Origin of the sequence: Streptomyces sp. NBC_00009, assembly GCF_045040855.1 — a bacterium.
Taxonomy (GTDB): domain Bacteria; phylum Actinomycetota; class Actinomycetes; order Streptomycetales; family Streptomycetaceae; genus Streptomyces; species Streptomyces aureus.
This window is the reverse complement of the sequence record NZ_CP108312.1, coordinates 7751824-7806927: the sequence shown is the minus strand read 5'-3', so window position 1 is coordinate 7806927 and position 55104 is coordinate 7751824. Positions and strand designations below refer to the sequence as shown.

At 70.6% G+C, this 55104-nt stretch carries 54 protein-coding genes and 2 pseudogenes (2 of these 56 cut by a window edge); 21 read left to right on the top strand and 35 right to left on the bottom strand.

Annotated elements, in window-relative coordinates; translation table 11 throughout:
• The 6 genes in view from OHA58_RS35405 to OHA58_RS35380 are tightly spaced (at most 60 nt apart) and all read right to left on the bottom strand, a layout consistent with a single transcriptional unit that may run on beyond the window.
• A protein-coding gene (locus OHA58_RS35405) for a potassium-transporting ATPase subunit C (RefSeq protein ID WP_405483790.1) crosses the window boundary here: on the bottom strand, positions 1–407 show its 5' portion. The gene continues 262 nt to the left of window position 1, outside the view; only the first 407 of its 669 coding nucleotides appear in the window; its start codon is at positions 405–407; its stop codon lies beyond the left edge, outside the window.
• 6 nt (positions 408–413) lie between these two features.
• Positions 414–2510: a potassium-transporting ATPase subunit KdpB gene (gene kdpB, locus OHA58_RS35400; RefSeq protein WP_405485343.1), complete on the bottom strand. Its 2097-nt coding sequence runs from the start codon at positions 2508–2510 to the stop codon at positions 414–416.
• A gap of 44 nt (positions 2511–2554) precedes the next feature.
• Positions 2555–4219 (bottom strand): potassium-transporting ATPase subunit KdpA, encoded by a 1665-nt coding sequence (kdpA, locus tag OHA58_RS35395; RefSeq protein ID WP_405483789.1) that lies wholly within the window; start codon positions 4217–4219, stop codon positions 2555–2557.
• A gap of 8 nt (positions 4220–4227) precedes the next feature.
• Positions 4228–4317: a K(+)-transporting ATPase subunit F gene (gene kdpF / locus OHA58_RS35390; RefSeq protein ID WP_018536030.1), complete on the bottom strand. Its 90-nt coding sequence runs from the start codon at positions 4315–4317 to the stop codon at positions 4228–4230.
• Positions 4314–4532: a hypothetical protein gene (locus OHA58_RS35385; RefSeq protein WP_405483788.1), complete on the bottom strand. Its 219-nt coding sequence runs from the start codon at positions 4530–4532 to the stop codon at positions 4314–4316. Before OHA58_RS35385 ends, kdpF begins: the two co-directional genes overlap by 4 nt.
• Positions 4533–4592: 60 nt before the next feature.
• On the bottom strand, positions 4593–5159 hold the full coding sequence (locus OHA58_RS35380; protein ID WP_405483787.1) for a GNAT family N-acetyltransferase: 567 nt from the start codon (positions 5157–5159) through the stop codon (positions 4593–4595).
• Between the two features lie 175 nt (positions 5160–5334).
• Between OHA58_RS35380 and OHA58_RS35375 the strand changes: the two genes are divergently transcribed.
• Entirely contained in the window at positions 5335–6225 is an 891-nt protein-coding gene (locus OHA58_RS35375) for a glycoside hydrolase family 19 protein (protein ID WP_405483786.1), read from the top strand.
• A 76-nt stretch (positions 6226–6301) separates the two neighbouring features.
• Here OHA58_RS35375 and OHA58_RS35370 read toward each other — a convergent pair whose 3' ends face one another.
• Complete coding sequence (locus OHA58_RS35370) at positions 6302–6955, bottom strand: YdeI family protein (protein WP_405483785.1); 654 nt, start codon at positions 6953–6955, stop codon at positions 6302–6304.
• A gap of 108 nt (positions 6956–7063) precedes the next feature.
• On the opposite strand from OHA58_RS35370, the gene OHA58_RS35365 reads away from it, so the two are divergent.
• A complete protein-coding gene (locus OHA58_RS35365) occupies positions 7064–7891 on the top strand; it encodes a hypothetical protein (RefSeq protein WP_405483784.1) in 828 nt (275 codons plus the stop codon).
• Positions 7892–8120: 229 nt separating this feature from the next.
• Here the strand turns inward: OHA58_RS35365 and OHA58_RS35360 are convergent, their stop codons facing one another.
• On the bottom strand, positions 8121–8942 hold the full coding sequence (locus tag OHA58_RS35360; RefSeq protein WP_405483783.1) for a LysR family substrate-binding domain-containing protein: 822 nt from the start codon (positions 8940–8942) through the stop codon (positions 8121–8123).
• Positions 8943–9000: 58 nt separating this feature from the next.
• Between OHA58_RS35360 and OHA58_RS35355 the strand changes: the two genes are divergently transcribed.
• Positions 9001–9405 (top strand): DUF5997 family protein, encoded by a 405-nt coding sequence (locus OHA58_RS35355; RefSeq protein ID WP_266568568.1) that lies wholly within the window; start codon positions 9001–9003, stop codon positions 9403–9405.
• 68 nt (positions 9406–9473) lie between these two features.
• On the opposite strand, the gene OHA58_RS35350 is transcribed toward OHA58_RS35355, so the two are convergent.
• The gene (locus tag OHA58_RS35350) at positions 9474–10778 is read right to left on the bottom strand and encodes an alpha/beta hydrolase family protein (RefSeq protein ID WP_405483782.1); all 1305 of its coding nucleotides are present in this window, start codon (positions 10776–10778) and stop codon (positions 9474–9476) included.
• A gap of 152 nt (positions 10779–10930) precedes the next feature.
• On the opposite strand from OHA58_RS35350, the gene OHA58_RS35345 reads away from it, so the two are divergent.
• Positions 10931–11119: a hypothetical protein gene (locus OHA58_RS35345; RefSeq protein ID WP_405483781.1), complete on the top strand. Its 189-nt coding sequence runs from the start codon at positions 10931–10933 to the stop codon at positions 11117–11119.
• A gap of 206 nt (positions 11120–11325) precedes the next feature.
• On the opposite strand, the gene glsA is transcribed toward OHA58_RS35345, so the two are convergent.
• The 5 genes from glsA to OHA58_RS35320 all read right to left on the bottom strand — a co-directional run bounded on the left by glsA (position 11326) and on the right by OHA58_RS35320 (position 17353).
• Entirely contained in the window at positions 11326–13116 is a 1791-nt protein-coding gene (gene glsA, locus OHA58_RS35340) for a glutaminase A (protein WP_405483780.1), read from the bottom strand.
• A gap of 70 nt (positions 13117–13186) precedes the next feature.
• Positions 13187–14002: an ABC transporter permease gene (locus OHA58_RS35335; protein WP_405483779.1), complete on the bottom strand. Its 816-nt coding sequence runs from the start codon at positions 14000–14002 to the stop codon at positions 13187–13189.
• A 97-nt stretch (positions 14003–14099) separates the two neighbouring features.
• Positions 14100–14984 carry an ABC transporter permease gene (locus OHA58_RS35330; protein ID WP_405483778.1) on the bottom strand — a complete coding sequence of 295 codons (885 nt, stop codon included), beginning with the start codon at positions 14982–14984 and terminating at the stop codon, positions 14100–14102.
• 12 nt (positions 14985–14996) lie between these two features.
• Entirely contained in the window at positions 14997–16199 is a 1203-nt protein-coding gene (locus OHA58_RS35325) for an ABC transporter substrate-binding protein (protein WP_405483777.1), read from the bottom strand.
• 119 nt (positions 16200–16318) lie between these two features.
• The gene (locus tag OHA58_RS35320) at positions 16319–17353 is read right to left on the bottom strand and encodes an ABC transporter ATP-binding protein (RefSeq protein ID WP_405483776.1); all 1035 of its coding nucleotides are present in this window, start codon (positions 17351–17353) and stop codon (positions 16319–16321) included.
• A gap of 107 nt (positions 17354–17460) precedes the next feature.
• Here OHA58_RS35320 and OHA58_RS35315 point away from each other — a divergent pair, with 107 nt between their 5' ends.
• Both OHA58_RS35315 and OHA58_RS35310 read left to right on the top strand, forming a co-directional pair.
• Complete coding sequence (locus OHA58_RS35315) at positions 17461–18285, top strand: FadR/GntR family transcriptional regulator (protein WP_405485341.1); 825 nt, start codon at positions 17461–17463, stop codon at positions 18283–18285.
• Complete coding sequence (locus OHA58_RS35310; RefSeq protein WP_405483775.1) at positions 18239–19039, top strand: cache domain-containing protein; 801 nt, start codon at positions 18239–18241, stop codon at positions 19037–19039. Before OHA58_RS35315 ends, OHA58_RS35310 begins: the two co-directional genes overlap by 47 nt.
• Positions 19040–19056: 17 nt before the next feature.
• On the opposite strand, the gene OHA58_RS35305 is transcribed toward OHA58_RS35310, so the two are convergent.
• The 7 genes from OHA58_RS35305 to OHA58_RS35275 all read right to left on the bottom strand — a co-directional run bounded on the left by OHA58_RS35305 (position 19057) and on the right by OHA58_RS35275 (position 24435).
• Positions 19057–19623, bottom strand: coding sequence for a GNAT family N-acetyltransferase (locus OHA58_RS35305; RefSeq protein WP_405483774.1), 567 nt, complete (start codon positions 19621–19623; stop codon positions 19057–19059).
• 43 nt (positions 19624–19666) lie between these two features.
• Positions 19667–20506: an alpha/beta fold hydrolase gene (locus OHA58_RS35300; protein ID WP_405483773.1), complete on the bottom strand. Its 840-nt coding sequence runs from the start codon at positions 20504–20506 to the stop codon at positions 19667–19669.
• Positions 20507–20574: 68 nt separating this feature from the next.
• Entirely contained in the window at positions 20575–21459 is an 885-nt protein-coding gene (locus tag OHA58_RS35295) for an alpha/beta fold hydrolase (protein WP_405483772.1), read from the bottom strand.
• Positions 21456–22421, bottom strand: coding sequence for an alpha/beta hydrolase (locus OHA58_RS35290; RefSeq protein ID WP_405483771.1), 966 nt, complete (start codon positions 22419–22421; stop codon positions 21456–21458). Before OHA58_RS35290 ends, OHA58_RS35295 begins: the two co-directional genes overlap by 4 nt.
• A 139-nt stretch (positions 22422–22560) precedes the next feature.
• Positions 22561–23205 (bottom strand): TetR/AcrR family transcriptional regulator, encoded by a 645-nt coding sequence (locus tag OHA58_RS35285; RefSeq protein ID WP_405483770.1) that lies wholly within the window; start codon positions 23203–23205, stop codon positions 22561–22563.
• Between the two features lie 97 nt (positions 23206–23302).
• Entirely contained in the window at positions 23303–23950 is a 648-nt protein-coding gene (locus OHA58_RS35280; protein WP_405483769.1) for a DUF1707 domain-containing protein, read from the bottom strand.
• Between the two features lie 74 nt (positions 23951–24024).
• Entirely contained in the window at positions 24025–24435 is a 411-nt protein-coding gene (locus tag OHA58_RS35275; protein WP_227300224.1) for a RidA family protein, read from the bottom strand.
• Between the two features lie 175 nt (positions 24436–24610).
• Here OHA58_RS35275 and OHA58_RS35270 point away from each other — a divergent pair, with 175 nt between their 5' ends.
• From OHA58_RS35270 to OHA58_RS35260, 3 genes are all read left to right on the top strand, one after another.
• Positions 24611–27133: a SpoIIE family protein phosphatase gene (locus OHA58_RS35270; protein WP_405485339.1), complete on the top strand. Its 2523-nt coding sequence runs from the start codon at positions 24611–24613 to the stop codon at positions 27131–27133.
• Between the two features lie 119 nt (positions 27134–27252).
• Entirely contained in the window at positions 27253–27708 is a 456-nt protein-coding gene (locus OHA58_RS35265) for a GNAT family N-acetyltransferase (protein ID WP_405483768.1), read from the top strand.
• 22 nt (positions 27709–27730) lie between these two features.
• Positions 27731–28123, top strand: a complete 393-nt coding sequence (locus tag OHA58_RS35260) for a molybdopterin-binding protein (protein ID WP_405483767.1) — start codon at positions 27731–27733, stop codon at positions 28121–28123.
• An 86-nt stretch (positions 28124–28209) separates the two neighbouring features.
• Here OHA58_RS35260 and OHA58_RS35255 read toward each other — a convergent pair.
• Positions 28210–28353 (bottom strand): annotated as a pseudogene (locus OHA58_RS35255) (NAD(P)-dependent oxidoreductase); the annotation flags it as partial.
• Positions 28354–28470: 117 nt separating this feature from the next.
• Positions 28471–28940: pseudogene (locus OHA58_RS35250) on the bottom strand (molybdopterin-dependent oxidoreductase).
• A 148-nt stretch (positions 28941–29088) separates the two neighbouring features.
• Here OHA58_RS35250 and OHA58_RS35245 point away from each other — a divergent pair.
• The 5 genes from OHA58_RS35245 (at position 29089) to OHA58_RS35225 (ending at position 33010) form a co-directional block, all read left to right on the top strand.
• A complete protein-coding gene (locus tag OHA58_RS35245; protein ID WP_405483766.1) occupies positions 29089–29475 on the top strand; it encodes a molybdopterin-binding protein in 387 nt (128 codons plus the stop codon).
• Between the two features lie 71 nt (positions 29476–29546).
• Positions 29547–30383: a molybdate ABC transporter substrate-binding protein gene (gene modA, locus OHA58_RS35240; RefSeq protein ID WP_405483765.1), complete on the top strand. Its 837-nt coding sequence runs from the start codon at positions 29547–29549 to the stop codon at positions 30381–30383.
• Complete coding sequence (gene modB, locus OHA58_RS35235; protein ID WP_405483764.1) at positions 30380–31261, top strand: molybdate ABC transporter permease subunit; 882 nt, start codon at positions 30380–30382, stop codon at positions 31259–31261. The genes modA and modB overlap by 4 nt, the downstream gene beginning before the upstream one ends.
• Before the next feature lie 61 nt (positions 31262–31322).
• A complete protein-coding gene (locus OHA58_RS35230) occupies positions 31323–32414 on the top strand; it encodes an ABC transporter ATP-binding protein (RefSeq protein WP_405483763.1) in 1092 nt (363 codons plus the stop codon).
• Positions 32415–32590: 176 nt separating this feature from the next.
• Complete coding sequence (locus OHA58_RS35225; RefSeq protein ID WP_405483762.1) at positions 32591–33010, top strand: molybdopterin-binding protein; 420 nt, start codon at positions 32591–32593, stop codon at positions 33008–33010.
• A gap of 69 nt (positions 33011–33079) precedes the next feature.
• On the opposite strand, the gene lpdA is transcribed toward OHA58_RS35225, so the two are convergent.
• The 3 genes from lpdA to OHA58_RS35210 all read right to left on the bottom strand — a co-directional run bounded on the left by lpdA (position 33080) and on the right by OHA58_RS35210 (position 37569).
• Positions 33080–34489, bottom strand: a complete 1410-nt coding sequence (lpdA, locus tag OHA58_RS35220; protein WP_405483761.1) for a dihydrolipoyl dehydrogenase — start codon at positions 34487–34489, stop codon at positions 33080–33082.
• A gap of 163 nt (positions 34490–34652) precedes the next feature.
• Positions 34653–36713 carry a restriction endonuclease gene (locus OHA58_RS35215; protein WP_405485337.1) on the bottom strand — a complete coding sequence of 687 codons (2061 nt, stop codon included), beginning with the start codon at positions 36711–36713 and terminating at the stop codon, positions 34653–34655.
• 340 nt (positions 36714–37053) lie between these two features.
• Positions 37054–37569 carry a hypothetical protein gene (locus OHA58_RS35210; protein WP_405485440.1) on the bottom strand — a complete coding sequence of 172 codons (516 nt, stop codon included), beginning with the start codon at positions 37567–37569 and terminating at the stop codon, positions 37054–37056.
• Here OHA58_RS35210 and OHA58_RS35205 point away from each other — a divergent pair.
• Together OHA58_RS35205 and OHA58_RS35200 are read left to right on the top strand one after the other, a co-directional pair.
• The gene (locus OHA58_RS35205; protein WP_405483760.1) at positions 37544–37774 is read left to right on the top strand and encodes a peptidoglycan-binding protein; all 231 of its coding nucleotides are present in this window, start codon (positions 37544–37546) and stop codon (positions 37772–37774) included. The genes OHA58_RS35210 and OHA58_RS35205 overlap by 26 nt on opposite strands.
• 51 nt (positions 37775–37825) lie before the next feature.
• Positions 37826–38473, top strand: coding sequence for a CatB-related O-acetyltransferase (locus OHA58_RS35200; RefSeq protein ID WP_405483759.1), 648 nt, complete (start codon positions 37826–37828; stop codon positions 38471–38473).
• On the opposite strand, the gene OHA58_RS35195 is transcribed toward OHA58_RS35200, so the two are convergent.
• The 3 genes from OHA58_RS35195 to OHA58_RS35185 all read right to left on the bottom strand — a co-directional run bounded on the left by OHA58_RS35195 (position 38421) and on the right by OHA58_RS35185 (position 41804).
• Positions 38421–39659, bottom strand: a complete 1239-nt coding sequence (locus OHA58_RS35195) for a CaiB/BaiF CoA transferase family protein (protein WP_405483758.1) — start codon at positions 39657–39659, stop codon at positions 38421–38423. The genes OHA58_RS35200 and OHA58_RS35195 overlap by 53 nt on opposite strands.
• 53 nt (positions 39660–39712) lie before the next feature.
• Positions 39713–40984 carry an SLC13 family permease gene (locus tag OHA58_RS35190; protein WP_405483757.1) on the bottom strand — a complete coding sequence of 424 codons (1272 nt, stop codon included), beginning with the start codon at positions 40982–40984 and terminating at the stop codon, positions 39713–39715.
• Positions 40985–41207: 223 nt separating this feature from the next.
• A complete protein-coding gene (locus OHA58_RS35185; protein ID WP_405483756.1) occupies positions 41208–41804 on the bottom strand; it encodes a TetR/AcrR family transcriptional regulator in 597 nt (198 codons plus the stop codon).
• Between the two features lie 175 nt (positions 41805–41979).
• Between OHA58_RS35185 and OHA58_RS35180 the strand changes: the two genes are divergently transcribed.
• Positions 41980–43563: a class I adenylate-forming enzyme family protein gene (locus tag OHA58_RS35180; protein ID WP_405483755.1), complete on the top strand. Its 1584-nt coding sequence runs from the start codon at positions 41980–41982 to the stop codon at positions 43561–43563.
• Between the two features lie 63 nt (positions 43564–43626).
• On the top strand, positions 43627–44823 hold the full coding sequence (locus OHA58_RS35175; RefSeq protein ID WP_405483754.1) for an acyl-CoA dehydrogenase family protein: 1197 nt from the start codon (positions 43627–43629) through the stop codon (positions 44821–44823).
• A gap of 173 nt (positions 44824–44996) precedes the next feature.
• Here OHA58_RS35175 and OHA58_RS35170 read toward each other — a convergent pair whose 3' ends face one another.
• Positions 44997–46394 (bottom strand): MFS transporter, encoded by a 1398-nt coding sequence (locus tag OHA58_RS35170; RefSeq protein WP_405483753.1) that lies wholly within the window; start codon positions 46392–46394, stop codon positions 44997–44999.
• A gap of 74 nt (positions 46395–46468) precedes the next feature.
• Positions 46469–47671, bottom strand: coding sequence for a M20 family metallopeptidase (locus tag OHA58_RS35165; protein WP_405483752.1), 1203 nt, complete (start codon positions 47669–47671; stop codon positions 46469–46471).
• Between the two features lie 103 nt (positions 47672–47774).
• Between OHA58_RS35165 and OHA58_RS35160 the strand changes: the two genes are divergently transcribed.
• A complete protein-coding gene (locus OHA58_RS35160) occupies positions 47775–48815 on the top strand; it encodes an Lrp/AsnC family transcriptional regulator (protein WP_405483751.1) in 1041 nt (346 codons plus the stop codon).
• 227 nt (positions 48816–49042) lie between these two features.
• On the top strand, positions 49043–49921 hold the full coding sequence (locus OHA58_RS35155; protein WP_266666671.1) for a glycoside hydrolase family 16 protein: 879 nt from the start codon (positions 49043–49045) through the stop codon (positions 49919–49921).
• 70 nt (positions 49922–49991) lie between these two features.
• On the opposite strand, the gene OHA58_RS35150 is transcribed toward OHA58_RS35155, so the two are convergent.
• The 3 genes from OHA58_RS35150 to def form a co-directional block, all read right to left on the bottom strand.
• Positions 49992–50822 carry an SDR family NAD(P)-dependent oxidoreductase gene (locus OHA58_RS35150; protein WP_405483750.1) on the bottom strand — a complete coding sequence of 277 codons (831 nt, stop codon included), beginning with the start codon at positions 50820–50822 and terminating at the stop codon, positions 49992–49994.
• A 69-nt stretch (positions 50823–50891) separates the two neighbouring features.
• On the bottom strand, positions 50892–51704 hold the full coding sequence (locus OHA58_RS35145; RefSeq protein ID WP_405483749.1) for a HEAT repeat domain-containing protein: 813 nt from the start codon (positions 51702–51704) through the stop codon (positions 50892–50894).
• Between the two features lie 41 nt (positions 51705–51745).
• Positions 51746–52408, bottom strand: a complete 663-nt coding sequence (def, locus tag OHA58_RS35140; protein ID WP_405483748.1) for a peptide deformylase — start codon at positions 52406–52408, stop codon at positions 51746–51748.
• Between the two features lie 115 nt (positions 52409–52523).
• Here def and OHA58_RS35135 point away from each other — a divergent pair, with 115 nt between their 5' ends.
• The gene (locus OHA58_RS35135) at positions 52524–53177 is read left to right on the top strand and encodes an ArsR/SmtB family transcription factor (protein WP_405483747.1); all 654 of its coding nucleotides are present in this window, start codon (positions 52524–52526) and stop codon (positions 53175–53177) included.
• Here OHA58_RS35135 and OHA58_RS35130 read toward each other — a convergent pair.
• A protein-coding gene (locus tag OHA58_RS35130; protein ID WP_405483746.1) for a right-handed parallel beta-helix repeat-containing protein crosses the window boundary here: on the bottom strand, positions 53164–55104 show its 3' portion. 894 nt of this gene lie beyond the right edge of the window; 1941 of the gene's 2835 nt are visible here — the last part of the coding sequence; the start codon falls outside the window, past its right edge; it ends in the stop codon at positions 53164–53166. The genes OHA58_RS35135 and OHA58_RS35130 overlap by 14 nt on opposite strands.

The following is a 55104-nucleotide window of genomic DNA, read 5'->3' as shown; positions in this document are numbered from 1 at the left end:
GTCGTGTTGTCCTTGATGACGGCCTTCTGCGCGGCCCGCACCTGGTCGACGAGGTCCTTGTTGTCGCCGGACAGGTTGGTGGCGCCGGACAGGATCAGCTTGTACTGGGTGTTGACGCTGTTGGTGCCCAGGCCGTTGGAGGGCCGCGGCTGGAACCACTTGAGGTCCGGTTCCGCGGTCTCCTGGCCCTGCTTCAGCGGCAGGTCGTAGCGCTGCCCGATGAGGGACGAGCCCACCACCTTGCCCTCGGACTTGATCTCGGAGCCGTTGGCCTTGCCGTTGAACAGGGCCTGGGCGACCCCGGTGACGGCGAGCGGGTAGATGACGCCGCAGACCAGGGTCAGCACGAGGAGGGCACGCAGCCCGGCCCCGAGCAACCGGGCAGTGTTCTTAACCGAGTTGTTCATAGCCGATCAGCCGATCCCGGGGATGAGAGAGATGAGGAGGTCGATGATCTTGATCCCGACGAACGGGGCGATCAGCCCGCCCAGGCCGTAGATCCCGAGGTTGCGTCGGAGCAGCTTGTCCGCGCTCACCGGTCGGTACTGCACGCCGCGCAGGGCGAGCGGCACCAGCGCGATGATGACGAGCGCGTTGAAGATGACCGCGGACAGGATCGCGGAGTCGGGCGAGGACAGCTGCATGATGTTGAGCTTGTCCAGGCCCGGGTAGACGGCCGCGAACAGCGCCGGGATGATCGCGAAGTACTTCGCGACGTCGTTGGCGATGGAGAACGTCGTCAACGCGCCCCGGGTGATGAGGAGTTGCTTGCCGATCTCGACGATCTCGATGAGCTTGGTCGGGTTGGAGTCGAGGTCGACCATGTTGCCGGCCTCCTTGGCGGCCGACGTGCCCGTGTTCATCGCCACGCCGACATCCGCCTGCGCGAGCGCGGGGGCGTCGTTGGTGCCGTCGCCGGTCATCGCGACCAGCTTGCCGCCCGCCTGCTCCCGCTTGATGAGGGCCATCTTGTCCTCGGGAGTGGCCTCGGCGAGGAAGTCGTCGACGCCCGCCTCCTCGGCGATCGCCTTCGCCGTCAGCGGGTTGTCGCCCGTGATCATGACGGTCTTGATGCCCATGCGGCGCAGCTCGTCGAACCGCTCCCGCATGCCGTCCTTGACGACGTCCTTGAGGTGGATGACGCCGAGCACCCGCGCGCCGTCGACATCCTCGACCGCCACGAGCAGCGGCGTGCCACCCGCCTCCGAGATGGAGTTGGTGAGGGTGTCGGCGTCCGGGGCAACCTGGCCGCCGCGCTCCTTCACCCAGGCGATGACCGAACCGGCCGCGCCCTTACGGGTCTTGCGGCCCTCGACGTCCACTCCCGACATGCGGGTCTGGGCGGTGAAGCCGATCCATTCGGCGTCGGCCAGCTCGCCCTGGTGGCGTTCGCGCAGCCCGTACTTCTCCTTCGCGAGGACCACGATGGAGCGGCCCTCGGGGGTCTCGTCGGCCAGTGAGGAGAGCTGCGCGGCGTCGGCGAGTTCGGCCGCGGTGACGCCCTTGACGGGCGCGAACTCGGCGGCCTGCCGGTTGCCGAGCGTGATGGTGCCCGTCTTGTCGAGGAGCAGGGTCGACACGTCGCCGGCGGCCTCGACCGCCCGGCCGGACATGGCGAGGACGTTGCGCTGGACCAGGCGGTCCATGCCCGCGATGCCGATCGCTGAGAGCAGTGCGCCGATCGTCGTCGGGATGAGGCAGACGAGGAGGGCCACCAGGACGACCATGCTGAGGTGCTTGCCCGCGTAGTCCGCGAACGGCGGCAGGGTCACCACGGCCAGCAGGAACACGATGGTGAGGGACGCGAGAAGAATGTTCAGCGCGATCTCGTTGGGCGTCTTCTGGCGGGCCGCACCCTCGACCAGGGCGATCATCCGGTCGATGAACGTCTCGCCGGGCTTCGTCGTGATCTTGATGACGATGCGGTCGGAGAGGACCTTCGTGCCGCCGGTGACCGCGCTGCGGTCGCCGCCCGACTCCCGGATGACGGGGGCCGACTCACCCGTGATGGCCGACTCGTCGACGCTCGCGACACCCTCGACGACGTCACCGTCGCCGGGGATGATGTCGCCCGCCTCGCACACCACGAGGTCGCCGATGCGCAGGTCGGTGCCCGGTACCTGTTCTTCCGTGGAGCCGGTCAGACGCCGGGCGATGGTGTCGGTCTTGGCCTTGCGCAGGGTGTCCGCCTGCGCCTTGCCGCGGCCCTCGGCGACGGCCTCCGCCAGGTTCGCGAAGATCACCGTCAGCCACAGCCAGGCGCTGATCGTCCAGCCGAACCAGTCCGACGGATCCTTGATGGAGAACACGGTCGTCAGGACCGAGCCGACGAGCACCACGAACATCACGGGCGACTTGACCATCACCCGCGGGTCGAGCTTGCGGCAGGCATCCGGCAGCGACTTCAGCAGCTGCTTCGGGTCGAAGAGCCCGCCGCCGACCCGGCCTTCCTGTATGTGCCCGGAGGGCACGTCGCTGTGCGGCGCCCGCGTGGGAGTGACTGTGGACATGGCGTCCTGTGACCTCTTCGAGTCGAACTTGCTGGTTCCGGTGGTCATGACGCCAGGCCTTCCGCGAGCGGGCCGAGGGCCAGGGCGGGGAAGTAGGTCAGACCGGTGATGATGAGGATCGTGCCGACGAGGAGTCCGGTGAACAGCGGCTTCTCGGTGCGCAGGGTGCCGGCCGTGGCGGGGACGGGCCTCTGTTCGGCGAGCGAGCCCGCCAGCGCCAGGACGAACACCATCGGCAGGAACCGGCCCAGCAGCATCGCAAGACCGATCGTGGTGTTGAACCACTGCGTGTCCGCACTCAGACCGGCAAACGCCGAGCCGTTGTTGTTCGCACCCGACGTGAACGCGTAAAGGATCTCCGAGAACCCGTGCGCCCCGGAGTTGAGCATCGAGTTCGGCGGCGTGGGCAGAGCCATCGAGACCGCCGTGAACACCAGGACGAGCGCCGGGGTGATGAGGATGTAGCAGGCCGCGAACTTGATCTCGCGGGTGCCGATCTTCTTGCCCAGGTACTCCGGCGTACGGCCGACCATCAGACCGGCGATGAACACCGCGATGATCGCCATGATCAGCATGCCGTAGAGCCCCGAACCGGTACCACCGGGCGCGATCTCACCCAGCTGCATGCCCAGCATCGTGATGCCGCCGCCGAAGCCGGTGAACGAGGAGTGGAAGGAGTCCACCGCACCCGTCGACGTCAATGTGGTCGCCACCGCGAAGATCGACGAACCGCCGACCCCGAACCGGTTCTCCTTGCCCTCCATCGCACCGCCCGCGATGTCAAAGGCCGGGGCGCCGTGGTGGAACTCCGTCCACATCATCAGGGCCGTGAACCCGATCCAGATCGTGACCATGGTCGCGAGGATCGCGTAGCCCTGCTTGAGGGAACCGACCATGCGCCCGAACGTGCGGGTCAACGCAAACGGGATGACGAGGATCAGGAAGATCTCGAAGAGGTTCGTGAAACCGTTGGGATTCTCGAACGGGTGGGCACTGTTGGCGTTGAAGTAGCCACCGCCGTTCGTGCCCAGCTCCTTGATCGCCTCCTGCGAGGCGACCGCGCCACCGTTCCACTGCTGCGAGCCGCCCATGAACTGGCCGACCTCGTGGATCCCGGCGAAGTTCTGGATCGCGCCGCACGCCACGAGGACGATCGCGCCGACCACGGCGATCGGGATCAGGATGCGAACCGTGCCGCGCACCAGGTCCGACCAGAAGTTGCCGAGCTCACCGGTACGGGAACGGGCGAAGCCCCGCACCAGCGCAACGGCCACCGCGATACCGACGGCGGCGGAGACGAAGTCCTGCACGGCGAGACCGGCGGTCTGCACGACGTGGCCCATGGCCTGCTCGCCGTAGTACGACTGCCAGTTGGTGTTCGACACGAACGACGCGGCCGTGTTGAACGCCTGGTCCGGGTCGATGGACTTGAAGCCGAGCGAACCCGGCAGATTGCCCTGGAGACGCTGCAAGAGGTACAGGAAGAGGACGCTGACCGCGGAGAAGGCCAGCACGCCACGCAGATAGGCGGGCCACCGCATCTCCGTGTTCGGGTTGGCGCCGATGCCCTTGTAGATCCACTTCTCGACGCGCAGGTGCTTGTCGGAGGAGTAGACCCGGGCCATGTAGTCGCCCAGGGGGCGGTAGGCCAGGCCTAGCGCCACTATCAGGGCGAGGAGCTGGAGCACACCAGCGAGTACGGGGCTCATATCGGTGCTCAGAACCTCTCCGGGTAGATGAGGGCGAGGACCAGATAGCCAAGGAGGGCGACGGCCACGATCAGGCCGACGATGTTTTCGGCGGTCACAGCTTTGCGACCCCCTTGGCGATGAGAGCCACCAGCGCGAAGACCGCGATCGTGGTGACGACGAAGGCCACGTCGGCCATCGTGAGCTCCTGAATGAGGTTCGGAATTGAACTGACGCTTAGAGGAAACCCCCGTTCAAGACCGGAATCGCCCGCCCTTGACGCCTCCCATACGGCGGGGTGCGCGGCCTTGACGCATCCCATACGCCTCTTCACGCCAGGGTGACGTGGACCACCCTGGCCTGCCCGCGTTCCCGCAGCTCAGGAGACCGTGGGCTACCTCGCCGAGGCGCTCCTGAGCTTGCGCCAGTCCGGGGCCAGGACCGACCAGACCTCCTCGTCGTGCCGGACGCCGCGGTACAGGTAGCTCTCCCGCAGCACCGCGTCGCGGGCCATGCCGAGGCGCCGGGCCACATTGAGGCTCGCGGTGTTGCCGGCTCCCGCCACCCAGTCGACCCGGTGCATGCCCCGGACGTCGAAGGCCCAGTCGAGGAGGACACGTATCGCGCGCGTGACGATCCCCCGTCCGACCATCGTCGCCTCCAGCCAGCAGCCGACCTCGCAGTTCCCGGCCGCGGTGTCGAAGAGCCGGAACATCACCCCGCCGACGAGCGTGCCGTCGGCCCAGATGCCGTAGAGGCGACCGGTGTCGATGGCGGTCTTGTCCGCGTAGCGCTGGAGGAACTCGGTGGCGGACGCCAAGTCCGTTACGTGGTCGGGAAGTTCGACGAACCGGCCGATGTGCTCGCGGCCGCGGTCCATGTGGGCGAGGAACTCCTCGGCGTTCCACGGCTCCAGTGGCCGCAGCTCGACTCTGTCGTCACCCAGCGGTATCGCGAACATCCTGCTCCTTCGGTACGGGTTGCTGCCGCGCGGCAGCCTAGGCCGAAACCTCCCCACCACAGCGGCCATTTTTGGTCTAGACCTTGACAGGTCCAGACCAGGTTCGCTTGAGTGACCGGCACCCCCATGGCGGCGCCGGGCTCCCCAACTCGCGCCGCGCCGAAGGAGCGTTGGCATGATCAAACGCGTCACGAGTCTTGTCGCCACCCTGGCCGCGGTCAGTGCCGTGGTCGTCATCGGCCCGGCCACCACGGCATCGGCGGCCGAGTGCGCCGCACCCTGGAACTCGTCGTCCGTCTACACGGGCGGCGGCTCGGCCTCGTACAACGGGCACAACTGGAACGCCAAGTGGTGGACCCAGAACGAGACCCCCGGCACCTCCGACGTCTGGTCGGACCAGGGCGCCTGCGGCGGTGGCGAGACGAACCCCGGCGACCCCGCGCCGTCCGGCTTCGTCGTCAGCGAGGCCCAGTTCAACCAGATGTTCCCGAACCGGAATGCGTTCTACACCTACAGCGGACTGACCGCCGCACTCAGCGCCTACCCCGGCTTCGCCAACACCGGCAGCGACACCGTGAAGCGCCAGGAGGCCGCGGCGTTCCTGGCCAACGTCAGCCACGAGACCGGCGGACTGGTGTACATCGTCGAGCAGAACACCGCCAACTACCCGCACTACTGCGACAGCAGCCAGTCCTACGGCTGCCCGGCGGGCACGGCCGCGTACTACGGCCGCGGCCCGATCCAGCTCAGCTGGAACTTCAACTACAAGGCCGCGGGCGACGCGCTCGGCATCGACCTGCTCCACAACCCGTACCTCGTGGAGCAGGACGCGGCCGTGGCCTGGAAGACGGGCCTTTGGTACTGGAACACGCAGAGCGGACCCGGCACCATGACGCCGCACAACGCCATGGTGAACGGCGCCGGCTTCGGCGAGACGATCCGCTCCATCAACGGCAGCCTGGAGTGCAACGGCGGCAACCCCGGCCAGGTCCAGAGCCGCATCGACCGGTACAAGGCGTTCGCCCAGATCCTGGGCACCACACCGGGCGACAACCTGAGCTGCTGACACACGCCACCACGTGTGACGTGACGTGCCGCCGCCGGGCGGGCCTTGAATCGACCGGGTCCGCCCGGCGGTCTCGTCACGGGGCCCTTGGGCGCCAGGTGACCGTACCAAGTGACCAGTAGGGGAACGAAGTTGAACTAGCCGGCTCGCCGTTGAGCAGCTTGTCGACGGCCCTTTGGAGCCGGGCCCGCCGGGCCTGTGGTGTGAGCGCCTGGAGCAGCGGCAGGATCGTCTGGTAGCGCCCGGACCTGTCGAGTGTCTCGAACGCCTTCCTGGCCTCGGGTTCCGCGTCGAGCGCCGCGGCGAGGTCGGGCGGCACCGTCGCCGTCTTCTGCGACTCGTACGCTGCCACCCACCGCCCGTCCCCCTTCGCCCTGCGCACCTCGGCGAGACCGGGCTCGCGCATCCGGCCGGCGGCGGTCAGCATCGTGACCTTGTCGACGTTCACCCGGGACCACAGGCTCCTGGCCCGGCGCGGCACGTACCGCTGGAGGTAGTACCGCTCGTCGAGGGAGCGCCGCCGGCCGGAGATCCAGCCCCAGCACAGCCCGATGTCCACCAGCTCACCGTCGGTGACGGACGGGATGCCGGACCTCTTCTTGGCGACCTTGACCCACACACCTTCCTGCCGCGTGTGGTGCTCGCCGAGCCAGCTCTCGAACGCCTCCGCGTCCGGGAAGGCGATGATCTCCACTCCGTCGGCCCCGTACACCCCGCCCGTCCCGTCCATGGGGCGCAGCGTACCGCCGCCGCGACGACCATCAGTCCGAAATGTACAATTTAGTGGCGTTCAACCTATGGGTGGTCCTGTTCGCGAGGTGGCGTCATGCAGTCGTGTATGTCGAGGCATCGCAAGGCCGCGCTGGTCCCGGTGAGCGCCGCCGTCGCCTGCGTGACCGCTCTCGCGGGAGTTCCCGCGTTCGCGGACGACGGGGGCGATGCGTCGAAGCTGAGCGCGCAGCAGCTCGCCGACGACGCGAAGAAGGAACTGCTGGACGCGAGGTCCCTCCACATACTCATGAAGAACGACTCCACGGGACCCGCCGATGCCCAGTCCCCCGCGGCCCTCGATCTCGCCCTGGACCAGGACGGCAACTGCGCCGGATCACTGACGATGGGCACGGGCGGCGCCAAGGGCGGCACCGTCGAACTCATCAAACGCGGCGACGAGTTGTGGATGAAACCCGACACCACGTTCTGGAAGTCCCAGGTCACCGGCGGCGCGGGCGAGCTTGCGGCCCAGTACTTCAACGGGCGCTATGTGCACGGCAACGCGAACGACGGAATGCTCAAGAGCCTGGGCGACACATGCGACTTGAATGCGTTCCAGGCCCAGGTGGACGGCGGCCCCTCAGGCGCGCCCCCCGAGAAGCTGACCAAGGGCAAGGAGACCAAGGTGGACGGCACGGACGTCGTGCCGGTGAGTGGCAGGAACGACGGCAGTGAAGTCGTCCTGTTCATCACCGCGAAGGATCCGCACCGCCTCGTGCGTGCCACCGAGAAGGTGGGCGACCTGAAGACGACGATGACGCTCACGGACTACAACCGGCCGGTACCGACCGCGACTCCGTCGAAGGACGACTCCGTCGACGTGTCCGAGTTCCAGAACCTCTCCCCGAAGGCCACCCCACCGCTGGCCGCGGCGCCGGACCGGGTCATGTGGTGAACTGCCCGATCCGCGACCGGAGTTGAGCCGCACGACCTCGTAAAGGCCGTCAGCGACCGGCTCCGCCGAATCGGTCGTGGCCGGCCAGGACTTCGTCGATCACACGGTGGTTGGACGCGGCGCGTTCCGGGTCGGTGCCGAGTGACTCGGAGTCGAAGCCGTTCTGGGATCATCACGCCCGGAAGCCGTACGGCAACGGAATGTCCGTGCCCGCGGGACGCCGTCGCGACTACGGCCTGCGGCGCGGCTTTCCCCGCTTGGCGCCGCCCTTGGAACCGCCCTTGGGGCCGCCCTTTGCAGCGCCCTTCGGCCCGGGTTTGGTCCCACCCTTTGCACCGCCCTTGGCGCCGCCGCTCCGCGGGTTCTTCCCGGCGGCCGGCTTCTGCCGCGCCGCCCCGCTCTTGTCGGTACGCGCGGCCTTGGGCTGCGGCGGGGTCGCCGTACGGCCGCGTGAGCTGTTGACCGTCCGCCCGCGGACGATGCCGATGAACTCCTCCACCAGATCGGTGGTCTCGTCCTCCGGCCACGACAGCGCGACCTGGGACTCGGGGGCGTCGGTCACCGGCCGGTAGGTGAGGTCCTTGCGGTGGTGCAGGCGGGCGAGCGACTGCGGGACCACCAGCACACCGATCCCGGCGGCCACCAGCTCGACGGCGTCCGCCGTCGTCTCCGGGCGCTCGAACGCGGGCTCACCGGGAAGCTGCTCCCAGACGAGGGTGTCGTCGAGGGGGTGCAACACGGTCTCGTCGGCCAGATCCTCCAGGGACACCTCGTCGACCGCGGCCACGACGTGGTCCTTGGGGATCACCACGACGGTCGTCTCGACGTAGAGAGGGATCGCGCTGAGCACGGTCCGGTCCACCGGCAGCCGCACGAGGCCGGCGTCCGCCCCGCGGTCCCGCAATACGTCGGATGCCTCGCCGGCGGGCGTAGCGACGAGGGTCAGCGGAACGCCGGGCAGCCGCTCGTTCCAGATCCGCACCCACTTGGTGGGCGTCACTCCCGGGACGTACGCGAGCCGGAACGAAGGGGATACATCCGAGCCTGTCACTCCGCCAGGTTACCGGTCGTGGTCGGAGGTATCGCACACAGTCGATACCCTTGACACCATGACGTCGCACCAGACCACCCAGACCATGAAGCCCGCGACCGCGGCCAAGAAGCTGGGTGTGTACCTCGAGGCCACCCCCGCCGAGTTCCAGGAGGGTGTCGTCTCGCGCAGCGAGCTCAACGCGCTGCAGGCCGATCCGCCCGAGTGGCTCCAGGAGCTGCGGCTCAACGGTCCGCACCCCCGGCCCGTCGTCGCGTCCAAGCTCGGCATCTCCATCTCGGGTCTCGCCCGTGGCGGGATCACCGAGGCGCTCACCACGGAGCAGATCGAGGCACTGAAGACCGAGAGCCCCGAGTGGCTCCAGCAGGAGCGTGCCACCCAGGCCGCGGTCCGCAAGGAAGCCGTCCGTATCAAGGAGCGGAACGCGCAGCGCGCCGAGCAGTCCGGCGACCAGCGTTCCTGACCGCCCCGCCTGACCGCCGCACCTGACCGACCCGTCTGACCGACCTCCCCAGCTTCACCTCCGGCCTGTCAGGGCACGAACTCGATCTCGGGGAAGCGCGGGGACGGCCCGGACAGGAGGCGGCTGTCCCGGCCCCGCAGGTGGAGGTCGAAGAAGGCGCCCAGATAAGCCCGCTCGGCGGCTACGGCGCGGTCCGCGGCGATCGTGCCGATGGCATCGGTCATGGCGTCGACCACCTCGGGCGGGAGCTGGAGTGCTCTGTCCAGCTGTTGCATCAGCGGGGACAGATCCGTGTAGGTCTGGTGTCCGGACGCGCGCAGGCGCAGGCTCCGGCGCCAGCCACGCAGATGCGACCAGAACTCCTCCCAGGACGGGTCGTTCCCGCGGCCGTGGCTCGCGTTGCTCATCAGCAGGAAGGGCCGGTCGAGGCCCGTGGTGGCGACAGGCCCGTTGATACTGCCGTCCAGGTCGGCGCCCGCCATGATGCGGTGATCCGCCGCCATGACCTCCGCCGCCGTGTCCCCGCCGAGCGAGTGCCCGAACATGCCGGTCCTGCACAGGTCGAGCGCACCGCACAGGCCGAGCGGCAGCGGGCGGCCCTCGGCATCGGGATTTCTCCCCGCGTTCAGGCGGGCCAGCTCGTCCAGCACGAACCTGGTGTCGTCCTGGCGGACCCGCAGCGCCTTCGCGATGTCCTCGTCGGTCGGCCGGGCCGGCTGCCGGCCCGGTTCGAGACGTCCTCCCGGGAACTCCACGATGTCGCTCTCGTGCGTGTGGTCGATGGTGACGACCGCATGGCCGCGACTGGCCAGGTCCTCGACCAGCGCGGTGCCGAGGGCGCGCTGCGCGCGGTAGCCCGGGGAGAAGAGCACGACCGGCAGTCCGTGGCCGGACTGCTCGACGGCGGCGTTTGTGTACGCGTGCGTGAGCGGCAGATCCACGGTGTCCAGGGACGTGTGAAGCTGTTGGCTCACTTTCTGTTTGTACAGCGCCGCCGCCTCGGGCGGGAGCCAGGGTGCGCGTGCCCAGCCGTGCGTGAGGCGGGCCGGATACCAGAGGGTCACCATGAGTTCGCGGGGCGAGCGAGGCGAGCGGGACGAGCCGGGCGACCGGGGCGAGGTCCACGGGTCCTGGCGCGAGGGGTCGACAAGGTGCAGCTGCGTCGTGCCGATGGGCGCCCGCCCGGTCGGTGCGGGCAGCGTCAGCTGGACGCGTCCCTTCCGGCGACCTGCAGCTCCCTGCGTCGGGGCAGTGGCCGCGGAAGACGTTCGCGCATCGGCCGCAGCCGTCCCCGCGGTGGCCGCCGCGAGTGCGGTCGCTCCCATCACCGTCAGCACCGACCGGCGCGTCGGACGGCCCGTCATGTCGCTCATGCGGCTCCCTCACCGGCAGTGGAACGTGGGGCGGATCAGTCATCGACACTGGCATCGCGGGGGCGGCGGCGACAGGCCGCGAACACGATCTCAGGGTGCGGCCCGGGGCATCCCGGATCCCGCCTCCGGGATGGCCACCAGGGGTGACCTGTATGGAGACCGGCAAGGGCGTTCCGATGTCCGGGCAGCGCCTCCCCTACGAGTCGACGGACGCACTGGCCCCCGGCCTGGAGCGTCCGACGTACGCCTGGCCGGCCTCGCTGCCCACCGACCCGGACCAGCTCCTCGACGAGGTCTACGCCGGGACCCGGATCTGGGGCCAGGTCCGCGAGCCGCAGTGAGTGGATCTTCGACAGCGAGAGCCTCACCTGCCTCGGCTCACGCTCGTACCTGGACAAGGACGGCAAGGGCATGAAACTGGCGGGGACGAACGCGATCCTGCGCCGCACCGTCGTCGACAAGTCCGGCGCGATGCCCGCCGACACGACGGCCGACAGCTGACGGAGCGGCGGGGCGGCGGGCGGCTTCGGGTGCACCGCCGTTCGGCTCAGGCCCCCTCGGGCCGGTCCACCGTCTCCGCCCCGTCGAGCGGGCTGCGCTCCAGGAAGGCCGCCGCCGCGGGGACGGCCGTGCGCAGGCGCAGCAGTCCGGCGGCCGTCAGGGTGCGGCACACCGAGTCCTCCTCGGCCATGACGCGCTGGCCCAGACGGGCGTGGAAGTCGGCGGGCGTGAGGGCCGCGCCGGGCCCCGCGGACCAGGTGCGGCCCGCGGGTGTGGGCCGCGAGCCGTGGGCGCACACGGCCAGGCGCCCCGACTCCACGTACCAGAGGACCACGGGCTCCGCGCGGGGTGGCTCGACGGTCTGGCCGGCGGACAGGGACAGGGTGCCGAAGCAGTCGGAGACGGCCTGCGCGGCCTGCTCCTGCTCCCCGGCCCTCCCGAAGAGGTCGCTGTCCGTCAGGGGAACGGGCGCGGAGGGGTCGAGTCCGAGGCCGGTCAGGAGTTCGTCCTCGCAGGACTCGATGGCGCGTCCGAGGTCGGCGAACTCGTCCTTGGTGTGCGTGACGGGGCGCTCCGACGGGTCGGCGATCACCATGCGGATCCCGCGTTCGCGCAGGTCGTGGCCGAGGGCACGCAGAAGGTCGGCGGCGACGGGTTCGATGCGGCCGACCCGTGCGAGGTCCAGGACGAACCAGCGGGCGGCCTTCGGGAGGTCCCGGGCCGCGCGCAGGGTCTGTTCGGCGGTGGCGAAGTCCAGGTCGCCCTGGAGGACGTGGACGCGGATGCGGTCGGGCCGTTCGTCGAGTGCGGCGCGCTGGTCGCGCGGGCGGTGGCGCAGCGAGCGCAGTGGGCCCGGGTCGAGGGAGCGCGGCGGCAGCGGACGGCCGCTGCTGCCGGTGGCGCGCATCAGGTGCAGCCCGAACTGTTCCGACAGGAGGTGGCAGGCGGCGATGGCGCGGACGCTGTTGCCCTTCTCGTCCAGGGGCGGGCTGAACACGCCGATGCCGAACTGGCCGGGCAGCGCGACGCCGATCCCGCCCGAGACTCCGCTCTTCGCCGGCAGGCCCACGCGCAGCATCCACTGCCCGGAGGCGTCGTACATCCCGCAGGTGGCCATGACGGCGAGGACGTGCTGGGCGTGGCGGGAGGCCACGACCCGTTCGCCGGTGAGCGGGTTGGTGCCGCCGCCGGCCAGGGTCGCGTGCATCACGGCGAGGTCGTCGCAGGTCACGAGCACGGAGCACTGACGGAAGTAGACCGCGAGCTGCTCCTCCACGTCGCCGGTGAGCGATCCCGCGTTGTGCATGAGGTAGGCGAGGGCGCGGTTGCGGTCACCGGTGGCGCGCTCGGAGGCGAACACCGCGTCGTCGACGGTCAGGTCCCGGCCCGCGAAGGCTCCCAGGCCGGCCAGGATGCGGGCGAAGCGCTCGTCGGGGTTCGCTCCGGCCACCAGCGAACTGGTCACGATGGCACCGGCGTTGACCATCGGGTTGGGCGGGCGTCCGGTGCCGGGTTCGAGGCGGATCGAGCTGAACCCCTCGCCGCTCGGTTCGGCGCCCACGCGCGCGAGGACCTCCTCCAGGCCCTGGTCGGCGAGCGCGAGCGCGAAGACGAAGGGCTTGGACACGGACTGGACGGTGAACGGCACCTCGCTGTCGCCGCAGCTGTAGACCTGCCCGTCGAGCGCACACAGGCTCAGTCCGAACAGGTCCGGGTCGGCCCTGCTCAGCTCCGGGATGTACGAGGCCGGCTCGCCCTCCGTGAGGTCGCGCAGCCGGATGCGGACGCGGTCCAGGAGCGCGGCGAGGGGATCGTCCGGCGGCTTGTTGTGCCTCACACCGCAATCGAACACCACGGCCGGACGATGCGCCTTCCCAAGCGGGCAACGGGTGCCCGCGGTGCCCGAGTCAGATCCGGCTCCCGGACGCGGTGTCCGAGGACAGACGCTGGGCGAGGTAGATCGGGATGACGGACAGCAGGACGAGGACGGCGGCGACGACGTTGACGACGGGGGCCTGCTGCGGGCGCGCCATGTTCGAGAAGATCCAGACGGGCAGTGTCTGGATGCCGGGTCCGGCGGTGAAGGTCGTCACGACGATCTCGTCGAAGGAGAGGGCGAAGGCGAGCAGGCCGCCCGCGACCAGCGCGGAGCGCACCAGCGGGAACGTGATGTCGAGATACGTGCGGAAGCTGTGCGCCCCGAGGTCCATCGCGGCCTCTTCGTACGACCCCGGCATGCGCCGCAGCCGGGCGATGACGTTGTTGAAGACCACCACGATGCAGAACGTGGCGTGGCCGACGATGACGGTGAACAGGCCGAGGCCCACGCCGAGCGGTTCGAGGACCGTGCGGAAGGCGGTGTTGAGGGCGACGCCGGTGACGATGCCGGGCAGCGCGATCGGCAGGACGACGACGAAGGAGATGGCGTCGCGTCCGAAGAACCTGTAGCGCTGGCAGGCGAACGCGATGAGCGTGCCGAGGACCAGGGCGATGGCGGTCGCGCCGAGCCCCGCCTTGACCGACGTCCACAGCGCGTCGCGGGCGCCGGAGCTGTGCCAGGCGTCGGCCCACCAGTCGAAGGTGAGCCCGGGCGGCGGCCAGCCCGAACTGCGGTCCGGGTTCAGGGAGTTGATGAGAACCAGGAGCAGCGGGACGTAGATCACCGCGAAGCCGAGCGCGGCGGCGATGCGCAGGGTGATGCGCGCGGGGCGGGAGAGATTCATCGGAGGGACCTTCGCTGTGCGTGATCCGGAGGGTCGGCGGGGGCGGGCGGCGGCCCGGGACGTCAGGGGCTTCGGAGGTACCGGAGGGCTCCGGGCGTCACAGGCTGCTGAGGGCTCCGGTGCGGCGTACCGCGAGCAGATAGAGCACGATGATCACCACGGGCACGGTGCCGAGCGCGGCGGCGAGCGGCAGGTCGAGGGTGATGTTGGAGTAGATGAGGTTGCCGATCAGCTGGGTCTTGCCGCCGACGATCTGTACGGCGATGTAGTCGCCGAGGCTGAGCGAGAAGGTGAAGACCGAGCCGGCCGCGACGGACGGCAGGATCATCGGCAGGACGACGGAGCGGAAGGTGCGGCCCGTGCGGGAGCCGAGGTCGGCGGAGGCGTCGAGGAGGCTGTCCGGGAGCTGTTCGAGTCCGGCGTGGATCGGCAGGATCATGTACGGCAGCCACAGATAGGTCAGGACGAGGACGGTGGCGGTGAGGCCGTAGCCGGGCCCCTTGAGGCCGAGCGGTCCCAACACCCAGTCCAGCAGCCCGCCTTGGGCGAGGATGAGCCGCCAGGCGTACGCCTTGACGAGGTAGCTCGCCCACAGCGGGGTGAGGATGGCGACGACGAGGAGCGGCCGCCACCGCGGGTTCGCGATGCGGGCCGTGTAGAACGCGATCGGGAACGCGATCAGCACGCACAGCGCGGTGACCGCGAGGGCGACGCCGACGCTGCGCAGGGCCACCTGCCGGTAGACGTCGGTGGTGAACAGCGCCGTGAAGTTGTCCGTGTTCCAGATCTTCACGACGTTCGAGGTGAAGGAGTCCGTGGTCCAGAACGCGGACAGGAACAGGACGGCGAGCGAGCCGAGATAGGCGAGGACGAGCCAGGCCAGTGGTGCGGAGAGCAGCAGGGACAGCTGTAGCCGGGGGCGGCGGTACAGGGCCCCGGCGAGCCGCCGGACGGGTCCGGCGGCAGGCGCGGTGTCGGTCATCGGCGGCAGGTCCTAGCCCTTGATCTCGGTCCAGGCCTGGACCCACTTGGCGTACGGGACGCACTTGGTGTCCGTGCGGCCGTCGATGCACTGGGCGATGGGCGTGGTCCAGAAGTGGACGTTCTTCCAGTACGCCTCGTCGGCCGCGTGGTACGTGGCGCAGTGGTTCTTGTCGGCCGTCAGGTCACAGGCCTTCGCGTTGGCGGGCGCCTCGCCGAAGTACTCGGCGACCTGCGCGTTGGCCTTCGGCGAGATGATCCAGTTCATCCACTTGTAGGCGCAGTTGGGGTGCTTGGCCTTGGCGGAGAGCATCCAGGTGTCGGACCAGCCGGTGGCGCCTTCCTTGGGCAGGACGCCCTTCACGGGGACCTTCTCCGCCTGGGCGGTGTTGAGGATCACCTGCCAGCTGGTGCCGACGACGGAGTCGCCGCTCTTGAAGGCGGAGACCTCCTTGAGGTAGTCGCTCCAGTACTCGCCGACGTTGGAGTTCTGCGCCTTGAGCAGGGCGACCGCCGCGTCGAACTGCTTCTGGTCCAGGGCGTACGGGTCCTTGATGCCGAGGGACGGCTTGGACTTCATCAGGTACAGGGCGGCGTCCGCGAGGTAGATCGGCGAGTCGTACGCGGTGACCTTCCCCTTGTGGGCGGAGGCCTTGTCGAAGACCGCGGACCAGGAGTCTGGCGCCGGGGAGACCTTCTTGGTGTTGTACATGAGGAGGTTGGCGCCGCGGCCGTGCGGGATGCCGTAGGCGACGCCCTTGACCGAGTTCCACTGCTGGTTCTTCAGCCCGGCGAAGACGTCCTTGTAGTTGGGCACCAGCTTGGTGTTCACGGGGGCCGCGTCACCCGAGGCGATCAGCCGCAGCGACGCGTCGCCGGAGGCGGAGACCGCGTCGTACTGGCCGGTCTTCATCAGGTTGACCATCTCGTCGGACGTGCCCGCGGTCTTGGTGTTGACCTGGCAGCCGGTCTGCTTCTCGAAGTCGGTGACCCAGTCGACCTTCGGGTCGTTCGAGCCGTCCTCGGCGTAGCCGGCCCAGGCGATCAGGTTGACCTGGCCCTCCGACTTGCCGAGTGTCTTCTGCGCGGAGAGCTTCGGCGGGGTGAAGTCGCTGCCGCCGGGCGAGGATCCGGCGGTGTCCGAGGAACCGCAGGCGGAGGCGAGGAGCAGGGCGCCGAGCGCGGCCACCGCTCGGGACGTTCGGGTCAGTCGCACGGGGATCTCCACGGGGAGGGGACGGGCGGGCGGTAACGGTCGTACGGGGTCTGCGGCGACGCGTGCGTGGCGTGTGCGTATGTGTGTGCGCGTGCGTCAGGAGCGTGGCGGGCCGGGGGTCAACTCGCCTCGGGCACCTGGAAGTTGTGCCGCCGGTGCCACTGGAGTCTGACCCGGGAGCCGCGCAGGGCGGCCACGTCCTCGGACGAGGTCTCCAGGTTCTGCTGAAGGGCGGTGAGCCGGCCACCGGCGTCGAGGTCGACGAGGAACCGGGTCGCGTCCCCCAGATAGACGACCTCCGCGACGGTGCCGGTCGCGCTCGCATGCTCCGGCTCGGCGGCGGCGGACTCCTTGAGCACGTGGATCTTCTCCGGGCGGATGCTGTACGTGGCCCGGTCCCCCACGACCTGCTCCGCAGCGTCGCCGGACAGCAGGTTCGAGGTGCCGACGAACCCCGCGACGAAGGGGGTGGCGGGACGCTCGTATATCTGGGCCGGGGTGCCGACCTGTTCGACGCGGCCCTGGTTGAAGACGGCGATGCGGTCGCTCATCGTCAGCGCCTCCTCCTGGTCGTGCGTGACGAAGACGAACGTGATGCCGATCTCGCGCTGGATCGCCTTGAGTTCGACCTGCATCTGCTCGCGGAGCTTGAGGTCGAGTGCGCCCAGCGGTTCGTCGAGGAGCAGCACCTTCGGGCGGCCGACGAGGGCGCGGGCCAGGGCCACGCGCTGACGCTGGCCGCCGGAGAGCTGGGAGGGCCGGCGCCCGCCGAAGCCTTCGAGCTGCACGCTCGCCAAGGCCTCCCTGGCCCGCGCGAGGCGCTCGGTCTTGGGCACCTTGCGGACCTTGAGGCTGTAGGCGACGTTCTGCTCCAGGGTCATGTGCGGGAACAGCGCGTAGTCCTGGAACACGGTGTGCACGTCGCGCTCGAAGGGGGCCCGGCGGGTGACGTCGGCGCCCGCGAGCTCGATGGTTCCGGCGGTCGGGGCCTCGAAGCCCGCGATCATCCGGAGCACCGTGGTCTTGCCCGAGCCGGACGGCCCCAGCATCGAGAAGAACTCGCCGTCCGCGATCTCCAGGTCGACCCCGGCCACGGCCTCCGTCCTGCCGAAGGACTTGCGCAGGCTCTGCAGCCGGATGGCCATTCCCTCCATGGGCGGGAACCTTTCTGGTGCTGTCGGGAGTTGACGGTAAACATATGAAGCCATAGTTCTAATTTCAAGGCCCCGCTAAGGTAAAGGCTGTGCCAAGTGGCAAGGTGGTGACCGTGAACCGAGACAAAACCGGCGTACGAAGAGCCGTCTTCACACCCGTCGACACGCTCGCCCGCGTGGACGCCGTGGTGCGGCGGCTCGGTGACGCCATCGACCTCGGGCTGCTCGCCGAGGGTGAGCAGCTGCCCGGCGAGAGCGACCTCGCCGCCCAGCTCGGCGTCTCCACCGTGACCCTGCGCGAGGCGCTCATGGCGCTGCGGCAGCGCGGCCTGGTCACCACCCGCAGGGGCCGCGGCGGGGGCAGTTTCGTGACCGTCCCCGACGGCCCCGCCGAGGACCGGCTCCTCGCCCGCCTCGCCGACTGGAGCACCGAGGAACTGCGCGATCTCGCCGACCACTGGGCCGCCGTCTCCGGCGCCGCCGCCCGTCTCGCGGCCCGGCGCACGGAGCCCGCCGATCTGAGGCAACTGCAGAGGTCTTTGGGAGAGTTGATGGACGCCAAGGACTCGGGAGCCCGCAGCCGCATCTACGGGCGCTTCCATGTCGAGCTGGCCGCCGCCGCCCAGTCCGCCCGTCTGACCAGGGAAGAAGTCACTCTGCAGACCGAAGTCGGGGCGCTGCTACGGCTCGTGCTGCACGACGACGGACTCCTCGCGGACGCCGCGGACCGTCACCGTGCCGTGATCTCGGCCGTGCATGATGGGGCGGACGACCGCGCCAGGGCCCTGGCCGAGGAATGCGTGCAGACCTCCATGGCGCGCCTGATCGAACTCCGCCTCGGCCCGGCCGGCGGCGCGAGCGGTCCCGGTCCGAAGGAGGCCCCCGATGGGCAGCAACCCCCGTCCCGCAAACGCCGGATCGGCGCTGCTTGACGACCGGCCGGCAGCCGAGGCGGCCGCCCGCGTCCGTGACGCGCTCGAAGGGGTCTTCGACGCCGTCGGCGCCACCGCCGTGGACATCGGGTCCGTGCTCTCCTCCGTCGCCGCGAAGGGCCGCCGCCCGGTCACGGACGACCTGACCGCGCTCCGCCCCGGGCTGCACACCCGGCTCGACCGCTACGGCCTGGTCTCGGGGATCGGCTTCGTCGCGGCGCCCGGCCTCCTCGACGACGTACCCGCGTGGCTGGAGTGGTGGCAGCGGACCGCGGACGGGGCCGTGCAGCCGCTGCTGCTCGACCTGGATCCGCAGCGCTCCGCATACTCGGACTACACCCACTGGGACTGGTTCACGCTCCCCCGCGACACCGGGCAGCGGGCCGTCGCGGGCCCCTACGTCGACTACCTCTGCTCCGACGAGTACAGCCTCACGCTCTCCGCGCCCGTGACGGTCGGAGGGCGCTTCATGGGGGTGGCCGCCGCCGACGTCTACCTGCGCCGCTTCGAGTCCGTCGTCATGCCGCTGCTCCAGCGCCTCCCGGGGCCCGCCCGTCTGGTGAACGCGCGCGGCCGCGTCGCCGCCTCCACGGACCCCCGCCACCTCGTCGGCTCCCTCAGCAAGGGCCCCGACTTCGCCGCGGTACTGGCCGGACCTGCGGAGGGCACGGACCACGACGGGCTGCGCCTGCTGCCCTGCGACGGCGTCCCGCTGATCCTGGCGACGGCGACGTCTTCCACCATGCGGCCGTAGACCCAAGTCCTGTTCCCTCAGGCACCACCCGGCGCGCGCACCGCCGCCGCGACGGCGCTGTAGGCGCGGCCGTCCACCACGTACTCACCCAGGGGCCGCATACCGAACCCGTCCACGTGGACGCGCCAGGAGGGCCGGTTCGTGGACTCGATGAACGCGACCACCGCGTCGGCCCGCGCCGCGGCCTCCTCGACGGCCATGGTGAACAGGCCGCGCGCCACCCCGCGCCCCCGGTAGGCCGCGTCGACGACCACGGGGCCGTAGAGCAGCCAGCGCACCTCGCTCAGCGGCCGGCCCTCCCAGCGCAGCGTGTCCTGCGCCGCGAGCAGGCCGACGACCGGTGGCGGCGGTGCGGGCAGTTCGTCGGGGCCGGAGAGGGCGAGCAGACCCGCCACCTGCCCGTCGTCGTCGGCGACCAGCAACGTCCCGGCGGCGGCCATGGCACGGAGTGCGGCGGCGTCGAAACCCCCTTGCACGAAGCCCTGTTCGTCCCGCTGACGTTCCGTCAGGGAGTCGCGGTGATTGGCGGCGAAGAGCGCGGCCATGGCGGGAGCGTCGGCCTCGTTCGCCCAGCGATAGATCATGGAACCGATCTTGACACGGCAGGCCCGGCACTCACGGCAGCGGCTATCCCAGGAACGAGGTCACCGTCTCCGTGAAGCGATCGGGGTCGTCGATCCACGGGAAGTGGCCCGCGCCTTCCTGGACGACCGGTTCGGCGTGCGGGAGCAGCTCCGCGACGGCGGCGGCGACCCGGGGCAGCGGGCCGCCGTCCCGCTCGCCCGCCAGGACCAGGACCCGCGCGTCCCACCCGGCCAGGGCGGCGCGGGCCACGGCGGGGTCGAAGGCTCCGGGGGACGCGTAGAGGTCCGCCGCCTGCTCGTTGGTCTGCTCGACCTCGCCGGCGGCGTGCGCCTCGGCGGCCGCGTCCCAGCGCCCGTAGAAGAACGGCACCGCCGCGTCGAAGTCGGCGTCGGTCGCGGTGCCGTCCCAGACCCGTCCGTACGCCTCACGCGCGGAGGCGAACCACGGTTCGTCCGCGCGCAGGGCGGCCGCTTCGAGTCGGTGCTCCGTGGTGAAGTCGACACCCAGGGCGCGTGCGCGGGCGGTGACCATCGTGAGGGTGCGGACGCGCCGGGGGTACCTGGCCGCGTAGAGCAGCGCGAGGTCACCGGCCGCCGAGTGCGCGAGCAGATCGATGCTCTCCAGGCCGAGTTGGACGCGGAGCGCCTCGACGTCGCCGACCTGCCGGTCGCAGCGGTACGTGGACGGGTCCGCCGGGACGTCGGAGTCGCCGGTGCCGCGCAGGTCGAGCAGCACAATGCGGCGCCGCTTCGAGAGCCCGCCGAGATCGCCGAGGTAGGCGGAGGCGCGCATGGGCCCGCCGGGCAGGCAGATGAGGGGCTCGCCCTCCCCCACGACGTGGTAGGCGAGCCGGGTGCCGTCGGGTGCGGTGAAGGCGGGCATGACGTCATCCTCGGGTCCGCGCGCCGATCATGGCAAGCGGATTGGCGACCGCTCGGCGGGGCCGGGAGTCACCGGCGGGGATCCGGTTCGGGTAGGCGCGTGAACTCCCGTACAGCTGAGGCGAGTTCAGTCGGCTGATCCAAGGGGACGAGGGTGTAGCTGTCCTCGATCTCGACCAGTCTCCCCTGCGGGAGGAGTTCGGCGAGGCGCCGCCCGTGGGCGAGCGGCATCACGCGGTCGTCGCGCGCCCAGACCACGAGCGCGGGCCGGTCGAACGCCGGCAGGCGCTCCGCCGCCCGGAGCAGGACGCGGGTGTCGGCGAAGACCGCGCGCAGCATCCGTACGGCATCGCGGCGGATCTCCGGCTGCCTGACGACCGGCCTCATCCACCGGCCGGTCGCGGCGCCGCCTCGTTTGGTCAGCCACCCGAACGCGACCGGCAGCCGCCGCACCGCGCCGATCCGCATCTGCTGCATGAACAGCCCGAACATCCGTGGCGACAGCTTCCCCGCGAGAGCGAGCGTCCTGCCGGTCAGCCCCGGCGGAAGGTTGTCGAACGCCTCGCACGAGACGAGCACCACGCGGCCCACGCGCCCGGCGGCGCCCTCGGAGATGACCAGTTGGACGAGCGCCCCGCCGGTGTCGTTGCCGACGAGGGTGACGTCGCGCAGGTCGAGACGGTCGAGGAACTCGACCACGAGGCGGGCGACCCCGGGCAGCGACAGATCGGCGTCGTCGCGCATCGCGCGACGGTGCGCGCCCAGGGGCAGCGTCGGCGCCACGCACCGGTGCTCGCCGGACAGTTCCGCGATCGGCCCGTCCCAGAGCGAGGCGTCCATCATCAGGCCGTGCAGGAAGACGGCCGTGGGGCCACCACTGCCCGCGTCCGCGTCCGCCCGCCCTCCCGTGTCCTCGTACTCGACGGTCCCTGCGGTCAGTTCGATCTCCCTCATGACCGGCTCCGGGCCGAAGGATCAGCGGTGACGGCGGCGCCATGGCCGGCGGGTGGCGTCTCGTCGGTCAAGTGGCGCTGCAGAAAGGCGAGTTCGGCCTCCACGGCCGGTTCGTGCGCGTCCATGAAGGGCGCGTAGTGCCCGCCCGGCAGGTGGACCACCTCTGCCTGCGGTGCTCGCCGCGCCGCGTCGACGGCCGGCCCCGGCAGGGCGGACCGGTCCTGGTCGCACACGACGACCAGCAGGGGACACCGCGCCTTGGACGCCTGGCGGCCCGGCCGGTAGAAGCTGAGGCTCAGCGCCGAGCGGGCGGCGACCTCCTGCTGCCAGTCCGGGTAGCGGATGCCCGGGTTGAGCGCCCGGTCCCCCTCGTTCCCGTCCGGCGTGGTGAGCATCGCCACGGTCCCGGGCGGACCGGCGAGCGGCATCAGCAAGGGCTTACGTCCGACGAGACCACCGGCGGCATCGAGGAGGCCCCTCAGGGTGAGCCGGAGCATTCCCCACGGCGTCTGATACGCCATCGCCCTGCGCGAGGCCACGGGGCCGTCGGCCAGCGGAGTCTGCGCGATCGCCGCCGCCAACTGCGGTGCGCGCGCCGCGACTTGGAAGATGTGACCGCCCGAGGCCGAGAACCCCCAGGCCGCGACACGTGCGGGGTCGACCTCAGGCAGGGCCGCGGCACAGGCGATCGCGGCCCGCCAGTCGGCGAGTTGCTCCTTGATGTCCAGGATCTGGCGCGGCGCGCCCCCGCTTTCACCGAAGCGCCGGTAGTCGAAGGCCAGGACGCTGAACCCGGCGGCGTGGAAGCGCGCCGCGAACGGGTCGGCGCCCGGCTCCTTGGTCACCCCGCCGCCGGGCGCCATGACCACGCAGGCACCGTTCGTCCCCGGGTGGTGCCACGCGGCGCATTCGGTGCCGCCACTGGGGAATCGGACTTTCTCCCGCTCCATGGACATCCGCATGACCGGCCTCCGAGTGGACCCGCGTGGATCCGAGTGGATGAGAAGCACCCTCACCAAAAGTGAACCACGTGGTTCACAAACTGTCCACGGACTCCGCCCACGGGGTCCGGCCGGATCGGGTGCCGCCCGGGCGCCGCGGTCACACCTCCGCGGCCTCCTCCCGCTCCAGCGCGCGGGCCAGCGCCTCGAACCCGGCGGCGACGCCCTCGGCGTCACCGCTGGTCCGCGCGTCCACCAGAAAGCCCCGGAGCGTGGCGAGGACCATCTCGGCGACCTCGAGCTTGCGACGGTCGGACCAGTGCCCGGGACACACGGACAGCAGCGTGGGCAGATACTGCTGCGACGCCTCGCGGCCCAGCGCCGCATGGCGGTCCGGGTCGTACATCGCCAGCCCGATGGCCTGGTCGAGCACGCGCGCCTCCGCACCCACGAGGATCGGCCAGACCGCGCGCACCCAGTCCGCCAGCGTCCTGCGGTTGTGGCCCTCGGTGGCGGCGGCGAGCGCCTTCGCGATGCGCCGCTCGCGCAGCTGGACGATCGCCTGCGTGAGCAGGTCGTCGGCCCCGTCGAAGTGGTACAGCAGCACCTTGTGCGTGGTGCCGGCCGCTCGCGCCGCGCGCCGGAGCGAGAAGTCCACGAGTCCGTTGACCTCGAGGTCATCGGTGACGAGGGCGAGGAGTTCCCGCCGCCGGGCTTCGCCGCGCGGCGACCCGGCCGACCGCCGGTATCCCGCCCGACCCGGTGAGCCGTCGTCGGCAGGGGTGTTCACATCGGCGGCTTCCATGGCCGGTCCTCCTCGCGCAGCGAACGCTCGGGCCGACCTTAGCCCTCGGGGGACGGACCATGATCAAGCTCAGCCGCAGGTCTCACTGGGGCCCTGGTCAGCGAGGGAGCGCCGCCACCGGTCGCGGGCGCCGCAGCAGCCACTGCCAGAAGCCGCGGCGGGGCGGCCCGGGCAGCCGTATCGCGATGCTGCCGCCGTGCACCTCACCCGCCATCTGGATGCGCAGCCTGACCGGTGTCGCAGGCTCGGGCCGCGCCTGTTGGCGCACGCTGCCGCTGCGTACGGTGACGTCGTCGACATCGGCGACGACGTCCGGCGGCACGAGCAGCGTCACCGACCCGCTGCGCACCGCGACCTCGATCTCCAGAGTGGGCGCCGCGATGACGGCCTGGGTGAAGTCGAGAACGACGGAACCGCTCTTCGACTCGATCTCCAGACGCCTCGGGACCACCCAGCCGCCGTCCCGCTTCGCGCTCGCGCTGTCGACGACGATCCGCGACACGTCTTTCGGAGCGGCGGCCGCGACCCCGGCGGCCCACGCGGGACCGGCCTCCGGCAGGTCGGCGAGCAGGGCCGCCAGCTCACCGTGGGTACGGGCCGTCAGCGCGGCCTCGAGCCGCTCGTCCAGCTCGTCCGCGGTCAGCCGGCCGTCACCGGCGGCCACGGTCAGCCGCTCCACGACCTGGTCGCGCTCCTCGTGCGACGCACGCAGTTCGCGGCGGTCTGGCACCATTTCACCGGGCATGGACGCACTCTAGTGGCGTGGCCGCCACCCGTGGAACCGGGCCCGAGCGGCCACCCGCGATCGGCCCGCCCCCGTCAGGAGTCCAGTACCGCCGCGACGCCCTCGATCTCCACGAGCTGGTCGTGGTACCCGAGCACCGTGACCCCCATCAACGTACTGGGGACGTCGTGGTCGCCGAACGCGTCACGCACCACCTCCCAAGCCGTCACCAGGTCCGCCTGGCGCGTGGACGCGACGAGGACGCGGGTGCTGATCACGTCGTCGAGGGTGGCGCCGGACTCGGCGAGCGCCGTCCGCATGTTCTCGACGGCCTTGGCCGCCTGTCCGGCGTAGTCGCCGACGGCAGCCGTCGAGCCGTCCTCGTTCAGCGGACAGGCCCCCGCGAGGAAGATCAGCCGCGCTTCGGCGGGAGCCGTCGCCGCGTAGGCGTACTCGGCGACGTCGGACAGCGAGGACGAGCGGATCAGCGAGACGGCGCGGGGCACGTGAATTCCCTCCGGAGCGGGCACGACGGGCGGTCATCCTCGCAGGGAACTTCGGCAGGCGCCCCTGAATTTCCCGGCGCGGGGGCGCACAGGTGGCGAACAGCCGCCGTCATCGTCACGCGAGGTGAAGAATGGACGAGAGGGGCAGACCACCCTCAGGACGGAGCCGGGCACCGTGGGGACGAGCGAGCACAGCGATGCCACCGAGCAGCGCTTCGACGCGGCGGACGCCGCGCCGGTGCTGCTCGACACGCACGGAGTGGTGTCCGGCTGGTCCGGCGGGGGCGAGCGGCTGCTGGGGTACGCGGCCGCCGAGGTGGTGGGCCGGAAAGTGGTCGAGCTCCTGATGCCCGAGGACGCGGCCCGTGTTCCCGCGCTCGCCGAGCAGTGCAGGCGGGGCGGCGGATGGTCGGGGATCCTGACGGCGAAACACCGCAACGGCCACCCGGTCCCCCTGATGGTGCGCGTAGTCGAGGCACAACTGTGCCCGGATCCCGAGCGCTGGATCGCGCTCGTGACGGACCTGGCGCGGGCGCCCGGATGGGAGATGAGCCGCTCCGTCCTGGAGCAGATGGCCACACGTTCCCCCCTGGGCATCGCCATCGTGGACACGGACCTGAGGTACGTGTGGTCGAACGACGCGCTGGCGCAGTTCGGCGGCGGTCCGCCGCAGGACCGTATCGGCCGCAGGCTGGCGGACATCCAGCCCGGGCTCGACTCCGAGCGGCTCGAGGCGAAGATGCGGCAGGTCCTCGAGACGGGGGAAGCGGTCGTGGGCTACGAGCAGGTGGGCCGCGTGCAGTCCGCGCCGCACCGCCAGTGCTGCCACGCCATGTCGTTCACTCGGCTCAACGACGGGAACGGGTACCCGCTGGGCGTGTACTACACGGCGATGGACATCACCGACCGCTATCTGGCCCGGCAGCGGCTCGCCCTCCTCGACCGGGCCGGTGAGCACATCGGCCGGAGTCTGGACGTCGTACGGACCGCGCAGGAACTGGCAGACGTGGCGGTGCCCGGCCTCGCGGACTTCGTCGCCGTGGATCTGCTGGAGTCGGTGCTCGCAGGGGCCGAGCCGACGCCGGGGCCGCCGAGCGACTCGGCGATGGTCACGCTGCGGCGCGCGGGCCACGGGTCGGTGCGGGACGGCGTCCCCGAGACCGTCATCCGCATCGGGGAGACGGCCCGCTACCGCCCGGAGTCACCCCCCGTCCGCGTCCTGACCAGCGGCGAGTCCTGGCACGAGGAGCAGCTCGACCCCCAGGCCGAGGACTGGGTCGCCACCGCCCCGGGCCACCCGGCGGCAACCCTCGTGGGGCTCGGGCTGCACTCGATGATGATCGTGCCGATCCGCTCGCGCGGCATCACGATGGGCGTCACCAGCTTCTTCCGGCGGGACCGCCCCGACCCGTTCGACGCGCAGGATCTGGCGCTCGCGGAGGAGTTCGTCGCCCGGGCCGCGATCTGCGTGGACAACGCCCGCCGCTACACACGCGAACGCGACGCCGCGCTGGTGCTTCAGCGGAGTCTGCTGCCGAGCCACCTGCCCGAGCAGGACGCGGTGGACGTCACCGCCTGCTACCGGCCCGCGGACGAGCTGACGGGCCTCGGCGGCGACTGGTTCGATGTCATCCCGCTGTCCGGCGCCAGGGTCGCCCTCGTCGTGGGTGACGTCCCCGGCCACGGCATCGACGGCGCCGCCGCCATGGGACGGCTGCGCACCGCTGTCCAGACGCTCGCCGATCTGGACCTGCCGCCGGAGGAGGTGCTGGCCCACCTCGACGACCTGGTCAGCAGGGGCGCGCGTGAGGAGGACGCCCGCAGCGCGATCCAGGCCGTCGGCTCCAGCTGTCTGTACGTGGTGTACGACCCGGTGAGCGGCCAGTGCGCCATGGCGAGCTCCGCGCATCCCCCGCCCGCGCTCGTCACCCCGGACGGCACGGTCTCCTTCCCCGACCTCCCGATCGGGCCGGCGCTCGGCACGGGTGGTCTGCCCTTCGAGGCGGCCGAGTTCTGCCTCGCCGAGGGCACCGTGCTCGCCCTGCACACCGACGGACTGCTCGCCGTCGACCCACGGGAACCCGGCCGCGAGCCCGAACTCGACGCGGGGAGGGAGCGCCTGCGCAATGCCCTGGAGCTGCGCGACCCCTCCCTCGACGGCCGCTGCGTGGCCGTCGTCGACGCGCTGGTGCCCGCGCGCCCGAACGACGACGTGGCCCTGCTGATGGCCCGCACCCACCGCCTGGGCGCCGGGCAGGTCGCCTCGTGGGACCTGGAGAGCGACCCGGCGGTCGTCGCCGAGGCACGCAAGAAGGTCACCCGGCAGCTGTCCGAATGGGGGCTCGACGAACTCGCCTACACCACGGAACTCGTCGTCAGCGAACTCGTCACCAACGCGATCCGGTACGCCTCCGGGCCGATCCGGCTGCGTCTGATCGTCGAACGGGCGCTGATCTGCGAGGTGTCCGACGCGGGCGCCAGCGCTCCGCATCTGCGTCACCCCCGCACCACCGACGAGGGCGGGCGCGGCCTGTTTCTCGTCTCCCAGTTCTCCCAGCGCTGGGGAGCGCGCTACACCCTCGACGGGAAAGTCATCTGGGCCGAACAGTCCCTCACCGAGCAGACGGACGAACCGCTCTCCGATACGGACGAACCGGCCGCCGGGACCGACGGACCGCCCCCGGAGACCACGCGCTGAAGCAGCGCCGCGCCGGCGCATCGCCGGGAACGTCGGTCGGCGAAGAGGTCGCCCGATCGCCGACGGCGGGGCGTAGATATGCAGTTGACGTTCGGCGATGCGCACGATTTCCTGCTGCGATGACTGATCTCCGCATTGAGAAGGTGCAGGGCGACGCCCTGATCGAGGACTGGCGTCACGTCCACAACCTGATCATCCCGGCCGACCCGCTGTCCCTCGACGACGTGCGCGAGCGGGTGGGGCGCAACCATCTGGAAGTCGCCTTTCTCGGCGACACCCTCGTGGGCTGCACGACGGTGCGCCCTCCGACGGACGACACCGCCACGGCCACGGTGATCGCCCGCGTGCTCCCCGGCCACCGCCGGCAGGGCTTCGGCGAAGTGCTCTACCGGCACGGCCTGGAGCACGCGCGCACCCTGGACGCCGCCGTGATCGAGACGGTCATCCTGGCGTCCAACGTGGCCGGGGTGCGGTTCGCGGAGAAGCACGGGTTCGTGGAAGTGGAGCGATACGTGCTGCCGGAGGACCCCGCCCTCTGGTTCACGATGCGACTCGCCGAGGACGGGCTCACCTGAGTATTCGTCTATCTTGGCGCGTATGCAGTCCTACACAATCGGCCAGGCCGCCCGGCTCCTGGGCGTGAGCCCGGACACCGCACGCCGATGGGCCGATGCGGGCAGAGTGGCCACCCATCGTGACGCGGGCGGGCGGCGGCTCATCGACGGCAGCGACCTGGCCACCCTCTCGGTCGAGGTCGCCAGGACCGGCGGCGAGGACGACATCTCGTACACCTCCGCGCGCAACGCCTTCCCGGGCATCGTCACCGCCGTGAAGCTGGGTGACGTGGCGGCCCAGGTGGAGATCCAGGCGGGCCCTCACCGGCTGGTGTCGCTGCTCACGCGTGAGGCCGTGGAGGAGCTGGGACTTGAGGTGGGCGCGGAGGCCACCGCCCGCGTGAAGTCGACGAACGTGCACATCGACCGCGCCTGACGTCTGCGGGCGGCGGCCGCCTCATCAGCCTCAGGAGTCACCGGTCGCCGTGAACTAGGAGTGCGCGCCCGCGCCGGCCGGCGCACCGCCCTCGCGGACAGCGAGGATCCGGAGATGTGCGGGGTCATGCCGTGATGCGGCATCGTCCGCCAGGGGTGGTCCGCCGGCGCGGGCTGCGGGTACCGGACATCGCCCGCGTATCCCGCCAACCGGCCGCTGCGCAGGGCCCGGTCGCGCGTCCCGCACGCCCGCCTCGCGCGCCACCTTCAAGAGCGCCTCGGCCAGGACGGACTCACGGTCGTGCCGGGCGGTCGGGGGTCCGGTGTGCCGTTGGTGCTCCCGCCGTGTCACGCCCACGACGCGTAGCCGCCGTCCACGCGGATCGCGTTGATGCCGCTGATGTGCCGCGCCCCGCAGCGGTCCTGGGGCAGGACGAGCTGGGCTCCGGCCCGGTCGAGGGGCGTGTCGTCGATGGTGACGGCGAGCAGGACGGGGGCCGCCCGAAGTCCGGGTCGATCTCCGCCCAGGACAGCAGGGCGTGATGGCCGTCCGCTCCGGTCACCGCGATCAGGAACCGCAGCCGGTCCTTGCGGCGGACGGGGTCGAAGCCGGGCCCGGCGTCATGCAGGACGTCGTGCAGCAGCGGGCCCGCGAAGCTGTGCTCCTGGACGCCGCTGGTGGCGCACTCGAAGCTGACCCGGGCCGTGTGCTGGGGCCAGTCGAGCAGATCGGGCACCGTCAGCCGGGCCGGGCGCGCGACATCGCCGGTCAGGGCGAGCTCTGCCACCGGATCGGCGGCCGTAAGGGATTGACGCACGGACTACCACCTCCCGAATGACCGTACCCGGCCCGCGGCCGCAGCACTCTCATACAAACGCACATGCCTACCCCCGTCCGCACATGATCCAGCTCATGCGATGCAACAAGAGACTTCCCCCTAGCATCTGCGGCAGTATGATCCGTGCATGCGCACCTACCGGATCGGGGAGGCGGCCGCCTTGATGGGCGTCAGCGCCGACACCCTTCGGCGCTGGGTCGACGGCGGGAGGCTGCATGCCGAGCGTGACGAGCTGGGCCGCCGGATCATCCCCGGGGCGGACCTGGCGTCCTTCGCCCGACAGCTGCACCGCACCGAGCGGACGAACAACGGATCCTCGGCGCGCAACCGCCTTTCCGGCATCGTCACCGAGGTGATCCTCGGGGACGTGTCGGCGCAGGTGGAGATCCAGGCCGGGCCCTTCCGGGTCGTGTCCATGGTCAGCCGGGAGTCGGCCGAGGAGATGGAGCTGGAACCCGGTGTGCCTGCCGTCGCCGTGATCAAATCGACCAACGTGGTCGTCGAACGTCCTTGAAGTGTCCGCCGGACGCTTCGCGGAGAATCAGCCCGATTCTTCTCAAGAGAGCCCTAGGGAGTAACCCCGTGATGACCCGTTACGCGCGCCGGACCCGCCGGACCGTGCAGGTGACCGGCGTAGGCGTCGCCGCGCTGCTGGCGCTGAGCGCCTGCTCCTCCGGCTCGGACTCGTCGTCCAAGAAGGGCTCCTCCTCGGCGTCCAAGGACTCCGCCAAGAAGGTCACGGGCACGGTGACCGTCTTCGCGGCGGCCTCGCTCAAGGAGAGCTTCACGACCCTGGGCAAGGACTTCGAGAAGGCCCACCCAGGTACGAAGGTGACGTTCAGCTTCGGCGGCAGTGACACCCTCGCCGCGAGCATCACCGGTGGCGCGCCGGCCGACGTGTTCGCCGCCGCCAGCCCCAAGACGATGGCGATCGTGACGGACAAGAAGGACGGGAAGGGCACAGCCACCGCCCCGTCGACGTTCGTGCGCAACCAGCTGGAGATCGCGACCCTGCCGGGCAACCCCGACAAGGTCGCCTCCCTCAAGGACCTCACCGAGTCCGGCCTCAAGGTCGTGCTCTGCGACAAGACGGTGCCGTGTGGCGCCGCCGCGCAGAAGGCGCTGGACGCCGGCAAGCTGAAGCTCACCCCGGTCTCGTACGAGCAGGACGTCAAGAGCGCCCTGACGAAGGTGGAGTTGAAGGAGGCCGATGCCGCCGTCGTCTACAAGACCGACGTGGAGGCCGCGGGCAGCAAGGTGGAGGGCGTCGGGTTCCCCGAGTCCGCGAACGCCATCAACGACTACCCGATCGCTCTCCTGAAGGACGCGCCCAACGCAGAGGCGGCGAAGGAGTTCATCGCGCTCGTGCAGTCCCCCGAGGGCCAGAAGGTCCTGACGGCGGCAGGGTTCCTCAAGCCGTGACCGAGCTCGACAAGTCCGGCGCCGCGGCCGAGGTCCTCACGGGTGGCGACACCCGTGGGGCCGGGCCGCGGCGTCGGCGTGCCCGGCCGCACGCCCGGGGCCGCGGGGTGCCTCTGCCGCTTCTGGTGCCCGCCCTCGTCGGCCTCGCGTTCCTGCTGCTGCCCCTGGTCGCCCTGCTCGTACGGGCCCCTTGGCGCAGCCTGCCGGAGCAGCTGACCAGTCCGGAGGTCTGGCAGGCCCTCCAGCTGTCGCTGATCTGCGCGACGGCGGCCACGGCGGTGAGCCTGGTCCTGGGGGTGCCGCTGGCCTGGCTGCTCGCGCGCACGGAATTCCCCGGGCGCGGCTTCGTCCGGGCACTGGTGACGCTGCCGCTCGTACTGCCACCGGTGGTGGGCGGTGTGGCCCTGCTGCTGGCCCTCGGACGCAACGGCGTCGTCGGGCAGTTGCTGGACTCGTGGTTCGGGATCACGCTGCCGTTCACCACGGCGGGGGTCGTGGTCGCGGAGTCGTTCGTGGCGATGCCGTTCCTCGTCATCAGCGTGGAGGGCACGCTGCGGGCCGCCGATCCGCGGTTCGAGGAGGCCGCCACGACGCTGGGCGCCTCCCGCTTCACGGCGTTCCGCAGGGTGACACTGCCGCTGATCATGCCGGGTATCGCCGCGGGTGCCGTGCTTGCCTGGGCGCGCGCGCTCGGCGAGTTCGGCGCGACCATCACGTTCGCGGGCAACTTCCCCGGCCGTACGCAGACCATGCCGCTGGCCGTGTACCTGGCGCTCCAGAACGACCCGGCCGCCGCGATCGCCCTCAGCCTGGTGCTGCTCGCCGTGTCGATCGCGGTCCTCGCGGGGCTGCGGGACCGCTGGATGACGGCGTCATGACCGGCCCCGCCCTCCCCCACACGGTCCTCGCCGGACCGTCCGACCACCGGATGACCGCCTCATGACGCACATCGACCACGTCACCGGTGGCGTCCCTGCCGACGACGTCCGCGCCGACGGCCTGGACGCCCACCTCGTCGTCGACCGCGGCACCTTCCGCCTCGACGTCGCGCTGCGTGCCGCCCCCGGCGACGTGGTCGCGCTGCTCGGTCCGAACGGCGCCGGCAAGACCACAGCCCTGCGCGCCCTGGCCGGGCTCACGCCTCTGACGGGCGGTCATCTGCACCTGGACGGCGCTGCGTTGGACCGCATAGCGCCCGAGTCCCGGCCGGTCGGCGTGGTCTTCCAGGACTACCTCCTCTTCCCGCACCTGAGCGCCCTGGACAACGTCGCCTTCGGCCCGCGCTGCCACGGCGTGTCCAAGGCCGAGGCGCGTGAACAGGCCGCGAAGTGGCTGGACCGCATGGGCCTCGCCGACCACCACGGCGCCAAGCCGCGCCGGCTGTCCGGCGGCCAGGCGCAGCGCGTCGCCGTGGCCCGCGCCCTGGCCACGCATCCCCGGCTGCTGCTCCTCGACGAGCCGCTCGCCGCACTCGACGCGCGCACCCGTCTCGACGTACGCGCCCAACTCCGGCGCCACCTGGCTGACTTCGAGGCCGTCGCCGTACTGGTCACACACGACCCGCTGGACGCGATGGTGCTCGCCGACCGGCTCGTCGTCATCGAGCACGGCCGCGTCGTCCAGGAGGGCGCCCCGGCCGACATCGCCCGTCATCCGCGTACGGACTACATCGCCCAGCTGGTCGGCCTCAACCTCTACAAGGGGCAGGCCGACGGGCACGTGGTGCGGGTCGGCTCCGGGCCGGACATCGCGACCAGCGAGGAGCTGTCGGGACCCGCCTTCGTGGCGTTCCCGCCGATCGCCGTGACCCTGTACCGGGACCGGCCCACCGGCACCAGCGCCCGGAATCTGTGGCGGTGTCAGGTCGCCGGTCTCGAGACGCACGGGGATCAGATCCGCGCGGACCTCACGGGTGAACTCGCGCTCGCCGCCGACCTCACGACGGTCGCCGCCGCGGAGCTGAACCTGCACCCGGGCGCGCCGGTCTGGGCCACGGTCAAGGCGACGCAGACGCACGCGTACCCCGCCTGACGCCGCACCCCCGAGCGCCCCTGTCAAAGTGGGCGCCTCGGACCTGCCATGCACTCACGTCCCCTCGCCTTGCAGATGCGACGGGCCTCACCCGCAGCCGCACCCAACCCGACTACGGTGATGCCTACGCAGGCGCAAAGCCTGACATTCCATACTTTTTCTGTGAGGCGTTCCGCATGAGCCTGAGCATCCGCAATCAGCTTCCCGGCAGCGTTACTGGCATCACCGCGGGTGAGGCCATGGCGACGGTCAAGGTCCGCCTCGACGGCGGCCAGGACATCACCGCGGCGATCACCCTGGATGCCGTCAAGGACCTCGGCCTCACCGAGGGATCCGCCGTACGCGCCCTGGTCAAGTCCACGGAGGTCTCCCTCACCACCGGCACGGTCGAGGGGCTGTCCATCCGCAACCAGCTCGCCGGAACGGTCGACGACATCGCCACGGGCGGCGCCATGGCCTCCGTCAAGGTCAGCGTCCCGGGCGGCGAACTGACGTCCGCCATCACCAAGGACGCCGTCACCGACCTGGGCCTGGCCCCCGGTACCTCCGTCGTGGCCCTGATCAAGTCGACCGAGGTCTCGCTCGCGACCGCGTGACGGTCGGGCGTCGATCGGTACCTGACCGAGGAAGCGTGGCCAGCAGAGGGGGCGCCGCCCGGACGACCGTCACATATTGATCATGTGTCCGGCCAGCCCGTGCACCGCCTCCTTCACCGCCTCGCCGAGCGTCGGGTGGGCGTGCACGTTGCGGGCCACCTCGTGGACGGTCAGGTCCCACTGCTGAGCCAGCGTCAACTCCGGGAGCAGTTCGGTGACTTCGGGGCCGATGAGGTGGGCGCCGAGCAGTTCGCCGTACCGGTTGTCGCTGATGACCTTGACGAAGCCCGTCGGCTCACCGAGGCCGTGGGCCTTTCCGTTCGCGGAGAACGGGAACTTCGCCACCTTCACGTCGAAGCCGAGCTCGCGGGCCTGCGCCTCGGTCCACCCGAAGCTGGCGATCTGCGGCTGGCAGTAGGTGGCGCGCGGGATCATCGTGAAGTCGACCTCCATGGTCTCCGCGCCGCCGATCGTCTCGGCGGCGATCACGGCCATGGCCTCCGCCGCGTGCGCCAGCATCAGCTTCGCGGTGACGTCGCCGATCGCGTACAGGTGGGGCACGTTGGTGCGGCCGCGGCCGTCGACGTCGATCGCGCCGCGCTCGGTGAGCCGTACGCCGGTGTTCTCGAGCCCGTATCCGGTGGTGCGAGGCGCGAAGCCGATCGCCTGGAGGACCTTGTCGGCCTCGATCACGCGCTGCTGCCCGTCCTTGGAGACGGTGACGCGCACCTTGGCCGCGGGATCGCTGTCGTCGATGGATTCCACCCGCGTCCCGGTGTGCACCTCGATGCCCAACTTCCGGTACTGGCGGGAGAGTTCCTTGGACACGTCGGCGTCCTCGGTCGGCACCATGCGGTCCAGGAACTCGACGACGGTCACCTTGACACCGTAGTTGTGCAGGACGTACGCGAACTCGACGCCGATCGCTCCGGCGCCGGCGATGACGATGGACTCGGGGAGCGTCTCGGAGAGGATCTGCTCCTCGTAGGTGACCACGCGGTCGCTGAGGGCGGTGCCCGGTAGGAGGCGGGTGGTGGCGCCGGTCGCGATGATGCAGTTCCCGAAGGTGACGGTCTCAGTGCCACCGGCCGTGAGGTCGATCCGGAGTGTGTGGTCGTCGGTGAACGTGCCGCGGCCGTCGTACTCGGTGATGCCGTTCTTCTTCATCAGGTAGTGCACGCCGGCGACCCGGCCGTCGGCGACCTTGCGGCTGCGCCGGTAGGCCTCGCCGTAGTCGAAGCTGACCTGTCCGTCGACGTGGATGCCGAAGGTCGAGGCCTGCTGCGTGAAGATGTGCGCGAGTTCGGCGTTGCGCAGGAGCGCCTTGGACGGGATACAGCCCACGTTCAGGCAGACACCGCCCCAGTACTTCCCCTCGACGACCGCGGTACGAAGGCCCAGCTGGGTGGCGCGCACGGCCGCGGTGTAGCCACCGGGCCCGGCACCCAGGACGACGACGTCGTAGTGCGTGGTACTCATGGAGCGTTCCTGCCGTTTCGGTGAGACTCGAGTCTGGCGCTGGCGTGCACGACGGTACGTCCGCACGCCCGGTCCGCGAGGATACGCAACGCCAGCGCCTCCCGGGTCTCCGAGCCGTCACGCCCCCGGGCGAAGCTCAGCCCCGGCACGGGCTGCGCTTCATCTACTCCACCTCGATGCCGAAGTCCTGAACGAGCTGCTCCAGGCCCCCCGCGTAGCCCTTGCCGCCCAGGACGAAGTCCCAGTCCCCGTTCGGTCTGCGGCGGAAGGAACCGAGCACCAAGGCGGTTTCGCCCGGGCGGCCGTCGGAGACCTCAAGCCGTCCCAGGTCGGCCAGCCTCGGGTCGAGCAGGCGGATGCAGGCGTCCGTGAAGCCGGAGAGGTCGGCGTCCGGATTCACCTCCGGGTCGATCGCGGCGACGAGCACGAACCGGTCGGCCTCATCCGGCAACTCGTCGAAGGAGACGCAGATGGCGGCCTTGTCCGGTGCGGTCGGGGGCAGAACGCGTACGGAGCCGTCCGCTGTGTGCGGGTTGTTGTAGAAGACGAAGTGATCGTCACTGAGGATGCTGCTGCCACGGCAGACGAGAGCACACACATCCAGGGCGACGCCTCCGGTCCACGACATGCCCAGGATGTTGTAGTCGTCGGGCAGTCGAAAGTCCACAACCGTCGGAGTCGGCTGCGCTGCCGGGCGGCGGGCACCATCGCCCAGGCGCCCTCGTAGCCCGTGCCGATGCAACAGGTCGACGAGTTCGGTGCCGGAGATCAGTTCCAGCGGCTTGCCGTTGGCGAAGGTGTGCGAGCCCGGGCCGAACCCTGATGTCGTCACGAGGACGCCCTTGTTGGCGCCGGCGTCCTGCACGGTTCCGTACAAGTCGCGGACGGCGGTGGGCGGCACCGTGTTGCGGTAGCGCTTCACCTGCACGACGATTTTGCCGCCCCGGATCGGTGTCGGATCCAGAGCGTCGACGTCCACCCCTCCGTCGTTCGAACGTTGAGTGGTGACCGCCTGCATACCCATGGCCCGGAAGAGCTCGGCAACGAGATCCTCGAAGGCGATCGGATCCATGTCGTACAGGTCGGGTTCCTCGTCACTGCCATGCATGACGACGCGGTTTCCGACCTCCTGCGGCCGGCGACCGGGCCGTACCGGCGTGAGCTGATCGGGGCGGGCGGAGAGTTGCCCACGTAATGCGTCGGACAGGCAGCTGCCGGCGTCCACCTGGGCCAGGTACAGGTCGCGGAACGCTGCGCCCGACGTCATGACGGTTGCCAGGTAGATGTGGCCCGGTCGGCCCGTCGTGGGGTCGTGCCCGTCCACGAACCCGTTCAAGGTCACCGCCTCGAGCGCGCCCATCTCGTCCGCGGCGAAGAGTTCGTGCAGGACGAGCAGCATGCACTGCGCGAGAACTTCCCGGTACAGAGCCCGACGTTGGCCTACTGGGCGGGCCGTCTCCTTGTCCTGGTCCAACCCGGACATGTACCGAACGGACTTGACCTCGGGGACGACGGTGTAGGCGGGCAGCTCCCAGTCCAGCACCAACTGGCGAGCCGCCGAGTCGTACGCGGCTGCCACCTGACGCGGGAAACCCTCCGGCCATGCGGTCGAGGCGTAAAGAGCGGCGGAGAAGTACTCGACCACGGAGTCGGGTTCGCGGCGCCTGACTGCATCGGTCAGTTCTTCGATGCCTGCGTTGTGCCGGCGCACATCGGCCAGTTGGGCATCGGCCCACTGCTGGTACTCCCGCTGGTACGACGCCAGCTGTTGCTGCCGTTGAGCCTCCGCCGCCTGGGCCGACTGCCAGTCCCTCTCGAAATGCGCCCGAGCCTCGGCCTGCGCCTGGGCCCGCCGAGTGGCAGTCCACCCGCTCTGTGTTCGGTAGTGATTGAAGTCCGGCATGGGCACGGGCTGCGCCAAGGGGCCTGGAGCGAAGGGCTGGACATCCTCAGGGCGCATGAGAGAGGGAGTCCTGAAAGGCGGAGCCTGACAACCCGAGGCGAGAAGGCCCTGCAGCGACGTGACTTGAGCGTCCAGTTCCTCAGTGCGGCGCAGGGCCTCCGCCTGCCGGTACTCGCGGTGGTTCTGGATCGCTCGCCGTTGATAGGCACGTGCTTGTTGCGCTTCCTGCCTCTGTCGTCTGGCTTCGGCCTCCATCTGGCGCTGCTGTTGCCGCTGCATTTCGGCCCAGACGCCGACCGAGCCACTGGAGCGTCGACTCATGTGTTGCAGGCCCTCCCCAAGGCGCTCCGGTTGTCCCCACAACCAGTTGTAAAGGGACGACTGTATCGAGCGATACCCATTTCGCATATCCACTCGTCAAGGCCGACCGCAGCGGGGCTCCACCGGTCAGGTGCCGGTCGGGCAAGCACGTGAGTCGGACTGCAACTGATCGTCGGCATATGCTGTGGCCGCCCGGAGGAGGGGCCATTCACGTGAGTGCACAGCTTTGCCCCTTGTGCGGGTCTGAACCGATTGCCCATCAGCAGCCGGCGTGCGGCTGCGCGACGTCCGCACCGGCGGCGTCGGCGAACCCGGTGTTCGGGCAGGTGGCCCCGCCCGGTCAGTCCGCCGGGACGGTGGCCCAGGAGGATCTGCGGCTCTTCGAGGGGCCGGTCGGCGACGGGCCGGCCGTCGAGGGCGTGCCGGTCCGGGCTTCGGAGCATGTCGTCGCCGCCGGTCGTGGTCGTCGGCCACCGGCGCGCCTCCAGCGCCAGTGGGTGATCGTCGGGACCGCGGTGTTGGGTGTCGGGGCGGCCGCCGTCATCGCCGTGGCCAGTGGCGCCTTCAGCTCCGGGAGCGCCCCGAGCCAGACGGTGTCGGCGGCGGACGATTCCGCCATGCCCGCGCCGTCCGGATCCGTCTTGTCGCGGTCGGCGGCCTCTTCTCCCGAGAACGGCGGCGCGCACGCGACCCGCTCCCTCAGCCCGTCGTCGTCGGCGGCCTCCGGAACGGCGTCGGCCTCGGCGACCGCACCCGCGTCCGCCTCGGCGAAATCCTCCGCCGCGACGCCTTCCGCGCCCGCACCCACGGCGTCTTCCGCCGCCCGCCCGGTGTCCGGCGCCCGAGTCCTGTCCACGGGCAGCCACGGCGGTCAGGTCAAAGACCTCCAACGACGGCTGACCCAACTCAACTTGTACACGGGGCCGGTCGACGGCAGTTACTCGACCGATGTCGCGGACGCGGTCCACCGCTATCAGGTGGCCCGCGGCATCGACGAGGACGCCGGTGTGTACGGTCCCGAGACGCGGGCCGCGCTGGAGTCGGAGACCCGGCGCGGCTGAGAGCATGGCCAGCCATCGTCGTCCCTTACCACGTGAGGAAGTTGACCCGTCATGTCATTCGTGCCCGCCGATCCGACCGTGCTTCACCCGATGCCGGGGCAGTCGCGGGTCGTGCTGCTCAAGCCACTGGTGACGTCGCCGTTGATCGAGGTCGGTGAGTTCTCGTACTACGACGATCCGGACGACCCGACCGCTTTCGAGACGCGCAACGTGCTGTACCACTACGGGCCGGAGAAGCTGGTCATCGGGAAGTTCTGCGCGCTCGGTGAGGGCGTGCGGTTCATCATGAACGGCGCCAACCACCGTATGGACGGCCCGTCGACGTTCCCCTTCCCCATCATGGGCGGTTCGTGGGCGGACCACTTCGACCTCATCAGCGGGCTGCCCGGCAGGGGCGACACGGTGGTCGGGAACGACGTGTGGTTCGGCTACCGCACCACGGTGATGCCCGGCGTGCGCATCGGACACGGGGCGATCATCGCCTCGGGTTCCGTGGTCGTCGACGACGTGCCCGACTACGGGATCGTCGGCGGCAACCCGGCCAAGCTCATCCGCCGCCGCTACTCCGACGAGGACGTCGAGCGCCTGCTCACCCTCGCGTGGTGGGACTGGCCCACCGAGCACCTCACCGAGCACGTGCGCACCGTCATGTCCGGCTCCGTGGACGCGCTGGAGGCCGCGGCCCCGAAGCTGCGGTGACCGGGGCGGCGGGCATCGCTTCCAGCACCTCCCGTGTGTGCGCGCCCAGTTCGGGTGCCGACGTGCGGAAGGTGTCCAGGCCGGACCCGAAGCGGACCGGGAAGCGCGCCTGCGGCGCCGGACCGGAGGCCTGGGAGAACAGGTTTCTCGCCGTCAGATGCGGGTCGTCGAGGAGCTGTTGGGCCGCGGTGAACACGGGTGCCCATGGCGCGCCGATCCCGGTCAGCGTGCGCTCCCACCACGCGTAGTCGTGGGCGGCGAACACCGCGGTCAGCAGGTCGTGGACCTTCTCCTTGGCGGCCGTACGGGCGGGCCGACGGTCGTACGCGTCCGTGTCCAGGCCGGGGAACTCCGTACCCAGCGCGGTGCGGAGCTCCCGCCAGAACTTGTCCTCGAACGTGGCGAGCGAGAGCAGCCGTCCGTCGGCCGTGCGGAAGACGTCGTTGTCGCCCTGCACGAGCCCACTCTTCAGCGGATCCCCGGCATCGGCCAGGGGCAGCGCGAACAGGGCGCACCAGCCGGCGATCGATTCGGTGAGGGAGACGTCGATGTGCTGCCCCTGTCCCGTGGCGGCCGCGCCCGCGATTGCCACGGTCAGTGCGAACGCCGCGTGCATCGCGCCCGCCATGTCACCCACCCGCACGCCCGGCCGGGTGATCTCCCCGTCGATGCGCCCGGGGACGGTGAAGAACCCGGACAGGCCGAGGAAGTTCAGTTCGTGGCCGGGCCTGTTCGCGTACGGTCCCGTCTGGCCGTATCCGCTGAGGGAGCACAGGACGATGCGCGGGTTCGCCTCGCGCAGGACGGGATAGGAGAGGCCGAGCCGGTCGAGGACGCCGGGGCGGAAGCTCTCCACCACCGCGTCGGCGGTGCCGACGAGGCGCAGGAACTCGGCCCGGTGCGTGTCGTCGCGGAGGTCGAGGGTGACGGAGCGCTTGTTGCGGTTGAGAGCCTCGAACAGTGCGGGGGCCGAACGCGCGGGATCCCCGCCGTCGGGCTCCTCGATCTTGATGACATCCGCGCCCACGTCGGCGAGCATCGAGGTGGCGTACGGCCCCGGCAGCAGCCGCGACAGGTCGAGCACGCGCTTGCCGGTCAACAAGGACCAGTCCGGCGGTCCACCGTGCGCATCGCTGACGGGCTCGGCCTGCTCGGCCGTTTCCGGGTCCTGTTTTTCAACTGCCATGATTTTGCAGCTCCTTGGTGGAGGGTTGGGGAATGTGACGCGCCGGCGTCGGGTCACAGGCCCGTCGCCAGCGGAAGGACGAGAAGGGCCGGGGGCAGTACCAGCGCCGCGGCGACGGACCAGGCCATCAGCCGCCGGAAGACGCGCGGCGTGTCCGCCTCCTCGGTGTTGGCCAGAATCAGGCCGCCGCCCAGGTGGAGGGGGCTGATCGCCACGGCGCCGATCGTGGCGCACACGGCGATAAGCAGCACGGTGAACTGCGACCGGTCCGCGTGCGGCAGCACCGCGGCGGCCAGCGGGACGACTACGCCGAGCACGGCGACCGTGGAGGACTCGACCGTCGCGAAGAGCGCCGCAAGGTAGGAGACGGCGAGGACTGCCAGGAGGGTGCTGTCGATGCCTCCGAGGTGTCCCGAGAGTGCCTTGAGCGTGCCCGTCCGCTCCAGCACGCCGACATACACCATGATGCCGCTGGTCAACAGAACGACGGACCAGGGGAGTTCGGCGACCACACGCCGCGTGTCGGGCCGGAAGACCAGCTGGAGGATGAGGCCGGTCAGGAACGCCACGAAACTCACGGACACCCCGAATCCCAGTACCGCGATCACGAACACGCCCAGGCCGATCAGCGACCCGGTCTCGTACGGGGTGGCCGGCGCGGCGCCTCGCAGGACCGGCACCTCGCCCTCTTGCGCGGCGGCCCTGCGCACCCGGGAGTCACGCACCAGCCGCACGCCGCCCAGGGCGAAGAAGGCGATCAGCGCCAGGACCAGATTGAGTGCCGCGAGCCCGGCGAACAGCATCGCGGGCGAGTAGGCGGCATCGAGCTTCCCGGCGAGTTCCTTGACGAGCGCGCCCCACGGCGACAGCGGCGAGAACCCTCCGACACCGGCTCCGCCGCACGCCACGACGGCCATGAGGACGGGGTCGATCCCCCTGATACGGGCGATGCGCATCGCCATCGGGAGCACGACGGCGACCGTCGCGCTGGGCAGCGTCCCGATGGCGCTCAGAGCCGCCGCGACCAGGAACATGCTCCAGGGCAGGAACCAGTCGCGTCCTCGGGACAGACCGAACATGAGATGGACGAGGCGGTCGATGGCCCCGCTGCGCTGGGCGTGGCCGAACATGTACATCACGCCGAGGATCAGGACGACGAGGTCTGCGGGGAACCCTGCGAGCACTTCCTCCTTGGGGATGCCGGCGATCGCCGACATCACGAACGCCGCGGGCAGCACGACGAGACCCACGTTGACGTCGCGCCACATCGCGAGGCCGAACGCGGAGACGAGCAGGACGATGGACAACACCTCTGGCACGGACATGCGGGCTCTTCCCGTGGGCAGCTCTTCAATACCGGACAAGTTGTTCAGTATCTTGCGATGAGACCAGCAATGTAGGTCAAGGTGCCGTCGCCACTCAAGAGGGAGGGGCAGGGAAGAGCAGAGGAGAAGCGCCGCCTCCGGGGCAGCAGTCGGCCCCGCCACCTCGGGAGGTGGCGGGGCCGACGAGGGTCTCCGCGCGGGGGTGCGCCGTGCGGCGCCGGGGTCACTCGGGCACGTCGAAACCGCTCGCCCAGTAACGGCCGCGCAGTGCGAGGTCGAGCAGCATCCGCACGACCTCCTCGGCGGGCGCGGGGGGCGTCTCGCTCTCGGCCCACCACCGCAGCACGGCGACCTGCTCCCCGACCCAGACGCGGGCGAGCAGTTCCGAATCGATGCGCGGCTTCACGTCGTTGCGTTCGGCGCGGGCGCGGAACTCCTGCGCGGTGTTCGCGGCGCACACGTCCGTGAACATCCGGAGCGGCTTTCCGTCTCCCTCCCCTCGCAGCACGATCCGGTACAGGTCACGCTCGTCGCGCGCGTGGCGGAGCATCTCCAGGAGGGGCTTCCCCGTGAAGCCCACCGCGCTCCCAGCGACAGACGGGGCGAGGCGCCGGCCGAGTTCGTCGAGGAGGTCGGCGGTCACCCGCGCGAACAGGGCGTCCTTGTCCTTGAAGTGGCTGTAGAAGGTGGCGCGGGCGACGTCGGCGCGCTCCGTGATGTCCTCCACGCTCAGCGCGCTGAAGCCGCGCTCCAGGACGAGTTCCACCAACGCGTCCGCCAGGGCGCGCCGCGTGCGCCTGGTCCTTCTGTCCTCAGCCATCGCTGCCTTCCACGTCTTCCGCCGTCGTCGGACTCACCGTCTCCGGGCCCGCCTTCACGTCGGCCCCAGTCTAGGAGAGCCTTGACAGCCAATGCGTTAATGAACAGGCTGTCTGCTATTGAACAGACTGATCACAACGATCAGAGTGTCAATCTTCCGGCTCTGGAGTACGTCGATGAACCTCGGCACCTATCTCTCCCGCAGCGCCCGCTACTGGCCCGACACCACGGCCCTCGTCTGCGGCGAACGCACCTGGACCTACTCGCGACTCGACAGCGAGACCAACCGTCTGGCATCCGCCCTCATCTCGCGGGGCCTGCGCCCCGGTGACGCGGTCGCCTCGCTCGCCTGGAACAGGGGCGAGCTCGTGGAGGTCGAATTCGCCCTCTACAAGGCCGGGTTGACCAGGGCGCCCATCAACGCCCGGCTCGGCCGGGGCGAGATCGAGCACATCCTGCGGTACGCGCCCGTACGCGTCCTGGTCTTCGACGCCGCGCACCGCGAGGACGCGCTGGCGGCGATCGCGGCGGCGGGCACGGGCTGCGTACCGGTCCTCCTGGACGACACCTCACCCGAAACGGATACCGCCACCAACACCTCGGTGACCGTCCGGTACCGCGACCTGCTCGCCGAGGGCAGCACCGAACCGGTCACCGTCGACGTGTCCGAGGACGACGCGTGCGTCCTCAACTTCACGTCCGGGTCGACCGGAGCGCTCAAGGCGGCCGTCCAGAGCGTCGGCAACCGCCTGGCCAACATGCGCAAGCAGCTGATGAGCGACGAGTCACGACCGGGGCCCACCACTCGCTACCTCGCGTGCGGTCCCATCACCCACGCCACCGGCATGGGGCTGCTCGCGGGTGTGTTCGGGGGTTCGACGACTTACATTCTTCCCGCTTGGAACGCCGAGGCCTTCCTGGACAGCGTGGAGAAGGAGCGCATCACCGCCACGTTCCTCGTGCCCGCGATGCTGAACATGGTGCTCGCCCACCCCGGCGCCGCCGAGCACGACCTCTCCTGCCTGACCAGCGTCCGAGTCGGCGGCGCGCCGGTGTCACCTCAGCGGCTGCGGGATGCCGTCGCGCTCTTCGGCCCGGTGGTCGCGCAGGGCTACGGTCTCGGCGAGACGACGAGCGTGGTCGCCGGGCTGAGCAGCGCGGAGACGGCCCGCGCCGTGGCCGACGACCCCGAACTCCTGCAGTCGTGCGGGCGGGCCATGTACGACACGGAGATCCGGATCGTGGACGACGCGGGCCGCGAGCTCGGGCCGCGTGAGGTGGGCGAGGTCATCGTGCGCGGACCCGACTGCGTCCGCGCGTACTGGAACGAGCCCGAGCTGTCCGCCGAGACCTTCCGCGACGGCTGGGTGCACACCGGCGACCTGGCGTGGATGCGCGAGGACGGCTATCTGTTCCTCGTCGACCGCAAGAAAGACATGATCATTTCAGGCGGGTTCAACATCTACTGCAGCGAAGTCGAAGCCGCGCTCTACGAGCATCCCGCCATTCAGGAGGCCTGTGTCGTGGGCGTGCCGGACGAGAAGTGGGGCGAGGGGGTCAAGGCCGTCGTCGTCACGCGCCCCGGTCATTCCCTCAGCGCGGAGGAGGTCACCGCGTTCTGCGCACAGCGCCTGGACCGCCTCAAGAAGCCACGCTCCGTGGACTTTGTCGCCGAACTCCCCCACAACCGCAACGGCAAGCTCGACCGCAAGGCAGTGCGCGAGCCGTTCTGGGCCGGCACAGCCCGCCGCGTGAACTGACCCAGAACGCCAGACCCCAGAACCAGAACCAGAAGTCGGAACTCGGAACGAGGACCCCCGCACATGACGTTCTCCCTGCGCCCCACCTACGACGAACCGCGCCTCGCGGCCCTCGTCGACGCGCTCCGCGACTACCTGGACGGCGAACTCGCCGACTACGAACGCGACCGCGGCATCACCCACACAACTCGGCTGACCCGAACCGACCTGGAACCCGTCTGGAGGCGCAGCCGCGAACTTGGCTTCTACGGGATCCACCTGCCCGAGGAGTTCGGCGGTCAGGCCCTCTCATACACCCAACTCGCCGCGCTCAAGGAGGAGATAGGCGCCAGTGGCCGCGCTCTCGGCCACTGCGTGCTCGGTGACATGGGCGGTCCGCTGCGTGCCGGTGACATCCTGCGGCACGCCACGGACCACCAACTCCACAAGTATCTGCTGCCGTTGGTCCGGGGCGAGCGCGCCTGCTGCTTCTCGCTCACCGAGGCCGACGCGGGTTCCGACGTACGCTCCATGCGCACCACTGCCGTACGGGATGGCGACGGCTACCGGCTCACCGGGCACAAGGTGTTCAGCTCGGCCGGCCCCTTCGCCGATTTCGCGATCGTGGTGGCCCGCATGGCGGACACCGGCGGGGACGCGGACCCGAAGCCGTCGTTCTCCGCGTTCCTCGTCGACCTGGACAGCCCGGGATGCCGAGTCCTGGACGGTGCCACTCCGATGTCCGGCGAGCACATCGAGAGCGACATCCTCCTGGAGGACTGCCACGTGCCCGCCGCCAACCTCCTGGGCGAGGAGGGCGAGGGCATGCGCATCGCACTGGGCCGTGTCACCACCAACCGGCTCCTGCACTGCCCGAGCGTGCTCGGCGCCACCCGACGCGCACTCGACCTCACCCTCGACCGCACCCGGCACCGCAAGGTCGCGGGCGGACAGCCGCTGCTGGCACTCCAGTCCATCCAGCACAAAGTCGCCGACATGGCGACGGAGTTCTACGCCGCACGCTCCATGACGTACGCCGCCCTGGCTGCCCTGGACACCGGGGCCGATGTGCGGACCGAGGCGTTCATGTGCAAGCTCTTCGTCGCGGAGTCCGCCTTCCGGATCCTCGACCAGGCCGTGCAGATCCACGGCAAGGAGGGCCTCACGCAGGGCAACGAGGTGGAGTACCTCTTCCGCAAGGTCCGTATGTTCCGGGTCCTGACCGGCACCTCCGAGATCCAGAAGAACGGCATCGCCAAGGGCCTGGCGTTCCTCACCTGACCGGGCGCCCGCAGGACCGGACGACCCCACAGGCCCTCACGGCCGTGGGGTCGTTCGCGTGCGCCTGGCACGGTCCGCGCGGAGGGATGCGGGTACCGGTACCCGGAAATGCCTCGGTCCCCGCCGTCGTGGCAGGGACCGAGAAGGTCGGGGCACGGGCCGAGCGGGGACCGTCAGCGGGTCGCGCTGCCGGCCTCCGCCAGAGTGCCCGCCCGTCGCCCGGCGCCGCGGCGCACCAGTAGCTGTGCGCCCGCCGCCAGGACGCTAACTCCGAGCCCCAGGCCCCAGATGGTCAGATACGCGGTGAGCGCCGGGGTGTCCGTCGTCCCGACGACCAGCGTGCCGAGGACCGCCGCGAACACCGCCCCGGCGACGCTGCCGCCGAGTGTCTTGAGGTTGTTGTAGACAGCGGCGGCGCTCGCCGTGCGGTCGGAGGCGCTGCCCTCCACCACGACCGACGGCAGACCGCCGAGGGCTAGCCCCATGCCGACGCCCACCGCCCCGTACGCCACCGCGAACAGCGGCAGCGCGGAGTGGGCGGCCATCAGCCCGGCGTTGCCGACCGCGATCAGGGCGAACGCACCGAGGAGCGTGCGCGCGTACCCGATTCGGGCAGCGATCCCCGCGCACAGCACCGACCCCAAGAAGGCCATGACGTGCGGGATCGCGCCCCAGACGCTGATCTGCCAGGTGGCAAGGCCGAATCCGTAGCCCGCGTCGCCCGGCGACGCCGCGAGGAAGCTGACGGCCACCCCCTGTCCTCCCATCATCACTGCGCCGAGTACGAACCCGGAGGCGTAGTAGGGAGCCGCCCGGCGACGGGCCACCGCCCGGAGGTCCACCAAGGCGTGCGGGCGGGACAGTTGGACGCGGGCCCACCACCACAGCAGAGCGCAGGACAGCGCCACGGCGGCAAGGGTGCGCGGGGAGAGCCACCCCCAGGCCGTGCCGCGCGAGATCGTGCCGAGCAGCGTCACCAGGGCGATCGCGAGGAGTACGGCACCCGCCCAGTCCATGCGGCCGGTCGCCCGGGTGGCCGACTCGGGGATGGCGATGAAGGACACGACAAGGCACCCGACGGCCAGGGCCGCGAGGACGCCGAGCGTGGGACGCAGTCCGCCGACGGCCGAGAGGAGCGGCCCCACCAGCACATGGCCGAGGAGTGACCCGAGGGTGAGCGAGCCGACCAGGAGCCCGACGGCGCGGCGGCCGCCTTCCACGTCGAGACGGTCGCGCACCAGACCGATCTCCAGCGGCAGCAGCGCGGCCAACGGGCCCATGAGTGCCCGGCCGAGCAGCAGGACCGGCAGGTTCGGCGCGAGGGCGACCAGGACGGTACCCACGGCGACACAGCCGAGCGCCACGCGGACAAGGCGCCGGTGGCCGTAGAGGTCACCGAGGCGGCCGAAGGCGGGGACGCTGACGGCAGCCGCGAGGAACTGGACCGTCGTGAACCACTGGGCCTGGGCAGTGCTGAGGTGCTGCCACTTCTCGACCTCCGGGATCAGCGGCGGCGCGGCGCCCTGCAGCAGTCCGCTGACCAGCTCGAAGGCGACGAGCAGACCTACCACGGCGGTGACCTTGGCCGGAAGAGGAGGTGAGGTCGTTCGCGCCGTGGAGCAGCCGTCGGGCTTCCCCGGCGCCGTCATGTCGCCGTGCCCGCGGCGAGACGCCGCTCGGCCAGCTCGGTGAGAAGTGCGGCCTGGCGGTACAGGACCCGGTCGTCGAAGACGGCGTGCGGTGAGTGGTTCATCGGAGCCTCCTCCAGGTCCACGCCCTCGGGGGCCGCGCCGACGAGGAGCATCGCGCCGGGGGTGCGCCGGAGGACGAACGCGAAGTCCTCCGAGCCGTTCGCGGGGTGCGGGGCCTGCCATGCCTGGTCGGCGCCGAACAGGTCGCGGGCCGTGTCGAGGGCGAAGGCGGTCTCGCCGGCTTCGTTGACGGTGACCGGATAGGCCACGTCGTAGTGGACCTCGGCCTCGATGCCGTGCGCGTCCGCGATGCCGCGGACCAGCCGGGGCAGGCCCTCGATGAGGCGCTCGTGGTTGCCCTCCGAGTAACTGCGCACCGTGGCCTCGAACTCGGCCGTCTCCGGGATGACGTTCTGCTTCGTACCGGCGTGGAAGCTGCCCACGGTGACGACGACCGGGTCGAAGATGTCGAAGCGGCGGGTCACCCAGTTCTGCAGGGCGGTGACGATCTCGCAGGCCACGGGTACGGGGTCCTTGGCGCTGTGCGGGGTCGCGCCGTGCCCGCCCTTGCCGCGCACCGTCACCCGGAGCACGTCGGAGGCGGAGGTGATGGTGCCGGGGCGGGTGGCGATCATGCCGCCGGGGACCCGGTTGGCGGCGACGTGCAGCGCGTAGGCCGCGTCGAGGGGCTTGCCCGCCGCGTCGAGTACGCCCTCCTCGATCATCGCGCCGGCGCCGTTGTGGCCCTCTTCGCCGGGCTGGAACATGAACACCACGTCGCCGCGCAGGTGTTCACGGCGTTCGGCGAGAAGCGTGGCCGCGCCGACGAGCCCGGCCGTGTGCAGGTCGTGACCGCAGGCGTGCATGGCGCCCGGGGTCCGCGACGCGTAGTCCACCCCCGTCTTCTCGGTGACGGGGAGGGCGTCCATGTCGCCGCGGAGCAGCACGGCGCCGCCGGGCTGACCGCCGCGCAGGACCGCCGTCACGGAGCTGAGGTTCTTGCCGAGGGTGATGTCCAGCGGGAGGCCGTCGAGGGCCGCGAGCACCTTCTCCTGGGTGCGGGGCAGCTGGAGTCCGAGCTCGGGTTCACGGTGCAGGGAACGCCGCAGCCCGGCCAGTTCAGGCTGGAGTTCCTTGGCGCGTTCCGTGGTCGTCATGCTGGATGAACCTCCTGGTACGGTGCCGGCGATAACGAGGCCAGACTGATGCCATGAGGCATTTCGGGGCCGGAACTCCCAGGAAAGACGCAGAGGCAGCGTGATGACGCAGGATTACGTGCATGCGCTGGACCACGTGGATCAGGCCCTGGTGCACGCGCTCCAGATCGCGCCGCGGGCCGGCTGGGCCCGCATCGGCGCCGCCCTCGGCATGGACGCGGTGACGGTCGCCCGGCGCTGGAACCGGCTCACCGACTCGGGTGCGGCCTGGATCAGCTGCCACCCCGCACCGGCCTTGGCGGCGTCGGGCCAGGGCTGCCTGGCCTTCGTCGAGGTCGACTGCGCCAACGGCAGTCTGCTGTCGGTAGCCCGCGAGTTGGCTGAGGAGCGGCATGTGTCCGCCGTCTCACATGTCAGCGGCGATCGCGATCTGCTCCTGACCGTCATGGCGCCGGACCCGGTCGCGCTCACACGCTGGGTGACCCACCGCCTCGGCACGATGGACGGCATCGTCACCACCCGCACCCAGCTGGCGAGCACCGTCTACGCGGAGGGGAGCCGGTGGCGGCTGCGTGCGCTCGGCGGGGACCAGATCTCCCGTCTCGCGGCGGAGGGGGCGCCGGGTCCCGACGCGCCCACGTTCCCGCTCACCGCCCTCGACCACCGCCTCATCGCCGCGCTGTCGGTCGACGGCCGCGCCACGTATCGCTCGATCGCTGATGCCTGCGAGGTCAGTGCCGACACCGTCCGCCGCCGGATGGGCCGTCTCTTCGCGGCGGGCATGGTGCAGACGCGCTGCGAGGTGGCGCGCCCGCTGTCGGAGTGGCCGGTGTCGGTGGTTCTTTGGGGCCAGGTCGCGCCCGCGGACCTCCGGGCCGTCTCCGCACAGGTCTCCGGCATGCGTGAGGTGCGTCTGTGCGCCGCGGTGATCGCCCGTCACAATCTCAAACTCGTCGCCTGGGTCCGCTCGCTCGACGACGCCCAGCGGTTCGAGGTGCGGCTCGCCGAGCGCGTGCCGGGTCTGATCGTCGCCGACCGGGCGGTGGCCCTGTGGCCGATGAAGCTGAACGGCCATCTGCTCGACGAGCGTGGTTACCACGCGGGGGCGGTACCGCTCGACATCAGCGGGCTGCCGCACGCGTGAGGGCCTGCCCGCTTCCCGCGGCCGGCATCGACGCTCGAACGCGCCGCCGAGCCGCTCCCGTCACTTGGTACATGCCAACTCCTTGACGCCACGGTGGCCACTCCTTTAAATCAAGAAGTGAAGGAAGTGCCTCAAGTGGCCGCCGCCGGCGTTCACTTCCGGATGCTTCGTTCGCTGTCTTGTCATGCACGCGACCCCCCACACGACCCCCCACGTGAAGCGATGTGATGACCGTGCGCTCATCCTGGCGCCGCCGCGCCTCCCTGTACGCCGCCTCCCTGGCCTGCTGTGCCGCGAGCTTGGCTGCGGTCCCCACCGGCGCGTCCGCCGCCCCGGCGCCCATCGGCAGTCCCGCGAAAGCCGCCGCCGCGGCCACGTTCACCGACGATTTCAACGGCGCCGCGGGCTCGGCCGTCGACGGCGGCAAGTGGCAGATCGAGACCGGCGACAACGTCAACAACCATGAACGGCAGTACTACACCGCGGGCAACAGCAACGCCGCGCTCGACGGCCAGGGCAACCTGGTCATCACGGCCCGCAAGGAGAACCCGAACAACTACCAGTGCTGGTACGGGCGTTGCGAGTACACCTCGGCCCGGCTCAACACCTCGGGCAAGTTCACCCAGGCCTACGGTCATGTCGAGGCCCGGATGAAGGTGCCGCGCGGGCAGGGCATGTGGCCCGCGTTCTGGATGCTCGGGAACGACATCGGCAGTGTCGGCTGGCCGGCGAGCGGCGAAATCGACGTCATGGAGAACGTCGGCTTCGAACCCGGCACGGTCCACGGCACGCTCCACGGCCCCGGATACTCGGGCTCGGGCGGGATCGGCGCGGCCTACACGCTGCCCGGCGGACAGGCCTTCGCGGACGGATTCCACACGTTCGCCGTGGACTGGGCCCCGAACTCCGTCAAGTGGTCGGTCGACGGGAACGTCTACCAGACCCGCACGCCCGCCGACGTCGGCGGCAACCAATGGGCGTTCAACAAGCCGTTCTTCCTGATCCTCAACCTCGCGGTCGGCGGCTACTGGCCGGGTGACCCCGACGGCAGCACGAGCTTCCCCCAGCAGCTCGTCGTCGACTACGTCCACGTCACCACCCAGTAAGCAGGGGGGGTGATGCCCCGGGGCGGCCGGCGTCCTACAGACCCGCCGCCCCGGGACATCGGCGTCTGGTTCACGGTGCCGCGGGGCCGTACCCCGTCAGCTCGTCCGTCAGGGCCACCAGGCGCCGACGCGCCTCCTTGGCGTAGGCCTGTTCGTGGGCGCGCGCGTCCGTGAAGCGGTCGAAGTACCGGCCTGTGGTGGACCCGAGCTCCGGGTCCGTGATCAGCCGCACCGTCGGCCGTACCCCCTCGTCGATTCCCGTTACCGGGGTGAGGCCGTACGCGCGCAGCCCTTCGGTGTCCATGAGATGGGCCGGATGCAGGGCGTTGACCGTGACACCCGTGCCTTCGAGTTCCGCGCCCAGCTCGAACGTCGCCATGATCAGGGCGAGCTTGCTGCGGCAGTACGCCCGCAGCCCTTCGTAGTCCCGCTCCAGCATGACGTCGTCGAAGTCGATGCGCTCCTGCCCCATGGATGCGACGTTGACGACGCGCGCCGGGGCGGAGGCCTTGAGCAGGGGCAGGAGGCCGCGGATCAGGGCGTACGGGGCCAAGTGGTTGACGGCGAACCGCAGTTCGTGGCCCTGCGCGCTCAGCTCCCGCCGCAGCGGCTCCGCGCCACCACCGGCGACCGCGTTGTTGACCAGCACGTCGAGACGGGGTTCGGCGTCGCGGATCCGGTCCGCCATGGCACGCACCTGGTCGAGGTCCGAGAGGTCGGCGAGGTACGTACGGACCGTGGCGTCCGGTGCGGCCGCCCGCACATCGGCGGCAGCCGCTTCGAGCCGGCCCGCGTCGCGGCCGTGCAGGAGGAGGGTGTCGCCGCGCGTGGCGAGGTCGAGTGCGATGCCACGGCCCAGGCCCTGGGTCGCTCCGGTGATCAAGGTGATGCGTGGGTTCATGACGCCCATCCTGGACGGCGCGGCGCCGCGGAGGGGAGAGCGTGCCACGCCCGGTGTTCCCACCACCACTCATCGATCCGCACGTCTCTCCTCCCGCCGTTCGACGACGGCCGCCGCCAGCTCCCGTACGTCGGGGTCCGGGTCGGACACGAGGCGGTCGAGGAGCGCGTCGACCCCGGGCGTCGACCAGCCGGCGACCGCGTCGGCGAGAGCCTCGCGCACCGCCGGCTCCGGGTGGTCGGCGAGCCTGGAGAGGCGTTCCACCGGGCCTCGCCGACGCAGGCCGAACCAGCGCAGCGCCTCGCACAGCGCCGTGGCGTCGCCCGGATCTCCGGCCGCCTCTACGCGTCGCAGCAGGACCGGCGCCGGGGGCGGCGGGCCGTCGTGCGGGTGCGGCCTGCGTTCACGCAGCCGCCGGGACCCGTATTCGCCTCGCACCCGGCAGCCCGCGCACGTGCACGGCACGACGCCGTGCGCGTTGGGGAAGTAGCGCCAGCCGGTCACCTGCCGGACGGCGCGGACGCGCTGCACCTCGCGTTTGGCGACCGCCCGGGGGACGAACACCTCCCACCCGCGCGGGTCGTCCATCGCGGCCACGCGGCGCACCGCGTCACCGGCCGTCGTCGCCAGCGGGTCGCGGTGGTACCGGCCCACCGTGACCGGCTCGTCGTCGGGCAGCCGCACCTGGACGGCGACAAGCCCGCGCGGCCCGCCGTGCCGTGCCAGCTCCCGCAGCCACTGGTGCGTGAGCGTGTACGACGCGAGCACGGGGAAGCAGAACACCCCGCGCCCGCCGTCGGGGTGCCGACTGGCGGCCCGGATACCTGCCCGCCTGATGCGCGCCGCGTTGGCCTGGGGCGTCAGGTGTACGAACATTGCCATGGCCGCGATCCTAGGCGCCGCCGTCCGCAGGCCGACCGGTGTCACTTGCCCAGTTCGGCGGCGCGGGCCGCTCGGCGGGCGAACACGCTGTCCTTCGTATCCTCCATCTCGCCCAGCGCCGCCTTGCGTTCGCGTCGGGCGAGCCGGTCCAGATACGTGCGGCCGTAGAGGTGGTCCGTCTCGTGCTGCAGGCAGCGCGCGAAGTAGCCCCGGCCCTCGATCACCAGCGGATTGCCGTCCTTGTCGCGACCCCGGACGACTGCGCGGTCCGGCCGGGGTACGAGCTTGTAGGGGCCGGGGACCGACAGGCAGCCCTCCGACTCCTCGGCCAGGACGCGCTGCGCGGCGGGCAGTTCGTCGAGGACGGGGTTGGCGATGTGCCCGACATGACGCACGCCCCAGTCGTCCGTGATGTCCCACACGAACAGCTGGAGGTCCACGTCGACCTGGTTGGCGGCGATGGCCGCGCCGTCCGCGACAGCGTTCGTGGCGAACATGTCGTCGATCAGGCGCGCCAGTTCGAGGGTTCCGAACTGCGTCACCTCGCGGCAGCGGCGGTGCAGGATCTCCTCCCCCACGACGGTGATGCGACGCACCGTTCCGCGCGCGACCTCCGGCGGAAGTGCCGGGTAGGAGTCCACCGGAACACCTTGCACCCGCACCATGAGATCTTGTGATGTGCCGTCATTCAGCCGAAAAGTCATGGGTGTTGACGCCTCCTGAGCAGGACGAAGGAGGACCGGGAGCGCATCCCCCGGCCCGACTCGGCACGCTTGACCGACTTGACCGACCGCTTTGCAAAGTAGCACTCTTTGCAAAATGAGCGACGAGGAACGACCCACAGCGCCCGCCGTCTCCGGCTCCGGCTCCGGCTCCGGCTCCGGCCCGTGGATCCCGCCGCACGGAGCGCGCCGGCCTCTGCCCGACCATCCGGTCCGTATCGCGCTCCTCGACCTGCTCGCCGAGGTCGGCACCGTCACGTCCACCGAGGCCGCCGCTCGCCTCGGCCACAGCTCCGGCCTGTGCTCGTTCCATCTGCGCCAGCTCGCGCGCTACGGCCTCATCGAGGAGGCGCCGCCCACGGACGGACGGGCCCGTCCGTGGCAGTTGCGCTGGGAGTCCGACCACCTGACCGACCCGGCCGGCGCAGTGGAGTTCACCGCGCTGACCCACGGCCTCGAGGACGAGAGCCACCGGCACCGCCTCGCCCACCTGGAACAGGCACCGGCAGCGTGGCGTCACGACGAGTCGTTCAGCGCCGTGCTGCGCCTCAGCCCCGACGAGGTGACCCAACTGGCCTCGTCCATCCGCCAGTTGATGACAGATTTCCAGGCGCGTCACGACGCGGCCGCGACGCGCCCGGCGGACACCGTGGCGGTCGCGGCCGTCGCGCGGCTGTTCCCTCTGCTCGACGAGGACGCGGCTCCCTCCCAGCGGCAGACCGAACCCCCGACGGCGTCTAGCGGACCTTGAAGCTGTCCACGATCAGATAGCTGCCCGTCTTCATCACGCCCTTGATCGTGTGCTCGCCCGGCGACAGGCCCGACTTGGTGAACACGGTCCGCTGATGCTGCCGAGTGGGGCTCGAGTTGTCGATCGTGCCCGCTGGCTGCCCGTCCACGTAGAGGTCGACCTGCCCCTCGTCGCTGTTGATCTGGGTGATGACGTCGATCGCCGTGCCGTTGAAGGTGAGCTCGAAGGAGTCGCCCTTGTTCTGTGTGGCGTGCACGTCGTCGGCCCAGCCGCCCGCACCGCCGCGCGAGGCGTTCTTCCAGTCCCAGCCCGAGCCGGCGTACACGACCCCGGACGTGTTGTTGATCTGTTCGCCCGACTCGGGCTTATGGACAGTGAGTTGAGTGGAGGCCTGGTTGCGCCAGATCGTCAGCGGGACGTCGGCGCCCGGGGCCGAGCGGTTGTAGACGCTCCAGAAGCTGTCGCGGCCGGTGACCTTCTTGCCGTCGATGTCCCGGATGACGTCGTTCGTGCGCAGGCCCTGCCGGTACGCCTCCGACGTGGTGGGGACGGTGGGCAGATGCAGACCGTCGTAGTCGGTCAGACCCGTCGCCGACTTGACCGCGTCGGAGTAGATACGTGTCGCCGACGCCCCGAGCAGCGGCTCCTGGAACGCGTCGAGCGTGTCGGTGGGGGTGTCGTCGACCCATTCGAGCGGGGGCGGCGTGGGGCTGCCGGCCTTCCCGAAGCCGTCCATCGCGAAGGGGCGGAACCCGAGGGCGCGGGCCGGGGAGTCCGCCTGGAGCGTGTAGTCGAGTTTCTTCGGGTCGGTGAAGGGCGAGGCTCCGGTGAACTTGGGGTCGGCCGTCACCGAGTGCGTGTCGAGGCCGAGGGTGCGCCACGCGTCGGTGACGCCGGTGACCGGCCTGCCGTTGTTCCAGAACAGGTTGCTGTCGACGGTCGGCTTGCTCTTCGCCATGTCGGCCTGGATCAGGCTGTACGGGGTGCCGGTGACGAAGATGTTCTTCTCCACCGTGTCGCCGCTGTCCGCGTACCAGACGTGGAAGTGGGCGCCGCCGTTGACGAAGATGTTGTTGCGCACGGTCCGGTGGAAGCCCTCGCGGAGCTTCACCCCGCCGTTGAGGAGGAGGTTGTCCTCGATGAGGTAGTTCGAGCTGCCGTCGTCGAGGTCGATGTCCCAGTGCGAGGAGTGGCGGATCCGGTTGTGCCGGATGACGGTGGTGTCCATCGCGTCGAGCTTCGCGTACGACTTCTTCGTCGCGTCGTCGGCGGTCAGCGGCCAGAACCTGTCGCGGCCCCAGGAGTTGATCGGACCGTGGTCGGAGGTCTCCTTGACGCAGTTGAAGATGTCGTTGTTCTCGATGACGTGTCCGCCCCAGGTGCCGTCGTTGATGTCGACGCAGGCGCGGGGTCCGTCGTGGATCGTGTTGCCGTCGACGGTGACGCGCCGGCTCATCGAGATCTGCACGCCGGAGGTCTGCTTCTCGAACTGCCCGTTGTCGTGCATGTAGTTGTCGTTGACGTGGATGTCGCGCGGGTAGTTCTCCGACTTCGGGCCGGGTGTGGTGTCCGTGATGGTCTTGCGCATGCTGTCCCACGTGGACGGCTCGCGCACGGCGTCGCGGTTGCCCACCACGGCCACGTCGGAGGCGCCCGAGTGGCTGAACTCGTTGCCGGAGACGGTGTCTTCGCGGTTGTAGCCGTCGACGAAGAGGGCGTTGCCGCCGACCTGGTCGAAGAGCGAGTCGCGCACGGCGACGTTCTCGGTGTTCTTGAGGTGGACCGCCGCGGCGCGCGCGATCGCCCAGTCGCCGAGCTGGAGCTTCTCGTACGGCTGGTCGAAGAGGGTGCGGTGGGTGCGGGCGAACGTGAAGCCGGAGAAGCTCAGATCGTGCACGGCGTCGTCCGGTCCGCCACCCTGCACCCT

Excerpts from the sequence above, each read along its gene's own strand:
- OHA58_RS35185 (WP_405483756.1), bottom strand. The coding sequence starts at position 41,804 with ATGGCTGAGGACAGAAGGACCAGGCGCACGCGGCGCGCCCTGGCGGAC.
- OHA58_RS35370 (WP_405483785.1), bottom strand. The coding sequence starts at position 6,955 with ATGGACGGGACGGGCGGGGTGTACGGGGCCGACGGAGTGGAGATCATC.
- OHA58_RS35380 (WP_405483787.1), bottom strand. The coding sequence starts at position 5,159 with ATGTTCGCGATACCGCTGGGTGACGACAGAGTCGAGCTGCGGCCACTG.
- OHA58_RS35155 (WP_266666671.1), top strand. The coding sequence starts at position 49,043 with ATGACCGTGCGCTCATCCTGGCGCCGCCGCGCCTCCCTGTACGCCGCC.
- kdpA (WP_405483789.1), bottom strand. The coding sequence starts at position 4,219 with ATGAGCCCCGTACTCGCTGGTGTGCTCCAGCTCCTCGCCCTGATAGTG.
- OHA58_RS35300 (WP_405483773.1), bottom strand. The coding sequence starts at position 20,506 with ATGCCCGCCTTCACCGCACCCGACGGCACCCGGCTCGCCTACCACGTC.
- OHA58_RS35200 (WP_405483759.1), top strand. The coding sequence starts at position 37,826 with ATGTCATTCGTGCCCGCCGATCCGACCGTGCTTCACCCGATGCCGGGG.
- OHA58_RS35215 (WP_405485337.1), bottom strand. The coding sequence starts at position 36,713 with ATGAGTCGACGCTCCAGTGGCTCGGTCGGCGTCTGGGCCGAAATGCAG.
- OHA58_RS35190 (WP_405483757.1), bottom strand. The coding sequence starts at position 40,984 with ATGTCCGTGCCAGAGGTGTTGTCCATCGTCCTGCTCGTCTCCGCGTTC.
- OHA58_RS35135 (WP_405483747.1), top strand. The coding sequence starts at position 52,524 with ATGAGCGACGAGGAACGACCCACAGCGCCCGCCGTCTCCGGCTCCGGC.
- OHA58_RS35150 (WP_405483750.1), bottom strand. The coding sequence starts at position 50,822 with ATGAACCCACGCATCACCTTGATCACCGGAGCGACCCAGGGCCTGGGC.
- OHA58_RS35320 (WP_405483776.1), bottom strand. The coding sequence starts at position 17,353 with ATGGAGGGAATGGCCATCCGGCTGCAGAGCCTGCGCAAGTCCTTCGGC.
- OHA58_RS35330 (WP_405483778.1), bottom strand. The coding sequence starts at position 14,984 with ATGACCGACACCGCGCCTGCCGCCGGACCCGTCCGGCGGCTCGCCGGG.
- OHA58_RS35265 (WP_405483768.1), top strand. The coding sequence starts at position 27,253 with ATGACTGATCTCCGCATTGAGAAGGTGCAGGGCGACGCCCTGATCGAG.
- lpdA (WP_405483761.1), bottom strand. The coding sequence starts at position 34,489 with ATGAGTACCACGCACTACGACGTCGTCGTCCTGGGTGCCGGGCCCGGT.
- OHA58_RS35365 (WP_405483784.1), top strand. The coding sequence starts at position 7,064 with ATGTCGAGGCATCGCAAGGCCGCGCTGGTCCCGGTGAGCGCCGCCGTC.
- OHA58_RS35290 (WP_405483771.1), bottom strand. The coding sequence starts at position 22,421 with ATGCGGATGTCCATGGAGCGGGAGAAAGTCCGATTCCCCAGTGGCGGC.
- OHA58_RS35375 (WP_405483786.1), top strand. The coding sequence starts at position 5,335 with ATGATCAAACGCGTCACGAGTCTTGTCGCCACCCTGGCCGCGGTCAGT.
- OHA58_RS35245 (WP_405483766.1), top strand. The coding sequence starts at position 29,089 with ATGCGCACCTACCGGATCGGGGAGGCGGCCGCCTTGATGGGCGTCAGC.
- OHA58_RS35295 (WP_405483772.1), bottom strand. The coding sequence starts at position 21,459 with ATGAGGGAGATCGAACTGACCGCAGGGACCGTCGAGTACGAGGACACG.
- OHA58_RS35175 (WP_405483754.1), top strand. The coding sequence starts at position 43,627 with ATGACGTTCTCCCTGCGCCCCACCTACGACGAACCGCGCCTCGCGGCC.
- OHA58_RS35160 (WP_405483751.1), top strand. The coding sequence starts at position 47,775 with ATGACGCAGGATTACGTGCATGCGCTGGACCACGTGGATCAGGCCCTG.
- OHA58_RS35165 (WP_405483752.1), bottom strand. The coding sequence starts at position 47,671 with ATGACGACCACGGAACGCGCCAAGGAACTCCAGCCTGAACTGGCCGGG.
- OHA58_RS35280 (WP_405483769.1), bottom strand. The coding sequence starts at position 23,950 with ATGCCCGGTGAAATGGTGCCAGACCGCCGCGAACTGCGTGCGTCGCAC.
- kdpB (WP_405485343.1), bottom strand. The coding sequence starts at position 2,510 with ATGTCCACAGTCACTCCCACGCGGGCGCCGCACAGCGACGTGCCCTCC.
- OHA58_RS35230 (WP_405483763.1), top strand. The coding sequence starts at position 31,323 with ATGACGCACATCGACCACGTCACCGGTGGCGTCCCTGCCGACGACGTC.
- OHA58_RS35285 (WP_405483770.1), bottom strand. The coding sequence starts at position 23,205 with ATGGAAGCCGCCGATGTGAACACCCCTGCCGACGACGGCTCACCGGGT.
- OHA58_RS35310 (WP_405483775.1), top strand. The coding sequence starts at position 18,239 with ATGGGCAGCAACCCCCGTCCCGCAAACGCCGGATCGGCGCTGCTTGAC.
- OHA58_RS35345 (WP_405483781.1), top strand. The coding sequence starts at position 10,931 with ATGGAGACCGGCAAGGGCGTTCCGATGTCCGGGCAGCGCCTCCCCTAC.
- OHA58_RS35180 (WP_405483755.1), top strand. The coding sequence starts at position 41,980 with ATGAACCTCGGCACCTATCTCTCCCGCAGCGCCCGCTACTGGCCCGAC.
- def (WP_405483748.1), bottom strand. The coding sequence starts at position 52,408 with ATGACTTTTCGGCTGAATGACGGCACATCACAAGATCTCATGGTGCGG.
- modA (WP_405483765.1), top strand. The coding sequence starts at position 29,547 with ATGACCCGTTACGCGCGCCGGACCCGCCGGACCGTGCAGGTGACCGGC.
- OHA58_RS35145 (WP_405483749.1), bottom strand. The coding sequence starts at position 51,704 with ATGGCAATGTTCGTACACCTGACGCCCCAGGCCAACGCGGCGCGCATC.
- OHA58_RS35260 (WP_405483767.1), top strand. The coding sequence starts at position 27,731 with ATGCAGTCCTACACAATCGGCCAGGCCGCCCGGCTCCTGGGCGTGAGC.
- OHA58_RS35335 (WP_405483779.1), bottom strand. The coding sequence starts at position 14,002 with ATGAATCTCTCCCGCCCCGCGCGCATCACCCTGCGCATCGCCGCCGCG.
- OHA58_RS35225 (WP_405483762.1), top strand. The coding sequence starts at position 32,591 with ATGAGCCTGAGCATCCGCAATCAGCTTCCCGGCAGCGTTACTGGCATC.
- OHA58_RS35350 (WP_405483782.1), bottom strand. The coding sequence starts at position 10,778 with ATGAGCGACATGACGGGCCGTCCGACGCGCCGGTCGGTGCTGACGGTG.
- OHA58_RS35195 (WP_405483758.1), bottom strand. The coding sequence starts at position 39,659 with ATGGCAGTTGAAAAACAGGACCCGGAAACGGCCGAGCAGGCCGAGCCC.
- OHA58_RS35305 (WP_405483774.1), bottom strand. The coding sequence starts at position 19,623 with ATGATCTATCGCTGGGCGAACGAGGCCGACGCTCCCGCCATGGCCGCG.
- OHA58_RS35355 (WP_266568568.1), top strand. The coding sequence starts at position 9,001 with ATGACGTCGCACCAGACCACCCAGACCATGAAGCCCGCGACCGCGGCC.